The sequence below is a fragment of the Paenibacillus sp. BSR1-1 genome, from assembly GCF_030403775.1.
GTDB lineage: Bacteria > Bacillota > Bacilli > Bacillales > Cytobacillaceae > Neobacillus.
Genome location: NZ_JAQMWQ010000010.1, coordinates 115344 through 157007, shown reverse-complemented (window position 1 = coordinate 157007; position 41664 = coordinate 115344). Strand labels below are relative to the sequence as shown.

Annotated in this window: 40 protein-coding genes, 2 pseudogenes and 1 riboswitch; of the genes and pseudogenes, 11 read left to right on the top strand and 31 right to left on the bottom strand. The window is 38.9% G+C overall.

Annotated elements, in window-relative coordinates; all coding sequences use genetic code 11:
• Positions 1–264: 264 nt before the first annotated feature.
• Positions 265–1140 (bottom strand): nucleotidyltransferase-like protein, encoded by an 876-nt coding sequence (locus PH210_RS16025; RefSeq protein WP_289986880.1) that lies wholly within the window; start codon positions 1138–1140, stop codon positions 265–267.
• 151 nt (positions 1141–1291) lie between these two features.
• Between PH210_RS16025 and PH210_RS16020 the strand changes: the two genes are divergently transcribed.
• Positions 1292–1642: a YgzB family protein gene (locus tag PH210_RS16020; RefSeq protein WP_289986879.1), complete on the top strand. Its 351-nt coding sequence runs from the start codon at positions 1292–1294 to the stop codon at positions 1640–1642.
• A gap of 62 nt (positions 1643–1704) precedes the next feature.
• Here PH210_RS16020 and perR read toward each other — a convergent pair whose 3' ends face one another.
• The 7 genes from perR to PH210_RS15985 all read right to left on the bottom strand — a co-directional run bounded on the left by perR (position 1705) and on the right by PH210_RS15985 (position 6671).
• Complete coding sequence (perR, locus tag PH210_RS16015; RefSeq protein ID WP_289986877.1) at positions 1705–2142, bottom strand: peroxide-responsive transcriptional repressor PerR; 438 nt, start codon at positions 2140–2142, stop codon at positions 1705–1707.
• Positions 2143–2247: 105 nt separating this feature from the next.
• The gene (locus PH210_RS16010) at positions 2248–2802 is read right to left on the bottom strand and encodes a cob(I)yrinic acid a,c-diamide adenosyltransferase (protein ID WP_289986875.1); all 555 of its coding nucleotides are present in this window, start codon (positions 2800–2802) and stop codon (positions 2248–2250) included.
• A gap of 242 nt (positions 2803–3044) precedes the next feature.
• A complete protein-coding gene (gene bcp, locus PH210_RS16005; protein ID WP_289986874.1) occupies positions 3045–3512 on the bottom strand; it encodes a thioredoxin-dependent thiol peroxidase in 468 nt (155 codons plus the stop codon).
• Between the two features lie 81 nt (positions 3513–3593).
• A complete protein-coding gene (locus PH210_RS16000) occupies positions 3594–3995 on the bottom strand; it encodes an ion channel (protein WP_483312118.1) in 402 nt (133 codons plus the stop codon).
• A gap of 69 nt (positions 3996–4064) precedes the next feature.
• Positions 4065–4850 (bottom strand): ABC transporter permease, encoded by a 786-nt coding sequence (locus tag PH210_RS15995; protein ID WP_289986872.1) that lies wholly within the window; start codon positions 4848–4850, stop codon positions 4065–4067.
• 3 nt (positions 4851–4853) lie between these two features.
• On the bottom strand, positions 4854–5645 hold the full coding sequence (locus PH210_RS15990; protein WP_289986870.1) for an ABC transporter permease: 792 nt from the start codon (positions 5643–5645) through the stop codon (positions 4854–4856).
• Between the two features lie 18 nt (positions 5646–5663).
• Complete coding sequence (locus PH210_RS15985; protein ID WP_289986868.1) at positions 5664–6671, bottom strand: ABC transporter ATP-binding protein; 1008 nt, start codon at positions 6669–6671, stop codon at positions 5664–5666.
• A 155-nt stretch (positions 6672–6826) separates the two neighbouring features.
• Between PH210_RS15985 and PH210_RS15980 the strand changes: the two genes are divergently transcribed.
• The 3 genes from PH210_RS15980 to PH210_RS15970 all read left to right on the top strand — a co-directional run bounded on the left by PH210_RS15980 (position 6827) and on the right by PH210_RS15970 (position 14180).
• Positions 6827–8122, top strand: coding sequence for a glutamate-1-semialdehyde 2,1-aminomutase (locus PH210_RS15980; RefSeq protein ID WP_289986866.1), 1296 nt, complete (start codon positions 6827–6829; stop codon positions 8120–8122).
• 324 nt (positions 8123–8446) lie between these two features.
• Positions 8447–12916 carry a glutamate synthase-related protein gene (locus PH210_RS15975; RefSeq protein ID WP_289986864.1) on the top strand — a complete coding sequence of 1490 codons (4470 nt, stop codon included), beginning with the start codon at positions 8447–8449 and terminating at the stop codon, positions 12914–12916.
• Between the two features lie 187 nt (positions 12917–13103).
• On the top strand, positions 13104–14180 hold the full coding sequence (locus tag PH210_RS15970; RefSeq protein ID WP_289986863.1) for an FUSC family protein: 1077 nt from the start codon (positions 13104–13106) through the stop codon (positions 14178–14180).
• A 15-nt stretch (positions 14181–14195) separates the two neighbouring features.
• Here PH210_RS15970 and PH210_RS15965 read toward each other — a convergent pair whose 3' ends face one another.
• The 5 genes from PH210_RS15965 to fabL form a co-directional block, all read right to left on the bottom strand.
• Entirely contained in the window at positions 14196–15962 is a 1767-nt protein-coding gene (locus PH210_RS15965) for an ABC transporter ATP-binding protein (RefSeq protein ID WP_289986862.1), read from the bottom strand.
• A gap of 77 nt (positions 15963–16039) precedes the next feature.
• On the bottom strand, positions 16040–16570 hold the full coding sequence (gene ntdP, locus PH210_RS15960) for a nucleoside tri-diphosphate phosphatase (RefSeq protein WP_223589785.1): 531 nt from the start codon (positions 16568–16570) through the stop codon (positions 16040–16042).
• A gap of 192 nt (positions 16571–16762) precedes the next feature.
• The gene (locus PH210_RS15955) at positions 16763–17020 is read right to left on the bottom strand and encodes a YgaB family protein (protein WP_289986857.1); all 258 of its coding nucleotides are present in this window, start codon (positions 17018–17020) and stop codon (positions 16763–16765) included.
• A gap of 208 nt (positions 17021–17228) precedes the next feature.
• Positions 17229–17456: a gamma-type small acid-soluble spore protein gene (locus PH210_RS15950; protein WP_289986855.1), complete on the bottom strand. Its 228-nt coding sequence runs from the start codon at positions 17454–17456 to the stop codon at positions 17229–17231.
• A 72-nt stretch (positions 17457–17528) separates the two neighbouring features.
• On the bottom strand, positions 17529–18278 hold the full coding sequence (fabL, locus tag PH210_RS15945; RefSeq protein WP_289986853.1) for an enoyl-[acyl-carrier-protein] reductase FabL: 750 nt from the start codon (positions 18276–18278) through the stop codon (positions 17529–17531).
• Positions 18279–18393: 115 nt separating this feature from the next.
• Between fabL and yfhS the strand changes: the two genes are divergently transcribed.
• Positions 18394–18576, top strand: coding sequence for a mother cell protein YfhS (yfhS, locus tag PH210_RS15940; RefSeq protein ID WP_289986852.1), 183 nt, complete (start codon positions 18394–18396; stop codon positions 18574–18576).
• Between the two features lie 37 nt (positions 18577–18613).
• Here yfhS and mutY read toward each other — a convergent pair whose 3' ends face one another.
• A complete protein-coding gene (gene mutY, locus PH210_RS15935; protein ID WP_289986850.1) occupies positions 18614–19708 on the bottom strand; it encodes an A/G-specific adenine glycosylase in 1095 nt (364 codons plus the stop codon).
• A 106-nt stretch (positions 19709–19814) separates the two neighbouring features.
• On the opposite strand from mutY, the gene PH210_RS15930 reads away from it, so the two are divergent.
• On the top strand, positions 19815–20795 hold the full coding sequence (locus PH210_RS15930) for a metal-dependent hydrolase (RefSeq protein ID WP_289986849.1): 981 nt from the start codon (positions 19815–19817) through the stop codon (positions 20793–20795).
• Between the two features lie 35 nt (positions 20796–20830).
• On the opposite strand, the gene PH210_RS15925 is transcribed toward PH210_RS15930, so the two are convergent.
• Positions 20831–21100 (bottom strand): YfhJ family protein, encoded by a 270-nt coding sequence (locus PH210_RS15925; RefSeq protein ID WP_289986847.1) that lies wholly within the window; start codon positions 21098–21100, stop codon positions 20831–20833.
• Between the two features lie 132 nt (positions 21101–21232).
• Between PH210_RS15925 and PH210_RS15920 the strand changes: the two genes are divergently transcribed.
• Positions 21233–21403, top strand: coding sequence for a small, acid-soluble spore protein K (locus PH210_RS15920; RefSeq protein ID WP_223589771.1), 171 nt, complete (start codon positions 21233–21235; stop codon positions 21401–21403).
• A gap of 43 nt (positions 21404–21446) precedes the next feature.
• On the opposite strand, the gene PH210_RS15915 is transcribed toward PH210_RS15920, so the two are convergent.
• Entirely contained in the window at positions 21447–21770 is a 324-nt protein-coding gene (locus PH210_RS15915) for a YfhH family protein (RefSeq protein ID WP_289986845.1), read from the bottom strand.
• A gap of 87 nt (positions 21771–21857) precedes the next feature.
• Between PH210_RS15915 and PH210_RS15910 the strand changes: the two genes are divergently transcribed.
• The gene (locus PH210_RS15910; protein WP_289986843.1) at positions 21858–22535 is read left to right on the top strand and encodes an SDR family NAD(P)-dependent oxidoreductase; all 678 of its coding nucleotides are present in this window, start codon (positions 21858–21860) and stop codon (positions 22533–22535) included.
• Between the two features lie 8 nt (positions 22536–22543).
• Here PH210_RS15910 and recX read toward each other — a convergent pair whose 3' ends face one another.
• Entirely contained in the window at positions 22544–23353 is an 810-nt protein-coding gene (gene recX, locus PH210_RS15905) for a recombination regulator RecX (protein WP_289986842.1), read from the bottom strand.
• A gap of 75 nt (positions 23354–23428) precedes the next feature.
• Here recX and PH210_RS15900 point away from each other — a divergent pair, with 75 nt between their 5' ends.
• The 3 genes from PH210_RS15900 (at position 23429) to PH210_RS15890 (ending at position 24884) form a co-directional block, all read left to right on the top strand.
• Positions 23429–24334, top strand: a complete 906-nt coding sequence (locus PH210_RS15900; protein WP_289986841.1) for a TIGR01777 family oxidoreductase — start codon at positions 23429–23431, stop codon at positions 24332–24334.
• A gap of 115 nt (positions 24335–24449) precedes the next feature.
• On the top strand, positions 24450–24584 hold the full coding sequence (locus tag PH210_RS15895; protein ID WP_289986839.1) for a YfhE family protein: 135 nt from the start codon (positions 24450–24452) through the stop codon (positions 24582–24584).
• A 111-nt stretch (positions 24585–24695) separates the two neighbouring features.
• Positions 24696–24884: a YfhD family protein gene (locus PH210_RS15890; RefSeq protein ID WP_289986838.1), complete on the top strand. Its 189-nt coding sequence runs from the start codon at positions 24696–24698 to the stop codon at positions 24882–24884.
• 61 nt (positions 24885–24945) lie between these two features.
• Here the strand turns inward: PH210_RS15890 and PH210_RS15885 are convergent.
• The 14 genes and pseudogenes from PH210_RS15885 to argC all read right to left on the bottom strand — a co-directional run.
• A pseudogene (locus PH210_RS15885) lies at positions 24946–25237 on the bottom strand (Crp/Fnr family transcriptional regulator); the annotation flags it as partial.
• A gap of 88 nt (positions 25238–25325) precedes the next feature.
• Positions 25326–26564: a homoserine dehydrogenase gene (locus PH210_RS15880; RefSeq protein WP_289986836.1), complete on the bottom strand. Its 1239-nt coding sequence runs from the start codon at positions 26562–26564 to the stop codon at positions 25326–25328.
• 74 nt (positions 26565–26638) lie between these two features.
• A riboswitch (SAM riboswitch) is annotated at positions 26639–26751 on the bottom strand.
• A gap of 185 nt (positions 26752–26936) precedes the next feature.
• Complete coding sequence (locus PH210_RS15875) at positions 26937–27608, bottom strand: GNAT family N-acetyltransferase (RefSeq protein ID WP_289986835.1); 672 nt, start codon at positions 27606–27608, stop codon at positions 26937–26939.
• Positions 27609–27629: 21 nt separating this feature from the next.
• A pseudogene (locus PH210_RS15870) lies at positions 27630–28290 on the bottom strand (GNAT family N-acetyltransferase).
• 11 nt (positions 28291–28301) lie between these two features.
• The gene (locus PH210_RS15865; RefSeq protein WP_289986834.1) at positions 28302–29162 is read right to left on the bottom strand and encodes a carbon-nitrogen hydrolase family protein; all 861 of its coding nucleotides are present in this window, start codon (positions 29160–29162) and stop codon (positions 28302–28304) included.
• A 114-nt stretch (positions 29163–29276) separates the two neighbouring features.
• Positions 29277–30653: an argininosuccinate lyase gene (gene argH, locus PH210_RS15860; protein ID WP_289986831.1), complete on the bottom strand. Its 1377-nt coding sequence runs from the start codon at positions 30651–30653 to the stop codon at positions 29277–29279.
• A gap of 67 nt (positions 30654–30720) precedes the next feature.
• A complete protein-coding gene (locus tag PH210_RS15855) occupies positions 30721–31932 on the bottom strand; it encodes an argininosuccinate synthase (RefSeq protein ID WP_289986830.1) in 1212 nt (403 codons plus the stop codon).
• An 83-nt stretch (positions 31933–32015) separates the two neighbouring features.
• On the bottom strand, positions 32016–32981 hold the full coding sequence (argF, locus tag PH210_RS15850; RefSeq protein WP_289986829.1) for an ornithine carbamoyltransferase: 966 nt from the start codon (positions 32979–32981) through the stop codon (positions 32016–32018).
• A complete protein-coding gene (gene carB, locus PH210_RS15845; RefSeq protein ID WP_289986826.1) occupies positions 32965–36201 on the bottom strand; it encodes a carbamoyl-phosphate synthase (glutamine-hydrolyzing) large subunit in 3237 nt (1078 codons plus the stop codon). Before carB ends, argF begins: the two co-directional genes overlap by 17 nt.
• Positions 36188–37264 (bottom strand): carbamoyl phosphate synthase small subunit, encoded by a 1077-nt coding sequence (locus PH210_RS15840; protein WP_289986891.1) that lies wholly within the window; start codon positions 37262–37264, stop codon positions 36188–36190. Before PH210_RS15840 ends, carB begins: the two co-directional genes overlap by 14 nt.
• 5 nt (positions 37265–37269) lie before the next feature.
• The gene (argD, locus tag PH210_RS15835; RefSeq protein WP_289986825.1) at positions 37270–38469 is read right to left on the bottom strand and encodes an acetylornithine transaminase; all 1200 of its coding nucleotides are present in this window, start codon (positions 38467–38469) and stop codon (positions 37270–37272) included.
• Entirely contained in the window at positions 38469–39266 is a 798-nt protein-coding gene (argB, locus tag PH210_RS15830) for an acetylglutamate kinase (RefSeq protein ID WP_289986824.1), read from the bottom strand. Before argB ends, argD begins: the two co-directional genes overlap by 1 nt.
• Positions 39267–39280: 14 nt before the next feature.
• Entirely contained in the window at positions 39281–40510 is a 1230-nt protein-coding gene (argJ, locus tag PH210_RS15825; protein ID WP_289986823.1) for a bifunctional ornithine acetyltransferase/N-acetylglutamate synthase, read from the bottom strand.
• Positions 40511–40579: 69 nt separating this feature from the next.
• Positions 40580–41623 carry an N-acetyl-gamma-glutamyl-phosphate reductase gene (gene argC / locus PH210_RS15820; protein WP_289986822.1) on the bottom strand — a complete coding sequence of 348 codons (1044 nt, stop codon included), beginning with the start codon at positions 41621–41623 and terminating at the stop codon, positions 40580–40582.
• Between the last annotated feature and the right edge of the window lie 41 nt (positions 41624–41664).

Genomic DNA, 41664 nt, shown 5'->3' with positions numbered 1-41664 from the left:
ATTAGCTCATAAAATAAAACGTTGGCTTCGTTTCAAATGAAACGAATATTATTGTTTGTTGACGTTTTTGTTTGTTTAGTTTTCAAAGAACAAATTTTATTATCGCTCACAAGCGACTTTATTAATATAACACATCGTTTTTCATAAAGTCAATAACTTTTTTTGAAAAACCGTCACTCACGAAAACTTAATTAAATCGTTTCGCAGCGACGGTTATAAATATACCAAGTAATTATAAAAAGGTCAATAAGTAATTTCGTTTTTTTACGATATTTTTTTGCTCACACGATAGCACCGGTGGAAAACACCTTGACCCTTCGTCTCAACATTAACAACTTCAATCAAATGTTTATCAAGCAAATATTCAAGAAGAACTGCCATATCAACCGAATAAGGTGCCAATTCAGTTTCAGTCATGATTTCATTAAACATCCAATGGTCTTTCGTACTTAGTACCTCGAGTAAATGAGCTGCTCCAATATTTATTCGTGAATGGATCATAAATTCACTGGCCAGAAATAAAAGTTCTAATCTTTTTTCAAGAGTTTCTTCACTGTTAACAAGCTCTTCATATAACTTAAATATTTCCGGTTCTATTTGTTTCACTTGATGCCAGACAGTAAGTTCAGGATGAAGCCCATTTTCGATAACCTCTAATCTTGCAAGGTGATGCAATGAATGAACAACATGATTATAAGCATCCAAGAACTGTTTATGTTCAAATAGTGCTTTTCCGTCTACGTACCGTCGAATTAATTTTGCAAATTCTAAGCCCATTTTAATTTTTCGACCGTTAAAAGGAAATTCACGCAGCTCAGTTTTTAAATTTTCTACATATTCATTTCGGTCAAAAATAATTTTGGCATTATGAAGCCATTCAAATATTTTCCGATTAGAACCAAACAAAAGCCATTCTTGCAACTTTGATTCAGTAATAACATGCATAGCTGCCTTATGGTTATCATAGGTATAGTGCTTTATGAAGATTGGCTTGTCTGCCTCTTTTACGATGATTAAAAGAATTGCATCAAATGAATCTGTTGTTTGGCTTGATTTTTGTCTTTTTTCAACCAATAAAACTCCTAAAGTATTTAATTGGCTTGCCCTTTCTTGATAAATAGGACGAAGAATGTCTTCCATTCATCATACCTCCATTTTTCTCGATAGCATTATAACTTCGACAATGATGATAAATCTCCTTCTAAAATCGAAGACAAAATTCGACATTCTTCTTCAACCTTTTTTCTCTTTACATAAATATGGTATAGTTTCTATAGGAGGGAGAAACTACATGGTTAAATATTCAAGTAAAATAAATAAAATTCGCAGCTTTGCATTAGGACTAATTTTTATCGGCTTTATCGTTATGTACGGAGGCATCTTTTTTCGTTCCTCACCACTTATTATGACCATCTTTATGCTTTTTGGTCTTCTTTTTATAATCGCAAGTACGGTTGTCTATTTTTGGATTGGAATGTTATCAACAAAAACCATTCAGGTTAAATGTCCAGGGTGCGGTAAAACAACAAAAATGCTCGGCCGTGTGGACATGTGCATGTATTGCCGCGAACCCTTAACACTTGATCCAAAACTTGAAGGCAGAGATTTCGATGAATCTTATAATAAAAATATAGAAAAATAAAAAGAGTTGACTTAAACGTAACAGTTTAAGTCAACTCTTTTTATTTACCGAAAAAGGCAATTTTAATGTACTTCTTTACTTACACACTCAGGACAGGATCCGTAAATCTCCATGCGGTGATTTGCCACTTTAAACCCGGTCACATGTGAAGCTAGATGTTCTACCTCATCCAATCCAGGATAATGGAAGTCAACAATTTTTCCGCATGATTCACAAATTATATGATAATGATGGGTTGTAACAAAATCAAAACGGCTTGATGCATCACCGTATGTTAATTCTTTTACAAGACCAACTTCACGAAATACTCGTAAATTATTGTAAACTGTCGCCACACTCATGTTAGGGAACTTTCCCTCCAGGGCTTTATAAATATCGTCTGCAGTAGGATGTGACATCGAGTTTATTAAATATTCAAGTATCGCATGACGTTGCGGAGTAATGCGTACCCCCGTTTCCTTTAAGGTATCCAACGCTTCTTTTAACTGGTTCATCGCCATGCACCTCTTTTCTAAAAAAGATTCTTAAATTATAATTGTTATAAATAGTTTACTAAGCGAATAGTACTTTTGTCAACATTGTAATACCATTAACTAAAATGAAAGTTATTCTTTACTATGCAAGGTTAGTTCATTAGCCCCAAGCTGGTTATTAACAAAACGGGCAGTCACAAATAATAGGTCAGACAGCCGGTTTAAGTATGCCAATACTAGCGGATTGACATCATCCCCTAATGTAACTGCACACCTTTCCGCTCTCCTGGCAATAGTTCTCGCAACATGAAAGGCACCACCCGCAGGATGTCCACCCGGTAGTATAAAATTTGTTAATTCAGGTATGACTGCGTTCCATTCATCAATTTGTTTCTCCATCTCTTCAATATCTGCGGAAACTAATGACCACTTCACTTCTTTCCCCTTTGGAGTTGCCAGCTCTGCGCCCACATGAAAGAGATTCGTTTGTATTTTATGATATACTTTTTCAATTATTTCTTTCCCTTGAAAATTTTCCTGTTTAAGATAACTTAATGCCAGCCCAATCATGGAATTCGTTTCATCACAGGTTCCGTATGCTTCTACTCTTAAATCATTCTTAGCAACCCTTTGCCCATAAATTAGAGAGGTAGTTCCCTTATCTCCAGTCTTTGTATAAATTTTCATTTGCCAATCCCCCTAGTTAAGGATACTTATATGTATCAAAACTTTTCCTTCATCATATCACCGTTTTAGACCTTTAGAAAACTTAAAACCGTTGAGTTCCCAGATTTCTGCATAAAAAAAGGGCCGCTTTGGACCCAAAATTTATCTGAGGAGGTATGCCCTAATAAAATGATATTCAGATACTAGTATCTTGCATTGGACAAAAGCCTTTTATATCAAAAATAGGCTAGAAAAAAATCCACTTATTGATTCTCACGTATGTAGGATAATGCTTCTTCTACATGGCCCTTAACTTGAACTTTTCTCCACTCTTTTACGACTTTCCCATCTTTATCAATGATAAAGGTGGATCTTTCAATTCCCATGTATTCTTTGCCAAAGTTTTTCTTTAACTTCCATACATCATAAGCTTCCGCTACCTTATGATCAGTGTCAGCGAGCAGCAGGAATGGCAATCCATACTTCTCCACAAATTTTTGGTGGCGATCAACGGGATCTGGACTGATTCCTAATATAATAGCATTGACATCATTAAATTCCTGATATTGATCCCTGAAATCACATGCTTCCGTTGTACATCCAGGGGTCATATCTTTTGGATAAAAATAAAGCACTACGTTTTTCCCCTTTAATTGAGATAATGTAATGATCTCACCATTGTTGGCTTCTAAGGTAAAATCTGGTGCCGTTTTTCCTATTTCAACAGTCATTTTATTCACTCCAAATGTAAAATATTCCTATACATAGCTTAACCTTTCTTTCCATACATAACAACTATCCAAATCATCATATTACATATCCCGTTCAAACATAACTTTAGCAACAAATGCTGCGGGCAAGGTATAGCCAATTAACGCTTCCGTTACAGTAATGATTCTGCCAATACCATGGGGAATGACATCCCCATTTCCTACCGAAAAAAGAGTCATGGCACTAAAATAGAAGCTCGTTTCAAAAATATTATTCCTATTTTGCGGATTCACTTCGATTAAAATGGATATTCCAATTAATTCAAATAGCAGATAAATGAGGCCAAAGCCGATAATAACAGTTAAATAAACCGAACCTAAATAAAGAAAATTATCAACCGATACCAGCTTTCCCTTAAGCGTATTCGGGATAAATAAAGTCCTTAAACTCATAAAAATACAAAAAATAACGACTGGAAGCAGGAAATAAAACAACCCATTCACCCCTAAATCAACGTGAGTTATTCTATTTCTATGCAGGCTTGTTCCATAAAATATCAAATTGAGGAAGCTTTAATTTCCTGCCCCTCTATATTTTTTTACTCCTTGATTCCAGAGAAGCACCGAAACGATAAAAAAGATAATACCAATCACTGGTGTGATAAACGAATACCAATACCACTCTGTTTTTTCAAGAAAAAAAGCAGCAGGATATACCCCGACAAACGCAAAAGGCAGCACCCATGTTAAGACAAAACGAATCAATTTGTTATAAATATTAACAGGATATCTCCCATAGTTACTAATATTGTACATCATCGGCATTAGGGAGGTTCTGGCGTCGGCCCAAAAGCTGATGCAGGCAATCATAATAAAGACCCCTCCATACACAAGAGCGCCTCCGGCAACGAAAACGACAAATAAGATAGGATCATACCACTCCACACTTAACCCAAGCCTGCTCCCCGCATAAAACATGACCGCTAATCCAGTTATAGCCCCTAGTAACGATTCCAGTTCCAGACGCTCGAGGATAATTTGAAATAGACTGTGAATGGGTCTGGTTAAAATACGATCAAGTTCCCCTTTCACGATATACCGTTCATTAAAATCCCAGATATTAAAAAAAGCAGAAAAAACCGCAAAAGGAACTAAGAAAAATCCATAGATAAAAATAATTTCGTCCCGGTTCCAGCCGTTCAGCAAATTGGTATGACCAAATACAACCAGGATAAAAACGAGATTAATGGCCTGCGATAACAAATCAGAGAAAAATTCTACAAATATATCAGCTCGATATTGAAGTCTCGTCTTTAAATATTGGGATATATATTGAAAAAACATGCTGAGATAAAACATCGATTAACCCCCTTGAATGATCAGCTGTTTCTTTGCCATATGCCACAATAATTGGATCGGGATGATTAAAACTATCACCCAAATGCATTGCTGCCCTATTGCTTCTATAGCCTGATGCTGGGAGAAGCCTTTAGTAAAAATCATACTTGGCAAATAACTGATTCCTTGAAAAGGGAGAAATTTCATAAACTCCTGTGCCCAGCCAGGAAAAAAATTAATCGGAAGGAGAAGACCTGAGAACAAATCAATGACCACACGTTTAGCTCGTATAAGGCCTGTATTATTGTAAAGGAAGAAAGTCGTGATCCCTGTTAATAAATTTAGCTCTGTATTAATAAAGAAGCTTAAAATGATGGAAACAGCAAATAACCCCCAAACGCTTAGGTCCCATGTAAACTCAATCGGGAACACAAAATAAACAATAATAAGGCCTGGTGCTGAGAAGAAGAATAATCTAAATATCCCTTCACCCAATCCTTGCATTGTTTTCATTCCTAGATAATTGTAAGGTCTGATCAGCTCAATCGCCACTTTTCCTTCCATGATTTCCATAGCCATTTCCCTGTCAAGGTTATTGAAGTAAAAGGCCCGTGCCATCCAAGAAACTGCCACATAGGTGGTCATTTGTACGACAGATAACCCCTGGATTTGCTCTTTCCCCCCATAAATGGCTGACCATAAAAAGTAATAGGCTCCTATATTAATACCGTAAATGAGAATTCCTGTATAATAGTTTGTCCGGTAGGCCAGCATCATTAAAAAGCGGATTCTAATCATCTCTAAATATTTATCCATGCTACTTGCCACCTTTCATTAAACAGCACCTTTTTCATATATATTGCGAATGATTTCTTCTGTTGAGGTTGCATTAATTTTAATATCCTTAATTTTAAAGGCTGCAACCACTTTGGCTATCACTTGTGAAATAAGTTCATCATTATCCTCTAAGGAAGCTGTAAAAATTTGCTCCTTTTCATCCAATTCCCACTTAACAGGTATTGCTTTTGTTAAATTTTTAACAGCAGCCATATCTACCTTCTCCAAAAATTGAAACTGCAGTTCTTTCCCTTCGCCCCATTTTTCCTGTAAGTTTCTTAAAGCCCCGTCATAGATGACCTTTCCTTCATCAAGCATTATCACGCGTTCACATAAAGCTTCAATATCAGATAAATCATGCGTAGTTAAAAGAATCGTGGTGTTATATTTTTCATTGATTTCTTTTAAGAACTCACGAATTTTCAATTTAACCAAGACGTCCAGGCCAATGGTCGGTTCGTCCAAAAATAGCAATGGCGGGTTGTGAATTAAGGCTGCAGCCAACTCACACCTCATCCTTTGACCAAGTGACAGTTTACGAACCGGTTTATCGAGCAGAGGTTCAATATCCAGCGTTTTAATTACGTGATTCATATGATTGTCATAGTGTTCATCAGTTACTTTATATACCTTTTTCAACAATCGGAAGGACTCTTGAACAGCGATATCCCACCATAATTGTGATCTTTGACCGAAAACGACACCAATGGTTTGGACGAATCTTTCCCGCTCTTTATGAGGATTCATGCCATTTACAGAAATTTTGCCGGATGATGGTGTTAAGATGCCTGTCAGCATTTTTATCGTCGTTGATTTTCCCGCACCATTTTCACCGATATAGCCAACCATCTCCCCTTGTTTAACAGTAAAACTGATATCATTCACAGCAGGGACGACTTTATAGTTTCTCGTTAATAAATCTCTAAACGCACCCTTCAATCCCGACCGACTTGAGTATGCTTTAAATTCTTTTCGTAAGTTTTCTACTTCTATTGCGTTATTCATTCTTCAACCTCCTGAAACTTGCCCTATTTAGTTTAGCCAAATAGGGTGGTATAAACAACTATCGAGCATTCCTATAAATTTTCTAATTTTTAAAACAGATAAAACTGATGAAAAAAGTGCTAAAATAGATAAGAAAAATATAAGGAGGTAAAATTGTGCAATTTACCAATTCAGAACGATTACATAATGAAGCTTTAGAACATATCGTAGGCGGAGTTAACAGCCCATCACGCTCCTATAAAGCAGTGGGCGGCGGTGCTCCAGTGGCGATGGAGCGTGCCCAAGGTGCATACTTCTGGGACGTGGATGGTAATCAATATATCGATTACCTTGCAGCATATGGACCAATTATTACCGGGCATGCCCACCCACATATCACCGAAGCCATTAAAAGTGCGGCAGAAAGTGGGGTCCTTTACGGAACCCCAACACCACATGAGGTAAAATTCGCAAAAATGTTAAAGGATGCCATTCCTTCATTAGATAAAGTCCGCTTTGTTAATTCAGGAACAGAAGCAGTCATGACAACAATCCGCGTGGCCCGAGCATATACCGGGCGGGATAAAATCATCAAATTTGCTGGGTGTTATCACGGCCACTCTGACCTTGTTCTTGTTGCCGCAGGATCAGGCCCTTCCACTCTCGGAACCCCAGATTCCGCTGGTGTTCCAAAAAGTATTGCTCAAGAAGTAATTACAGTACCATTTAATGATATTGAGCCTTTTAAAGAAGCATTAGATAAGTGGGGCGACCAAATTGCAGCGGTTTTAGTGGAACCCATCGTCGGTAACTTCGGTATTGTTGAGCCAAAACCAGGCTTCCTGCAGCAAGTAAATGAACTGACGCATGCTGCAGGTGCACTTGTCATTTACGATGAAGTTATTACGGCTTTCCGGTTTATGTATGGCGGTGCCCAGGACCTTTTAGGAATTCAGCCAGACCTTACAGCACTCGGAAAAATAATCGGCGGCGGATTACCAATCGGTGCTTATGGCGGACGAAAGGAAATCATGGAAAAAGTGGCTCCCCTTGGTCCTGCCTACCAAGCAGGAACGATGGCAGGAAATCCTGCGTCAATTCTTTCAGGCATCGCCTGCCTTGAAGTTTTAAAGCAGGAAGGAGTATATGATTATCTTGATCGTTTAGGGGCAATGCTGGAAGAGGGTATTTTAGAAGCAGCGAAAGAATATGATATTCAAATAACGATAAATCGTTTAAAAGGTGCATTTACTGTTTATTTTACAAATGAAACAATTGAAAACTATGAGCAAGCTGAAAATACGGATGGAGAAATGTTCGCCAAATTCTTTAAACTTATGCTTCACCAAGGAATTAACCTGGCCCCATCAAAATACGAAGCCTGGTTCTTAACCATTGCACACACAGAAGAGGATGTTGAAGCAACCTTACACGCAGTACGAAATGCATTTTTTTCACTAAATGACGAATAAATATACATTTTTTTATGCACTACCGGGAGTGGAAATCACTCCCTTTTATTTTTGAAACATTCATGAAAACGGTTACATAGACAACTTTCCTCATTTATCCATCACATAAATACCTTCATTTTTTTATCCAAATCTTTGTATATTTATTTGATTTCTGAAAATTCATATGATACTATTAAATTATCATTTTTATTTTTTCCTTTAACCTATTGCCTCAATAAAGAATCGCATCATTACTAAAAGAACAAAATTATTTTCACAAAATAAAAAGTTTCATAGGAGGTGAAGCGGCTTCCGAAGGTTTTTCCGAAGAAGCCCAACAAAATGACACAAAGATGGACCCCTTCCCTATTTAAAGATTTTTATAAACACGAACACGATGCCTGCGGAATCGTTGCTTGCCTTGAAAAAAGTAAGCGTCCTACGAGAAAAAATATTTTCGACTGTATCGATGCACTTGTAACAATGAACCATCGTGCCGGCTTCATCAATGGTGAAGGCGATGGTGTAGGAATTCATACTGATATTCCTGTTGAACTTTGGAAAGAAAAATTGCGCCAGGCTGGCCTTGACCCATTATTAGCTGAAAAAGAGGAATTTTCGGTAGGCCACGTCTTTATCAGCCAGAAAGTTAACTGGGAATCTACTAAACAAGAACTTCAACAAAAGCTGGAAAAATATGAATTAGAACTAATTTTTGAGACGGATGAGGTTACAGATTCATCTGCGCTTGGACCGATAGCGATTCAAGAAAATCCTGTTTTTTGGCAATTCGCCTGTCTTTCAGCCAAAAAAGGCCAAGAACTTAACAAGCTTCTATTTGAAGCACTAGTTGATATTGAAAAAAATGAGCACGTCCATGTTGCTTCATTAAGCCAAAATCATGTTGTCTATAAGGTAATGGGCGCTGGAGATATTCTTCCACGATATTATCATGACCTAGCTAATCCACTTGTTGCTTCAACGATGACTCTAGGCCATAATCGTTATTCAACGAATACTCTTTCAAGCTTTTTCCGTGTTCAGCCTTTTAGTGTACTAGGCCATAATGGTGAAATTAATACAATCGCCAAGCTTCGCGACGAAGCAAAAATGATTGGTGTTCCACTTGTTAAAGACGGAAGTGACTCTCAGGATTTAAGCCGAACAATGGAAACATTGATTTGCCGGGAAGGATATTCCCTATTTGAAGCAATGGACCTCCTGTTCCCGCCAATCGTTAACGAAATTAAGGCATATTCAAATGAGCTGCAAGATTTATATACCTATTTAAGAGAAGCATGGGGCCACTTTGCTCAAGGCCCAGCAGGAATTATCTCACGCTATGCGGATGAAGCTGTATTTAGTGTCGATGCACTTGGCTTGCGTCCACTTTGGATGCTTGAAATTGAGACATCCTATCTCTTCTCCTCTGAACCTGGTATTATTCCATCTAGTGAATATGTGAATGATCCTAAGCCATTGGCGCCTGGTGAAAAAGTAGGTTTCAAATGGAACGGAGAACAATTGGAAGTTTACGAGCAAGCTCGTTATCAAAATGAAGTATACAGCCGTTTTACAAACCGTTTAAATCTAAGCGAGTCTAGATTGCGTTTACAGCCGCCTTCATTGAATAAAACCGTAACGATGAATTATCCTGATAAAATTCATAACGGTCAATACAAGGCTTTTGGCTGGGAGAGGGATCACATCCAGTTGATTGAACAAATGGCTGAAAAAGGAATTGAGCCTATCCGTTCTCTTGGTCATGATGCTCCGCTTGCGGCACTTAATCCAGAACGCATTAATATTGCAGATTATATAAAAGAAAGCGTTGCGGTTGTAACCAACCCTGCCATCGACCGTGATCGTGAAACAGAACATTTCTCAACACGTGTCATTATTGGCAAACGCCCTACTCTATTCGTAAAAGAGGAAACGGAAACTGTTGTTGAATTGACTACACCACTTTTATTAGAGGGAAAAGCAGGTTACACTTGTTCAGAGTCCATCGGACAGCCTAGCTTTGATCAACTTGTACAACATTTCCAAGAACAGAAACTAGTTGCGTTTATCTCAACCACCTTCCATAAAGACGAAGAACTGGACGAAGCTCTAGAAAGACTTTCTGCTGAAGCCGTGCAAGCTGTTCAAGCAGGAAAAACCTTGCTTGTTCTTGATGACGCTAAAGCCCATCAAGAAGATTCGTACTGGATTGACCCGCATTTAGTTACTTCTGCGATTGATCAAGCATTAGTTAAAGCAGAGTTAAGAAGAGATTGTTCTTTATTGCTGCGTTCAGGAGCGATTCGTTCTCTGCATGATATTATTACTGTTTTTGGTTTGGGAGCAGATTTAATCAGCCCTTATTACATGTTCTTAACGGTTTTGGATGAATCCACTACACCACTAACCAACTTATATAGCGCATTAACGAAAGGTCTAGAAAAAGTAATCTCTACCATTGGAATTCATGAGTTAAGAGGTTACGGCCGATTATATTCAAGTATTGGCTTACATGAATCCGTTGCAAAAGTATTAAATATTGTTAACTTTTTTGGATCAGAAGAAATCAATTCTGGCTTTGATGCCATGAAACTGGATGCTTTAAAAAGAGCAGAAGATTACAATAACGATAAAGAACGTGTCGGAAAAACGTTCCACCTCTTCCCACGTATTTGGAAAGCAATTGGCGAAGTAGCGTCTACTGGTGACTATGGTGCTTACCGCGATAAAATCACGGAACAAGAAACGGAAAACCCAACAACCATCCGCCATTTAGTTCAGGTAAAGCAAAGCAATAAAGCCGTTTCACCAAGTGAAGTTGATATTCGTGTCGGAGACCATGATTTACCATTTATCATTTCTTCCATGTCCTTTGGATCACAAAATGAGATTGCGTTCCGTGCTTATGCTGAGGGTGCAGACCGCTTAAATATGGTCAGCCTTAATGGAGAAGGCGGAGAAATCAAGGATATGCTTGGCAAATATCCAAAGACGCGCGGTCAGCAGATTGCATCCGGACGTTTTGGTGTCAATGCTGAACTGTTAAACTCATCGAATCTGTTAGAAATTAAAATTGGCCAAGGAGCGAAGCCTGGAGAAGGCGGGCATTTACCTGGCTCAAAGGTAACAGCCAAAGTTGCTGCTGCCCGTAATGCCACACTAGGTTCTGACTTGATTTCACCATCAAACAACCATGACATCTATTCGATTGAAGATTTAGCACAAATGATTCAAGAATTAAAGACGGCTAACGATCAGGCAAAAATTGCTGTTAAGGTACCAGTGGTTCCAAATATCGGAACCATTGCAGTCGGTGTTGCCAAAGCTGGTGCGGATATCATTACACTAAGCGGATTCGATGGCGGAACTGGTGCAGCAAGAATTCATGCATTGCAGCACGTTGGATTGCCGGTTGAAATTGGCGTGAAAGCGGCACATAATGCCCTCCTTGAGAGCGGACTCCGTCATAAGGTTGAATTATGGGCTGACGGCGGTATGAAGAGCGCTAAAGACGTTATCAAGATCATGCTTTTAGGTGCAAACCGTGTTGGCTTTGGAACTTTATCAATGCTTTCAATTGGCTGTACGACTTGCCGCGGCTGTCACTTAGATACATGTCATGTTGGTATTGCCACCCAAATTGAAACTGAAGCACAGGCAAAGGATCACGGTCTGCGCCGATTTGTACCGCGACAATTAGATTTAGCGGTTCAAGGCATCATGAACCTGTTTACTGCTTTCGCTTCAGAATTAAAGGAACTCGCTGCTTCAGCTGGAATCAAAAATCTCCAAGATGCAGTCGGTCATTCCGAATTATTAGAGCAATTTAAAGGAGAAGGTCAGCTTAACCTCTCTCATTTGCTTAAACCTTTAGAAATCAGCCAATTTGCGAAAGTGGAAGCATCCAAATCCATTTCGGAAGCGCAAATGCAAGTAGCTGTAGGTGCAGAATATCTCGATGGAAGTGTAGAACAGCTTCATTCATCTAGAGAATTCGAAAGTGTTACTTCTGAACAGCGTGTACTCGGAAGCCGTGTTTCCTGTCACCGTGTTCGCGGCAGACTTGATGGTTCTTACAAACAGCTTCCTCCTGTACAGCTAAAGTATAAGGATGGCTCGATTCCTGGAAACGGACTTGGTGCCTATAACAGTGAAGGCATTGAAATTACTGTTAACGGCGGCGGTCAGGACGGGGTTGGTAAAACGTCCTTTGGCGGAAATATCCATGTCCTTAAGTCAAAAGGTAAAAATGGTTATTTCTATAATGGTTCAGTTGGAAAGGGCTTTGGTTATGGGGCACAAAAGGGTCTCCTAGTTGCCCAAGGAAATGCTGATGCTCGTGCGGGAATCCGATTATCAGGTGCGGATTTAATTATTGGCGGCCAGGTGAAAAAACCGCTTCCAGAAAAAGAAGCCGGCAACATTGGTTCTAATGCAAATATTAAAGGTTTTGCTTTTGAATATATGACAAATGGCCGAGGCCTTGTATTAGGAGATCCAGGACCATGGATTTGTGCGGGTATGACCGGTGGCGTTGTGTATTCACGAATTCAGCCTGAAGTGGGTCTAACGAAAGATGCCCTCAAGAAAAGAATTGCAAAAGGTGCAAAGGTATCTGTTGCTGATTTAAATGAAAAAGGAATACAAGATATTACTGAGTTATTAATAAAGTATACTGACCTTCTCGAGCAAAACGGTCAACCGGAAGAAGCAAACTCTCTTCGTTCTTTATTAACAAACCTGGAAGATCATTTCGTTCAGATTCTTCCAGTTAAGGAGCAAGCTGATCCATCCGTATCAACAGAGTGATTTATCAGTAACAAAAAACGCCCGCTTTTGACAAGCGGGTGTTTTTTTGTCACATTTTTTTGGAACAATACGTAAAAAAATTCATATAATTTCTCTTGATAAAATGCATGATTCCATGTATAGTACAGTATTGTTATTTATTAGTAAAATAAAGATAACCACTTATTTTGAAAGGAAACTATTTATAATGAAGTTAGGTGCCCGCATTTTCAAAACGGGAATAGCTATTGTTTTATCACTATACTTAGCCCAACTATTGCATTCACCTTCCCCAGTCTTTGCCGCCATTGCTGCCATATTCGCTATTCAGCCGACGATATACCGTTCCTATTTAACAATCATTGAACAGATTCAAGGTAATATTATTGGAGCTATAATGGCAGTAATTTTTGTTCTTGTGCTAGGTAATCATTATATTGTTGTCGGACTGGCAGCGATCATCGTCATTCTTCTAAATCTAAAGCTGAAACTCGAGAAAAACATTGGTCTTTCACTGGTAACATTAATTTCAATAATGGAAATACAAAGCGGAAGCTTTATTCAGTTTGCAGGAATTCGTTTCTCCACGATTATGATTGGGGTATTTTCAGCGTTCATAGTTAATCTCGTATTTATGCCGCCAAAATATGAAAATAAGCTTTATTTAAAAATAGCCGACACGACCGAAGAGATTATTAGGTGGATTAGATTAAGTACACGTCATGACTTCGATCATCAACTTCTCAAAACAGATATTGAAAAGTTAAAGGACAGTTATATTAAAATCAGTCAATTTTATTTAATGTATAAAGAAGAACGAAGCTATTTTAAAAGGATTACATTAGAAAAGTCACGGAAGCTTGTTATTTATCGGCAAATGACATCTACAGCTAAAAAAGCGCTTGATACGTTAAAAAAGCTTCATCGTTTTGAAAATGAACTGCTCCACCTGCCAGAAAATTTTCAGCAATCGATTCAGGAACAATTGGATTGTTTGATTTACCAGCATGAGCAGCTAATGCTCAGGTTTATTGGCAAAATCCCAACCCACCCAACGTATTCAGAAGGAACTGTTTGTTTAAACAAAAAAGAATTATTTGACTTATTTTTATCGCATCAAAAGGAATATGCCGAGAATAATCCTCCACATATGTATCACATAATGCAAATCGTTGCATCAATCATTGACTATAGTGAACAGGTTGAACATCTTGATACTTTGATTACAAGTTTTCATTCTTACCATGAAAATGAAGTTTCCATTGAAGAACCTTCTAACGAATAAAAACCGAAGTGGAATTTACTCCACTTCGGTTTCTTTATGTTCAAGAAGTTGAACTTGAAATAATCTAAAATAGTTCCCTTGCTTCGCCATTAGTTCTTCATGTGTTCCGACTTCAACAATTTGGCCATGTTCAATCAAAACAATGCGATTTGCATGAGTGATGGTCGATAATCGGTGTGCCACAATAAAGGTTGTACGGTCCTTTGCAAGCTCTTCTAGGGATTCTTGAATCGAATGTTCACTTTCTAAGTCAAGAGCCGATGTCGCTTCATCTAAAATAAGGATAGGCGGGTTTTTCAAAAATACCCGTGCAATGGCAATCCTCTGCTTTTGACCCCCGGAAAGCTTTACACCCCTTTCCCCTACCTTTGTATTATATCCTTCTGCCAGATTTAAGATAAATTCATGTGCATTAGCGGCTTTTGCTGCCTGGTAAACTTCATCATCCGTTGCCCATGGTTTTCCCAATAAAATATTATCCTTCACTGATTCACTAAATAGAATATTATCTTGGAACACAACCCCAATTTTATCCCGTAAAGTTTGAACCTTAAACTGACGAATATCTACACCATCTAGAGTAATCTTTCCTTTGGTTACGTCATAAAAACGCGGAATTAAACTAACCAGCGTTGATTTTCCGCCGCCGCTCATTCCAACAAGTGCAATGGTTTCTCCCTTTTTTACATCGATAGTAATATCTTTAAGTACTAGTTCCTCATTTTCATTATAGGAAAAGGATACATCCTCAAAAGAAATATCACCGTGTACCTCAGTACACTCTTTCGAATCCGGCTCGTCAACAATATCATATTTTTCATCCAATAATTCAAAAACACGGTCCATTGAGGCAAAGGATTGTGTAACAGTGGTTGAAGAGTTAACCAGTCTTCTTAAGGGATTATAAAGCTTGTCAATATAAGCAAAAAACGCCACCATCGTACCTAGTGTTAACTCATGTTGAATAACTAAAAATGCTGAATATCCTATCACAATTAATGGTGCGATATCTGTAATTGTGTTTACAGCAGAAAAGGACTTTGCATTCCAGCTCGTGTGCTGCAAGGCTTTTTCTAAAAAGTTTTTATTTTGCTTATCAAACTGGGTTTGTTCATATTCTTCAATCGCAAAACTCTTGATGACAGGCATCCCCTGCACCCGTTCATGAAGGTAGCTTTGAACCTCCGCTAGAGCTTGCGAACGAATCCTTGTTAACCTCCGTAAATTCCCAAAAAAGTACCTAATGGAAATAGCATAAAGTGGAAACAGCAAAATCGAAATTAAAGTTAATTTAACATTCATTGAAAACATAAGAATAATGGCAATAACAATAGTAGCGACATCCAGCCACAGATTCATCAACCCTGTTACAACAAACGTTTTCGTTTGCTCGACATCATTTATAACACGAGAAATAATTTCTCCTGCCCGGGTATTGGCATAATACTTAAAGCTAAGCTTTTGAATATGTTTATACATCGTATCACGAAGATCATATAAGATTTTACTTGATGTCCATTGGGCAAAATACTGCCGGTAATACTCAATCGGCGGCCTTAGAATCACAAAAATAACAATCATCATCCCCAAAATCAGCATTAATTTATGTATTTTTTCATCAGCTGATAAGGCGTGATTTCCTATAATGTCATCCACTACATATTTTATTAAAATAGGTATGATAAGCGGAATCGAGAATTTTATAACTCCAATGATGATTGTTCCGAAGATTTGCCATTTGTATGGCTTTACAAATTGAAGATATCTCTGAATGCTATTCAATCTTTTGCGGCCCCCTCTCTTTTTCGATAAGCACGTAAAAACCTGTTGATAAAATCAACAGGCACCTACGCTACCCTTTAACGTCTATATGTTAAATAACGCTCGTACCAAATATCAATAAAATCTGGTGCAAATGGGCCATTTCTTTGACGAATCCATTGAATCAATTTATCAACGTTTCGCTTGAGAATTTGGTCTATCACATCCGGATAATTCATTTCGCGGCGATGTCGCTCATACTCATCTTCGTCTAGCAAATTAAACGTCATATCAGGATACACCTTTATATCAAGATCATAATCAATATATTTAAGTGCTTCACCATCAAAAATAAACGGTGAACTGATATTACAGTAATAATAAATGCCGTCTTCACGGATCATTCCAATTACATTAAACCAGTATTGTGAATGGAAGTAACAAATGGCAGGTTCTCTTGTAATCCACGTCCTACCATCTGATTCTGTTACCAATGTCCGATCATTTCCACCAATCACTAAATGCTGTGACCCTTTTAAAACGGTTGTTTCTTCCCAGACGCGATGGATGTGCCCATTGTGTTTATAGCTATGTATTTGCATTGGTTCACCTTCGATGGGTACGCCCATGTTCTCCCCTACCTTCATTACTGAACGCTTTGTAACCTATTCTTTGAAAAATAATGACAAAAGGCAACAAAGAAAATTCCTACTTTCTATTATTATAACGGTTGAGAACAGAATTTAAAACAAAAGAGCCACATTTCAAGTGGCTCTTTGTAAAAATTTGCGAATTTTTTTCTTCATTTTCATTATTATTCATTACAAGGAAGGAGTTAAGCTCGATTCCCGATATGAATTAATAACCTCTTCAGTCTGTTTTTCAAACATGGACTGAATTTCTTTCAACTCTTTTTTCATAAGTTGAATATCAGTTTGAATACTTTCAAGATCGGTTTCGTTCTGTAATGTCTGCAATTCTTCTTCAATTTGCTGACAACGTTCAAGTTCAGCCTGAAGGTATAATAATTTTTCCATCGTTGCCATTTGCTCGGAAACTAATCGGTTAAAATGATTCATTTCCCTCACCGCCTTATTATTTGTACCTAATATGTATTCTTGAACAAACTTTAATCTCCTTTGACTACTTATGTAGACAAAAAGGAAGTTTTGTCGAAATCAGAAAAGCGGAAGCCCCTAGACGCTGTAGCTGGACAGTAATCAAAGTTCTAGGCAAAAATGAAGAAGGCACTCTTTCGATTGGAAGAGTGCCTTCAAGTTAAGGTTATTAGCTTTGGCCGAATTGACCAGCGTTGCCTTGGCCTTTACGGGCTTGAGATTGTTGGTTTTGTGCTCTTACTTCAGCAGCATTTGTTTCACTCGCGAATTCAGTACCAAATTGACCAGCTGCACCAGCTGCACCTGCACCAGCTTGGGAATTAGCATTTTGTTGTCTTACTTCCTGGATGTTTGTTCCAGCTGAAGTTTTGTTTGGCTGTTGATTGAAGTTTGCCATTGTAATCACCTCCACGAATATTAATGTATCCCTGCTTCGTGAAGATTATCCCAAAAAATTATTTAAAAATAATTAAACGAGTAAAGAAATTCCTCCATCAACGATGATAGTTTGTCCACGAATCATACTTGAATCATCAGATAATAAGAACATTACGGTGTTTACCATATCCTCAATTTCAACCATTCTCCCAGCAGGAGTTTTTTCTTTTGCTTCCTGAAGCAACTCCTCCCGATTAGGGAAATGCTTTAATGCTTCTGTATCTACCGCCCCGCCTGAAACGGCATTTACAACAATATTTTTTGGTGCCAGTTCAATCGCTAAATACCTTGTCAATGCTTCGAGAGCTGCTTTTGATACGCCTACCACAGTATAATTCTTTAGATACCGTATCGACCCTAGGGAACTTATACTGACAATCTTTCCTCCACCATTTTTCTCCATCAATTTCGCCGCTTCCTGGCCACAAAATAAAAGTGCTTTGCTATTGATGTTTAAGGTCCAATCCCAGTGTGATTCTTCCAGCTCCATAATCGGGCGCTGCACACCAGAAGCGGCATTATTGACAAATATATCTAAGCGGCCAAATTCCTGTTCAATTTGGGCGAACATATCTTTTATTTTGTCTACATCTCCAACATTGGCTTTTATTATTAAGGCTTTTCTGCCTAATGCCTCAACTTGTTCAGCAGTTTCTATGGCACCCTTCTTGCTTCTCGCATAATTAATGACAATATCATATCCCGCTTCAGCAAGCCGAAGTGCTGTTGCCTTTCCGATTCCCCTGCTGCTTCCAGTAATTAATGCTACTTTATGTGTCATTTTCCTTTTCCTTTCCTCAATCAAGTATAGCTTCTATTTTAACTTTTCCATGAATAGAAGACAATTAATCGGCCAAACACTAAGAGAAAATACCTTAACGAAGGGATGAAGATTTATGTATGCAGGACGGGATATGACAGAGCTTTCAATGATGGCTAAATCTGACTGGGAGGATAACGAGCTTGCTTTTTTTCATCATTCCCTGCAGCAAATTGCCCCTTATTTAAATAGCGAGGGTCAAACCATACATAGAGAGATTATTGAGGAAATTGAAAATCGCGGAGGGATCAAACACTAGAAAAAAAGAACGCCGTAACAAGGTCACGGCGTTCTTCCTATTTTTGTTCCTGATAAAGCTTTAACATTTTTTGATAGGAAACAGGAAAAGCGTATTCTTCCATTTCCGCTAACGAAACAAGCCGCCATTCATCACTTTCCACAAACTCGGAACATATTTTACCTGTATACACTTTAATATTCCAAACCAAATGTGAAAAAACATGCTCAATTTGACCGATAATGTGATCAAGCTTGACGGATAAATTCAGAGATTGATTAAATTGACCTGCAACTTCCTCGCGGTCAGCCTGCAATGGATGAACAATCTCCACGTTTGGAAATTCCCATAGATTTGCTAGTAATCCTGACGAGGGACGCTTATGAATGACAATCTTCCCATTTTCAGCTAAAAGAATAGCGGAAGCTAATTGTACATGACGTGTTTTTGTCTTTTTCGTTTTCACTGGCAGCTCATTTTGTACACCTTCATGAAACCCGTGGCAATGTTCACGAACTGGGCATAATAAGCAAGATGGAGAGGTTGGGGTACAAATCAATGCCCCTAATTCCATTAAAGCTTGGTTAAAGGCAGACGGATCATCATGTGAAATTAATTCCCTGACCGCTTTTTCAAAAATCTTTCGTGTCGATGGTTTCGCAATATCTTCCCAAATAGAAAGTATTCTTGATAAAACGCGCATGACATTGCCATCAACAGCAGGTTCCGGAACTCCATAAGCAATGCTTAAAATAGCACCTGCTGTATAAGGACCCACCCCCTTAAGTTTCGCAATTTCTTCAGGGGTGCTGGGTACCTTACTATTATAATTCTCTTTTACTTCCTTAACTGCAGACTGTAAATTCCGAACTCTTGAGTAATACCCAAGTCCTTCCCATGCTTTTAGAACTTTGTCTTCTTCCGCTTCGGCTAAGTCTTCGATGGTAGGAAACCATTCGATAAATCGGTTAAAATACGGAATGACAGTATCTACTCTTGTTTGCTGCAGCATTATTTCTGATACCCAGACCTTATATGGGTCCTGATCTTTTCTCCAGGGAAGGTCACGCTGTTCCGACTTAAACCAAGAAATTAAATCATTTTGAAAAGCATTTATATTGATTTCTGTAATATTTTTTAGTTCAATTAACATAACTTTAGGCCCTCCGTAAAAAACTAGCAAAAAGAAAAGCATTTTCGTTTTACAATAAGTTAATTTTTCTATTTTGACAAGAACATTTTAAAGGAGGATATTCCTTTTGGATACTGGAACTCATGTTGTCATGGGCATTGCACTAGGTGGTCTTGCAACCCTCGATCCAGCGGTGGCCGCCAGCCATGCTGCTACAACTAGTGTTTTAATTGCAACAATAGCAGGTTCTCAAATACCAGATATTGACACTGTTTTAAAACTGAGAAATAATGCCATCTATATTCGGAATCATCGCGGAGTGACCCATTCAATTCCTGCGGTCATCCTGTGGCCGCTCTTAATTGTGGCAGTCATTTATCCCTTTTTTCAAAGTGCAAATCTTCTTCATCTCTGGGCATGGACATTTGCTGCCGTTTTTATCCACGTTTTTGTTGATATATTTAATGCATACGGAACTCAAGCCTTAAGGCCATTCTCCTCAAAATGGGTGGCGCTCGGTGTGATTAATACTTTTGATCCGATAATATTTGGAATTCACGTTGTTGGGATCTTCATTTGGATATTAGGGGCAAATCCAGGCTATACTTTTCTGATTATGTATGCAGTTATCATCGTTTACTATTTAAGAAGATATCAGGCTAAGAAAAGAGTATTGCTTGAGGTGAGAACCCTTATTCCTGATGCTACAGAAATTATTATCGCGCCAACCATGAAGTTTCATCAGTGGCGAATTGCTGCCATGAATAAAAGCATGTTTTTTGTTGGCAGGTCAGAAGATAAAAAAGTAGAAATTTTGGATCGTTTTAAGCGTGTTCCTGTTCCGCAAACACCCTTAATTGAAGCAGCGAAAAAGGACGACAATATTTCCGCTTTTCTTTCATTCTCCCCGGTCTATCGCTGGGAAATAGATGAATTCAATGATTATTATGAGGTCCGTTTTATTGATTTGCGTTATCGAAGCAACGGTCATTATCCCTTTGTAGCCGTGGTGCAATTAGATTGTAATCTAAACCGAATTACCTCTTATACAGGCTGGGTGTTCAGCGAAAAGAAATTGCGAAAAAAATTAGGGATTATCCCTAGTTAAAAAGCAAAGCAAGTGACCTATAATCACTTGCTTTTTTAATGGAGAGTATTTTTTGCTTGCTCTAGAAAATGTTTATATTTCGGATTGGTCGCTGCAAATTCATGCAGCTTATCTCCGTAATGTTCAATCCATTGTTTTACAATTCTTTCTGTCATTTCACTTCCCATATATTCCCTGCCCGCTTTTGCGTATGTGGTTTCAAAATCCTCCCACAGCAGTTCTACCCAAGTCCGGGCTTGCTGATAGGAAAGCTGGTCATTTTTTCCTAAAAGCAGGTTTGCTAATTTTTCATGATAATCATTCATACACACACCCCATTTGCCATTTTCTTATAACATAACCGTAAAAATTTAAGCAGATACTAACATTACGTGGCAAGCATTGAAAAACAAGCTTTGCTTTTCACGTTTTTCTCATTCCCTATATGGAGGTACAGCATGAGAAATAAACAAACTGGGTTTCCAAATCAAAATAATAATAAGTTTGAGGGAGAACCGAGAGCTAAAGCAGAATATGCTTCAAAAAGAGCAAACGGAACTATCAACACACATCCTCAAGAGCGCATGCGCGCTTCCGGTGAACGTGACGACGAATCACCACAATTTTAATTTGTAATACTAAGACAAACCAGAGAATAGGTTCTCTGGTTTGTCACTTCAACTGCTTTAACAAGGATATCGGCAGTGCTTCTTCCTTACCATCACCTTTTAGCCGATACCCCCAAGCAAACACGCCATTCATATAGTCTATTTTAAAATGCTGGCCAGGGTCTCCTTCAATTTCGTAAATTTCCCCAGGTTTAAAGGATTCAGGGTTTAATAAATATGCCTTTGCCATTAAAACTTTTCTTTCAAGGACGGCAAATTCATTTACCATCCCCATTTGCTCTGCTTTCCTGGCTTTTTCTTGCAGACCAGCAATTTCCTGCCTTAATTCATTCTTAGTCATTTCACTATACCGCTTCTCCTGCTGCATCCCTATCCCTCCCATTTCTCTTTATTTTAGTATAGTTTTTTTTGTAAAATTAATAAAGGTAAAAAACATTTTGAAGGAGATAACTTAATGGAAACAATCATCGTAACTGGAGCCGGGACAGGCTTGGGAAAAGAGTTAGCACTTCTTTTTTCAAAAAAGGGGTATCATCTTTTGCTTGCTGGCAGAAATTCTGCTAAATTACTTGCTGCCAAAGATGAGATTGAAGCAAGTGGCGGTAAGGCTGATATCCTTGTGCTGGACATTCGGAAGAATGAAGAAGTTTCGGAGAAAATAAAAGATATTGGCAGTACCTGCCACATAACTGGATTGGTGAATAATGCCGGTGTAGGACATTTTGGGCCTTTTGAGGAGATAGATGGAAAGCAAATCAGTGAAATGTTAAATACTAATGTGTTGGGTACAATTTTTATGACAAAGGCAGTATTACCGCTTCTGCATGTTAAGAGCGAAGGAAGGATTATGAACATCATTTCAACTGCCGGTTTACGCGGAAAGGTCAATGAAGCCGTTTATGCAGCGAGCAAATTTGCTGTCAGAGGCTTTACAGAAAGCCTGCAAAAGGAATACGAGGGCAGTGGAATAAAAATTAGTGCGGTTTACATGGGTGGGATGGATACACCATTTTGGTCGGGCAGTGACCATATTAAAGATCCATCACGGCTAAGCTCGCCTAAACAGGTGGCTGAAAGGATTTTTGAACAACTTGATCAAAATGAGATTATTATTGAAAGTAAAAAATCATGACGGGCTTGTCATGATTTTTTACTTTCAGCTAAGTACCTCTCAATTAAATCGATCGGAAAGCCTTTCCGATATAAAGCTTGCTTCATCTTTTGCTCATATTCGAAACCGCTGAATTGAGAGTATTTCCGATGAGCTTTTTCCCCCTGAAACTTGATGGCTTCCATTTCCTCATCAACTTCTTTATTCACTTCATTTTCATTTACAGCAATTTGAATAACCTCAAAAGGATATCCTTTTCTAAGCAGCAATTGCTCCAGCTTTTGCTTTTGAATTTTAAAAGAGTCCTTCGAATTCTTTTTGAAGAACTTATCGCTCATTTTCGTTGCTTTATCTATCTGCTGTTCGAGCGGAAATTCCGCGAGAGCACGAAGACGGATTTCCTCCTCAATCCCTCTTTCCTTTAATTCCAATTTGATTAAATCAGGACCTTTATCAGTCGTATTGGCCTGTGTTCGTACATATGCAAAAGCATAATCCTCATCATTGATGTATTTCTGATTTGTTAATTTATGAACAACTTCCTCGATAACAGGTTCATCTACTTCTTTTTGAATAAGATAATCCCTAATTTCTTTCGCCGACCTCATTCTCCTAGCCAAATAATTTACAGCTAGATTATATGCCTTACGAATATCATCCTGAAACTGGATTTCCATGAAGGAAAAATCATCAATCTCCATGCCTTTTTTTAACTGAAATTTTATTAGTACATCACTATCAATACTAAAGGCAAATTCCTCGCCTTTTCCGTAATCCATAAACACATTAAATCGGTCTTGATTCTTCTGTTGTGTGGTGATTTTCGTAATAATAGCCATTTCCTTCACCTCAAGAATACTTTACCATATTTTTCATTTAATATAGTAAAATAAAAGCAAAAGGGGGTGTTTTTCATGAAAATTGCAATCGCAGGCGGAACTGGCTTTATTGGGAAGGCACTGGTAGAAGAATTCCTAAAAAACAATCATAAAGTCATTATTTTAACTAGAAGGTTACCTGCCATAAATAAAAATGACAGAATTAAATATGTACAATGGCTGAGTGAAAATTCAAACCCCATATCCGAACTTCAGAATACTGATATTTTTATTAACCTTGCTGGAGAGTCGATTAATAGCGGCCGATGGACAGAAAAAAGAAAAAACAAAATATTAATCAGCCGGCTTGAGGCTGTTAAAGAGCTATTAGAAATAATGAAAAAATTGGAACGAAAACCAAAGGCATTTATTAATGCCAGTGCAGTGGGTATTTATGGAACATCATTAGACAAGGTGTTTACAGAAGAAGAGCAAATACTCGGAAATGATTTCTTAGCTGAAACCGTCAAGCAATGGGAATACGAAGCAGGTTTTGCAGCAAAATTGGGAATACGCATTGCTTTTTGCAGATTCGGAATTATCCTTGATCGTAACGGGGGAGCATTGCCAAAAATTTCATTTCCCTATAAGGCTTTTATTGGCGGGAATATCGGCCATGGCCGGCAGTGGATGTCGTGGATTCACATTGAAGATATCGTCAAAGGGATTACCTTTATTATTGAAAACAAGAACATTCAAGGACCAGTTAATTTTACGGCACCTAACCCGGTTACGATGAGCGAGTTTGGAAAAACACTTGCTCTGGAATTACACCGACCTCATTGGCTGCCGGTTCCAAGCTTTGTCCTTCGATTACTTTTGGGAGAAATGAGTACATTAGTTGTCGATGGTCAAAACGTATTACCAAATAAATTATTGGATTCAGGTTTTAAATATAAATACACTGATCTTCAAAAAGCTTTACAAAATATATTTACTTAAATCAGTATCATTCCTTTCCTAAAAGGTAAAAATGGAAATAAGTACATAAAGTGCTTTATTTTTACCACATAGCTTGATGACGATTGACAAAAAAATGTTGAAAGGAATGAGCAAAATGGCTGAAAAGAAGAAAAAGGATAAGGATAGAGGGAAATACAGTCTTACTAGCATGCAAGAGGTATCCTATCAGCGGGAATTTAAAATGGCTGACCGTGCTGGCGGCTATGCCGACAGAAAAACGAAGCTTTAGAACACCAAATTTTTAAAGAATTTTCCATTAATGGACCCCTTTCAATTTGTTAAAACTAGAGTAGAGAGCATTTTTCCTCTCAAGAGTTAACATTTGAAAGGGGTTTTTGTGATGGGTCGTTCACACGGACATGGTTCACGAGATAAAAATAAAGCTTCACTTCCACAAGTGCCAAAAAACATGAAATCAGATGGACAGGATGTTGAGTTTTCGAAGGAAATGGCTGATGGAGCCGATCTTGAGGCACTGGCACGCGCTAATGCAGCAAACCAACGCGTTCAAAATCGAAATAGAAAATAATCCTAAAAAAAGAAGCAGGTTTGCCCTGCTTCTTTTATATTAATTTTTCATTGTTTTAACACTAATTCATGTTCACATTTTTTGCATGGGCTCTTTGGAAATAGCCTTTAACAAAGGGTCCTGTAAATCGGTCAAGTCCGAAGTAGTAAGCTCCAGTACCTGCGAATAATAGAATCAACGCTGCTGTATAAAGTATTGGATTAGTGCTTGTTGTTCCCGCAAGCATATCCGGCAAATAATGCGGGAATTGTAGCTAATCCCACGATTAACCCTATACCTACTAGCATTTCTCCCCAAGGAATCAAGACATTAAAGATATGAACAAGGTTTGATTGTGGATAGTGTGCATAATAATGTAGAATACCTATATTTAAAGGTTTTTAATGTGGATAAATCTGTGGATTAAAAGAGCATCCAATATACAGATGCTCTTTTTATTACCTATAATGCCGATACCTTTTCCTCGAATGACACAACTTCACTTTCAAATTCCCCAAGGATTGGAAAATAACTAATTGTTTCATCCAGCTTTCCAAGATTATCTAAATCCTTTTTGTCAGCTCTAATGACAAATACTCCATTAGAAATTTCATCAATACAGGTGATTGATGGTTTTATGACGTTTTTGGAAAGTCCAGTAATTAACCAGAATTCTTTCGCCTTCCCTTTTTTCTGCTCTAGTTCTGCAGAGACCGTTTGGTTAAAATTTCGTTTTATATTATTATTTTGACACACGTAAGCCAAATCCTCGATAACAGCACTCGCTGTAGGAAACATCCCTGCTCCAGGACCCTGCAGCGTGATTCTGCCAACAATATCTGAATGTACACTTACAGCATTCTCGACGCCTTCTACATGATAAAAAGGATTTTCCTTCCCGACAAGAGCCGGCTTAACAGTTACCTGTATTTGAGTGCCTTCCTTAGAGATACTTGCAATATGTTTAAATCTCAATTCTAATTTTTCGGCAGCCTCAATTAATTCACTTGTGATGGGGGTAATTCCTTCACGTTCAACGTCCTTCCAATTCGGTTCTTCTCCAAATGCAATTCGGCTGAGAATCATAGCTTTGTAAAAGGCATCGAAGCCTTCGACATCATTGGTTGGGTCAGCTTCTGCATAGCCATTTTTTTGAGCCTGAAGCAAGGCTTCAGCAAACGACCACTTCTTTTCTCTCATTTCGGTTAGGATGAAATTTGAGGTTCCATTTAGTATTCCTTGAATTTGTTGAACCCGGTTAATTTTTAATAATTGTCTTAATGTCTGTATGACGGGAATTCCTCCGGCTACCGTGGCTTCAAAACCAACCGAGACACTTTTTTCATTTGCCAGTGCGATCAGATGTTTCCCGTGGTGTGCAAACATTTCCTTATTCGCTGTAATAATGTGGCAGCCCCGCTCAATTGCCTTTTGCAAAAATGTAAAGGTAGGCTCCTTGTTTACAATGGCTTCAATTACAATATCGAGTTTTGGCAAGTTAAGTATATCTTCAAAGTCTGTAGTTACTAAAACATCTTTACGAATATTTCTTTCCCTCTGTTTATTTTTGATTAGGATCGCCGCCACTTCCACTTTCTTGCCTAAAACGGCTTCGAGGTCGTCAGCGTGGGATTCAATCGTGCGGTAGACACCTTCTCCAACCGTACCAAAACCTAAGATTGCCACCTTTATTACAGTCATTTTTTTGCACCCCTTCAATAAATAGTTAGAAAATACGAAAAACCCTCTTCATAAGAAGAGGGCACGGATTCCTCCTCTTATCTATCAGGTTTTATAAAAACCTGCAGGAATTAGCACCTTTTCAAGGATTACCTTGAAGGTTGCCGGGCTTCATCGGGCCATGTCCCTCCGCCGCTCTGGATAAGAGATATATAATTTTTCATTAAATTTCCAAGAATATATAAAATGAATATTAGCTGAATCTTCTGTCAATGTCAATAGTTTTTTTAGGCTCTGTTAATCTAGGTTGTTGATTTACCCTCCAGGCGCTTCGCTTTCCGCTCCAATCAACAGTGGTTAAAAATCAACAATGTTCTTTAATACAGCCTTTTTTTAAAGCGGCAATAATTCAATTGTTTCCTTATTACCGATTTTTTCAACCATATTAAGCCATTCCTTCGGTTTATTTGAAAGCACTGAATAATACGTAGTGAGAAAATCTTTTACAAGCGCTGCTGGCAAACTATGGACCTCATCGCTTGTCGGCATAAAGCATAAATCTAGGCCAGAGACAGCCTCGCCGTTATTTTCCCATGATGGATGGACATAAGCGAGATCCAGACGGTTATAGCCTAGATGGGATAGTACCTCCCTGCGTACATATGGATCCATCACTTTCACACCGCCGAATTCATGATGTTCTACTCTATATGGATCATAAATTTCAGCGAACATACCAAACAGCTCTTTCTCGTTCTCTTTTGCAAGCATTTGTAAATCCTTCAAACGATTCTGTGCCAAAAATCGGCCAAGGCTTAACCCCGGCTTACTGATAATGGTGAAGTCTGTCATTGCGATATTCCAATCCGGGTAATAGCGGTATTCTGTAGCTCCCACAACCTGTTCATCATCAATAGCAACAAATACGCGTATACTTGGATCTTCTAGCGGTTCCTTCCATAGCTCATAATCCAATACTTCCTCAGGCGGGAATATCTTCCCCATTAAATCATGAAGCTTTTTAAAATTTGGGTCCTCAATATTTGAAATTCGTTTATACTCCATTTGTAAATTAGCCCCCATTCTTTATTTGAATGGATTTCTCCATTCCATAATCGCTGCAAGATTGCAGGATTCTTCATCATCTAGATAATTTGTTGAAACACCTAAGGGCACACGACCGCAGCGAAGGAGAAAGGTAATGACTGGATCCTTCATCTCTCCCTTAATAATGGAAGTCAAGTACTCCTCAGGGTCATTCTTTGTGCCACTTTATGATAGCCTGGCATCCTGCCGCCGCCAAGCAGCCGGTCAAACCCCTTTTCAATCACAACATGATAATAGCCTGCACCATTAACTTACCAAGCCCCAGCTTTCGGTACTTGGGACGAACGCTGATATCTACAATATACAGGGAATTTCCATCCGGCTTATGGTTACGGATATATCCATGGTCAGTGATTTAATCCCATGTATGATTGATTTCTTTTGGATCAAAATCCACACCTAGGCCGGTGAGAGAGCCCGCTAACACTCCATCCACCTCGACACATAAAGCTCCTTCTTGAAAAAGAGTAACATGGTTATTTAATTGCTCTTTATTCCACCATAATTCTGATGGAAAAGGAGGAGGAAAGCACTCCGCTTGGATATCAATGAGCTGGTCAAAATCCTCTTTTGTATAATTGCGAATGATAGCCGGAATTGGTTCTTCCAAATCAAAAACAAAAAATTTACTTCTGTACATCCAATCACATCCTACTTTTCCCAATCAGGGTATAAATCAGTTCTGCGGTCGCGCCAGGTTGTAACAGAACCGCGTTCGCGGACTTCATACAATAGATCTAAATCAAGATCAGCTGTCACAACCATATCATCATTGATTTCCCCTTCCACTAAAATGCCTCGCGGCGGGAAAGGAATGTCATTAGGAGTAATAATAACTGCCTGACCAAAATTAGCCCTCATAAAGTCAACTGTTGGCAGTGAGCCAACTGTTCCGGTTAAGACCACATATACTTGATTTTCAATTGCCCGGGCATGACTTGTGTAACGAACCCGATGAAAGCCATGACGATCATCCGTACAGGATGGACAGAAAATAACATCAGCGCCTTTTGCTTTGGCCATACGGACAATTTCCGGAAATTCAATATCATAGCAGGTAAGAAGGGCTATTTTCCCTTTGTCTGTTTCAAAAATTTGAAACGAATCACCAGGCGCCATACTCCACTCCTTTACCTCTGTCGGAGTAATATGAAGTTTTGCCTGCTCGCCTATTCTTCCGTCTGGGTAAAATAAATGAGCGGTATTGTATAGCTTATTATCTTTTTTAATAACATGCGTTCCGGCAATAATATGCATGTTGGTCTTTCTGGCAAAGTTAGAAAACAGCTCTCGGTATTGTTCCGTAAAGCCTGGCAAATCATCAATGATTAGGCTTTCCCCCTTTCCGTTGCCAATGGAAAGAAGCTGTGTGGTAAAAAACTCAGGGAACAAAACAAATTCAGCCCCGAATTCTTCAGCTGTTTTTATATAATGCTCACATTGTGCCGCGAATTCCTCAAACGAATTAATTGTATGTAAATGGTACTGCACTACTGATACTCTATATTTCATATCTAACCCCCACACATTAATTTGGAAATTTTCTCTAAGGAAATTATCCCCTATTTTAGATTTTCATACAAATAATTTGCCAAATGAAAAGCCCGCCATTTGGCGAGCTTTTTATTATTGCTGCAGCTTTCCTTCAGCAAGTTTAATTTGCGCTTTAACCTGCTCAGGTGACGTTCCTCCGAAGCTATTGCGGACAGCCACTACATGTTCCGGGGCTAAAACTTCATAAATATCCTCTTCAAACAATGGACTGAACTGCTGATATTCATCGAAGCTTAAATCCAGTAAAAATTTGTTGGATTGGATTGCATATAAAACAATTTTCCCGATAACTTCATGGGCATCACGGAACGGCAATCCTTTTCTAACTAGATAATCGGCAATATCTGTAGCATTAGAAAAATCATTGTTAATCGCTTTTCGCATGATCTCTTTATTCACTGCCATAGTTTCAATCATCGGTGCGAGGAGCATTAATGAGCCTTCCAGTGTTTCAACAGTATCAAACATACCTTCTTTATCTTCTTGTAAATCTTTATTATACGCCAGTGGCAATCCTTTGAGGACTGTTAACAAACCTATTAAATTGCCATAGGTGCGCCCTGTTTTTCCTCTAAGCAATTCTGGTACGTCAGGATTTTTCTTTTGCGGCATAATGCTTGATCCGGTACAAAACGAATCATCAAGCTCGACAAATTGGAATTCTTGGCTGGACCAAATCACTAATTCTTCAGAAAATCTGGAGATATGCGTCATAATGATTGACCCGATTGATAGAAATTCAAGGATAAAATCACGGTCACTAACGGCATCCATGCTATTTGGATAGATGGTTTCGAATCCCAGCAGATCGGCAACAAGTTCGCGATTTATCGGAAAGGTCGTCCCTGCTAATGCTCCAGAACCAAGTGGAAGCCAGTTTACACGTTTCAAAGAGTCTAACAATCTCTCTTTATCGCGTTCAAACATCCAAAAATATGCCATTAAATGATGGGCAAATGAAACCGGCTGAGCACGCTGCAAATGTGTATAACCGGGAATCAGTGTTTCTACGTTCTCCTTTGCCTGCTTAATGATCGCCTGCTGGACATCTTCGACTAATTTAATCAACTCAGTTGTTTTTGTACGAAGATATAAATGCATGTCCGTTGCAACTTGATCGTTACGGCTGCGTCCGGTATGGAGCTTGCCGCCGACAGGTCCAATTTCTTCAATTAAAAGCTTTTCAATATTCATATGAATATCTTCATCTTCTATTTGAAATTCTACTTCGTTTCGATCCACTTTCTCTTTAATCTTAAGAAGACCATTTTTTATTTTGTCGGCATCCTCCATTGGAATGATACCGCATTCCCCAAGCATTGTGACATGGGCAAGGCTTCCAGCGATATCTTCTTTTGCTAGTTTTTGATCAAAAGAGATGGAAGCTGTAAATTCTTCGACTAATTTATTCGTTTCTTTCGTAAAACGTCCGCCCCATAGCTTGGACATCAGTGCTCCCCCTTACTTCCTCTAAGAAGTTTGCCCTCGAAATTTTGGCTTCGAGGGCGCTTTAGAATTATTTTAAAACTGATTCTTTTTTAGTTACCTCTGAATAAACCTTTGTTGGCAGTCCCCATAGTTTAATAAAACCAACTGCTGCATTGTGGTCGAATGCGTCACCTTTTGCATAGGTTGCTAGTTCTTCGTTATAAAGGCTGTATGGGGATTTACGTCCAACAACAGTATGACTGCCTTTATGAAGCTTCACGCGAATTGTTCCAGTAACGGTTTTTTGTGTTTCATTAATAAACGCATCAAGAGCTGGTTTAATGGGTGAATACCAAAGGCCTTCATAAATAATCTTTGCCATCTGCTGCTCAACCTGTGTTTTAAATTGTGTTACCTCACGAGTCAATGTTAAAAACTCTAATTCCTTATGTGCATTAATTAAAATTAACGCAGCAGGATTTTCATAGACTTCGCGCGATTTGATTCCTACTAATCTATTTTCAATATGATCAATTCGGCCTACACCATGTTTGCCGCCAAGAGTGTTCAACGCTTCGATTAATTGCACTAAAGGAAGTTTTTCACCATTAAGTGCAACAGGAACCCCTTGTTCAAATTCAATTTCAACATACTCCGCCTGGTCTGGAGTTAGTTCAATAGGATTTGTCCAGTCGTATGCTTCTTCAGGTGCTTCTGCCCATGGATCTTCAAGAACTCCTGCCTCACAGGCACGTCCCCAGATATTAGCATCAATTGAGAATGGATTATCCAAATCAACAGGGATTGGAATACCGTTTTCCTGCGCATACTTAATTTCCTCATCACGTGTCATGCCCCATTCACGAACCGGAGCGACCACTTTTAAACTAGGGTTCAATGCTTGAACAGAAACCTCAAAGCGAACCTGGTCATTTCCTTTACCTGTACAGCCGTGTGCTACTGCTGCAGCACCCTCTTGTTCTGCAACCTCAACTAGTAATTTTGAAATTAATGGGCGTGAAAGAGCAGATGAAAGCGGGTATTTCCCTTCATATAAGCAATTCGCCTTTAAAGCAGGAAGAATATACTCCTTTGCTAATAATTCTTTAGCATCGATCATGATGGCTTTTATAGCGCCAACGTTTAAGGCTTTATTTTTAATTGCTTCAAGATCTTTTCCTTCACCAACATCCAGACCTAATGCAATAACATCATATCCGTATTTTTCCTGAATCCATTTAACCGAAACCGAAGTATCTAAACCGCCTGAATAGGCTAAAACAATTTTCTCTTTCGCCATTTTTAATATCTCCTTACGTTTGTGTGTATTATTATTCAATCTATAGAATTATTATACACTATATCTCAAAAAAATAAATACTATTATGCTAGTAATAATTTTAAAATTGCTTTTTGTGCGTGTAAACGGTTTTCTGCTTCATCAAAAACAACGGAATGTGGCCCGTCAATGATTTCGGCCGTTACCTCTTCACCGGGATGTGCCGGTAAACAGTGCAAGAAGATGAAATCATCTTTGGCATACTGACAAAGCTCTTTATTAACCTGATAGGATGCGAAATCCTTAAGTCTCTTTTCTGTTTCTTCTTCCTGACCCATACTGGTCCATACATCAGTCACAATGACATCGGCACCCTTCACAGCTTCAACTGGATCATTGGTAATCATAACTGTGCCGCCATATTGTTTTCCTACTTTAATTGCCTTTTCAGTAATTTTTCCATTAGGCAAATATCCAGGGGGACTGGCAATGCTAATATCCATTCCCACTTTCACCGCGCCTTCCATTAAGGAATGTGCCATATTATTGTTTCCGTCCCCAATATAGCAAAGCTTTAATCCGGCCAATTTTCCTTTATGTTCAAGTATGGTTAAAAGGTCTGCCATTACTTGGGTTGGATGCTGCAAATCCGTTAAACCATTAATAACGGGGATAGAAGCATGCTCTGCTAATTCTTCAACCGATTCATGGCCAAAAGTACGGATCATTAAGCCATCAACATAGCGCGATAATACTTTTGCCGTATCGGAAATACTTTCGCCTCTTCCAAGCTGAATATCACGTGAACTTAAGAATATCGCATGGCCCCCGAGCTGAAGCATGCCAACTTCAAAGGATACCCTAGTACGTGTCGAAGATTTTTCAAATATCATTCCCAATACTTTCCCGCTTAAGTATGGATGTGGTTTACCCTGTTTTTGCATAGCCTTCAGTTCCTGAGCCTCATCCAGAAGAAATAGGATTTCCTCTGGACTGAAGTCAGAAAGCTGTAAAAAATCTTTTCCTTTAAATTGTAATTTATTCTCGTTCAACTTAATGGCTTCTAGCATGAACGGCACCTCTTTCATTCAAATTGTAAAATTCGCTTACTGAGCGGACATCAAGATTAGTAATCGGACCTTTTTGTAAACCAATGGTCGCTTCCACCGTATCCAAATGTGTGTAAACCGGCACCTTATACCGTATCGCCTGCTCCCGAATTTGAAAACCAAATTTCAGTTTATTTCGGCCTTGGTTTGGCAGATTAATGACTGCCTTCATTTTCTGATTACGGAAAAGGTGGTTAATATCCTGATCATCCCTTACTACTTTATCAACAGGGATGCCATTTATTTCAAAAAATAATGCTGTTCCTTCTGTTGCCGCTAATTTAAACTTTTTTTCTAAAAGCTCTTTAACTATTGGAAGACTAGCCGGCTTTTCTCGATCAGAAATGGAACATAAAATATATTTATCTTCTATTTTCCCCTCTAAAGCTGGTATTGCCTTATTAAGGGCTTCTTGATAGGTCAGACCCATTCCAAGCGCTTCACCTGTTGACTTCATCTCAGGTCCAAGTACATGGTCCACACCCTTTAATTTACTGGATGAAAAAATAGGTGCTTTCACAGAAAAATAATTTGGCTCTGGCATTAATCCTTGGTTCAGACACAATTCACTTAAGGATTCGCCTAATTGTACACTCGTCGCCCACTCAATCATCGGAGCTCCCGTTACTTTGCTGATAATAGGCACCGTTCTTGATGACCTCGGGTTTACCTCTAATACATAGACTTGATTTTTATAAATAACAAACTGAATATTCATCATTCCAACAATCGGCGTAGTCTTTGCGATCCTGCTTGCATAATCTATTAATGTTTCTTTTTGTTTTTCTGATAATGAAATTGGTGGAAAGACTGATATACTATCGCCTGAGTGAACACCTGCTTTTTCGATATGTTCAAAGATTCCAGGTACCACAATCGATTCCCCATCACTAATCACATCAATCTCGCATTCTAGTCCGGGCATAAACTTATCTACTAATAACGGCCACATTTTTTCGCTTGAGTTATTTTCAAGCTGCTTCGTGTAACCTCTTAGTTCCTCTTCTGAAAAAATGGTAAACATCGATTGTCCGCCAATCACGTAAGATGGTCTTACGAGAACTGGGTAGCCTAATTCTCCCGCTGCTTCAACCAGTTTTTCTGTGGTATCGGCGGTTTTTCCTTCAATATGAGGAATTTTTAAATCCTCTAGAAGCTGATAAAATTCTTTCCGGTCTTCTAATCGATCTACATTCTGAACTGATGTGCCTAGGATTTTTACCCCTTCTTCTTCTAAATCATGTGCAAGATTAATCGCCGTCTGCCCGCCGAACTGAATTAAGACCCCTTCAACTTTTTCCTTTTCAATGACATGCAGAACATCTTCAGCCGCAAGGGGTTCAAAATATAGTCGATCTGCAACTGAATAGTCGGTGCTGACAGTTTCTGGGTTATTATTTATTACAACAGCTTCAAAACCTTTTTTCTTTATTGCTTTTGCTGCATGAACCGAGCAGTAATCGAACTCAATCCCTTGGCCAATTCTTATTGGTCCTGAACCGATGACAAGAATCTTCTTCTTGTTGGTGATTTCCACTTCATCAAATCCATGCCAGGTAGAGTAATAGTATGGAGTAACGGCATCAAATTCAGCCGAGCATGTATCTACCATCTTATAGCCTGGTTTCCAATTCAGTTCCTTCCATTTGCTTCTCACTTGTTTTTCAGGAATATTGTAAATTTGCGATAAGAGCTTATCAGCAATATTATTTCGCTTTGCCTGCTTCAGCAGGGTAACGGGAACTTCGCTCCAATGATATAAAGCTAATTCCTTTTCTAAAGCAACGATTGAATTAATTTTGTGCAAAAACCATGGATCAATCTGGGTCAGCTGTTGAATTTTTTCAAAAGAAATCCCTCTTTTGAATGCTTCAGCAATAATAAAGAGACGTCGGTCATTCGCTGTTTTAAGGAGGTCAATGATGGATGATTCTGTTAATGACTTATTTGTCTCTAAGCAAAGACCGTGTACATTCATTTCCATCGACCTGATTGCTTTATTCAAAGCACCTTCAAATGTCCGATCAATGGCCATGACTTCCCCAGTTGCTTTCATTTGCGTCCCTAATGTCCGATCGGCTTCAGGAAATTTGTCAAATGGAAAGCGCGGCAGTTTTACCACAATATAATCAATCGCTGGCTCAAACGAAGCAAAGGTGTTGCCTGTTATCGGATTCACAATCTCATCTAAGTGATAGCCGATCGCGCATTTTGCTGCCATTCTTGCTATTGGATAGCCGGTAGCTTTAGATGCCAAAGCAGATGAACGGCTAACCCTCGGATTTACTTCAATGATGTAGTACTGGTTGGATTCAGGATGAAGCGCAAACTGGATATTACAACCTCCGATAATCCCTAATTCACGAATGACCTTTAGGGAGCAATCACGGAGCATCTGATACTGAACATCTGTCAAGGTTTGTGATGGCGCAACTACAATGGAGTCACCTGTATGGACACCAACTGGGTCCATGTTTTCCATATTACAAACTATGATGCAGGTATCATTGGCATCTCTCATGACTTCGTATTCGATTTCCTTCCAGCCTTTGATACTGCGTTCAACTAATACTTGTTGGATCGGACTTGCAGCTAAACCCTTTTTCAGAACGATTTCAAGTTCCTCAGCATTGTGGGCAAAACCGCCTCCATCTCCTCCAAGTGTATAAGCTGGACGGATAATAACAGGAAAACCAATTTTGTTAACAAATGCTACGCCTTCATCGTAGCTGTGAATGATTGCTGATTCTGGAATTGGTTCGCTAATCTGAAGCATCAAATTACGGAACTTTTCACGATCTTCCCCTTTTTTGATTGACTCTACTGAGGTTCCAAGCAATTCTACATTGTATTTTTCTAATATATTCTGTTCATATAATTGTACTGTTAAATTTAATCCAGTTTGCCCGCCAAGGGTACCGATGATTCCATCCGGCTTTTCCTTCTGGATGATTTTTTCAATCGTTTCAACATTCAATGGTTCAATATACACCTTATCGGCTACGGCTTCATCCGTCATGATGGTAGCAGGATTATTGTTAATTAAAACGACTTCTAATCCCTCTTCCTTAAGAGCAATACAAGCTTGTGTTCCTGCATAGTCAAATTCTGCTGCCTGACCGATAACAATCGGGCCTGATCCGATTACTAGTACTTTTTTTAAGTTTTTATTTAAAGGCATAGCGAGTCTCTCCTAGTGAAGCTATCTGGGTTACGAAATCTTTTAAGATATATTCTGTATCACTTGGGCCCGGATGGGCTTCAGGATGGAATTGAACAGTTTGGATTGGATAGCTTTGATGCTTTAATCCTTCAATTGATTGGTCATTCACATTACGGTAAGTAATATCAAATACCTGACAATCGATGCTTTCATCCACGACCACAAAGCCATGATTTTGGGCTGTCATTTTCACTTTTCCTGTTCGCAATTCTTTAACAGGATGATTGCCGCCGCGGTGGCCGTATGCAAGTTTTGTGGTTTTCGCACCATATGCCAAGGCGATTAACTGATGCCCTAAGCAAATTCCGAGTGTTGGGAAGTACTGACTAATCTTTTTTATTTCCGAAAAGTACTTCTGTAGTGCCATCGGATCTCCAGGACCATTTGAGAGTAAGACCCCATCCGGATTCAATGCTTTAATTTTTTCATACGAAGTATTATAAGGCACGATTGTAACGGAACAGCCTTCCTCTAAAAGTGCATTCAGAATCGATTTTTTATAACCGAAATCGATTAATACAACATGCGGTCCATTGTTTTTGAAAAATTGAATCTTTTCCGTCGATACTTTTTCCACCCATAGTGGTGCTTTTTCAGTATCTAAAAATTGTGCTTGCTTTTTTGTACTTAAATATCCTTTAACGGTTCCGCGGCTTCGAATGGTTTTGACAAGAAGTCGAGTATCCACTCCGGCAATCCCTGGGACACCTGCCTGCTTTAGTTTTTCGGAAAATTTATTAATCGATTGATAATGGCTCGGCATTTCACATAAATCCCCAATTACTACTCCAGCCAAAGCTGGGGAAATACTTTCATCATCGAGCGCATTAACACCGTAATTTCCAATTATCGGGTAACAAAATGTAATGATTTGTCCGGCATATGAAGGGTCGGTAATGATTTCTTGGTAGCCGGTCATACTCGTATTAAAAACGACTTCTCCGAGAGAATCCTTTTGGGCACCAATTAATATTCCTTCAAATACTTCTCCCGTTTCCAAAGTAAGATATCCTTGTTTCAAAACACTCACTCGCCTTTCTCCATACTTTGGAATGTTCTTTCCAACTTGATAATAAATTCATTTATTTCCTCTTTTGAGGCAGTCAATGGTGGTAAAATCCGTACTACATTTGGGCCTGCTGTTAATATCAACAGTTCATTCGTTATCGCCTTTTGGACAATTTCTAGGGCGTTAATTTCGACAACCAAGCCTTTTAGAAGGCCTTTTCCACGAATATCCTTTATAAAAGAGTACTTTTCTTTCAGATTCTGAAGCTGAGAGTCTAAGTACTCTGAAATTACTTTAACTTGTTCTAATAGGTTTGTTTCAATTATATGTGTAAGAGTTGCCAGACCAGCGGCAGTTGCTAATGGGTTTCCGCCAAAGGTGCTGCCATGGCTGCCTGGTTCAAAGCCTTTTGCCGCTTCTTCCTTGGCGATAATGGCCCCGATAGGAAATCCTGATCCAAGACCTTTGGCGATACTGATTACATCCGGCTCAATAGAGTATTGCTCATACGCAAAAAGAGTTCCTGTTCTGCCGATCCCTGTTTGGATTTCGTCGACCATAAGAAGGATATCATTCTCTTTGCAAATCTGTGCGATTTTTTCAACCCATTCTTGGGCTGCTGGAATTACGCCGCCTTCTCCTTGGACAAGTTCTAAAAGTACTGCAGCTGGTTTAATGCTGTAAAGCTCATCAAGTGCATCAATATCATTAAACGGCAGGTAACTAAATCCAGGCATTAATGGTGCAAAGCCGTGCTGAATTTTTTCCTGACCGGTAGCTGTTAATGTTCCTAACGTTCTGCCATGGAAAGATTGCTTAAAAGTTACAATTGTAGGTGACTCATTCCCTTTCACTTTGTTAGAGTATCTTCTAGCCAGCTTGATGGCCGCTTCGTTTGCTTCTGCACCGCTGTTGCAAAAGAAGACTAGGTCGCCACAGCTGTTTGCTGTAAGAAGCGCAGCCAGTTGCTCTTGATTTGGAATGTTGTATAAATTCGAACAGTGCCAAAGATTTTGCAGCTGTTCTTCCAGTTTTTCTTTTACAGCATTGGGAACATGCCCTAGGTTACATGTAGCGATTCCTGAAGTGAAATCTAAGAACTGGTTATCTTGATCATCCCATACGTAGCTTCCCTTCCCTTTTACAAGTGTGACAGGAAAGCGTCCGTAGGTAGCCATCACAGGCGAGATTTGGGAAACGGAAGTAGTATTTGACATTACGCAATCTCCTCATCTAACACAATTTTTGTTCCGACCCTTTTACCGTCGGTATAATCTATAAGACTATTTTTATCGAATCCGTTGATGATTCCAACTTCGGGAATGTTGTGAACAAGTCCGTCAATCGCAGCTTTTACCTTTGGAATCATTCCGCCATAAATAGTTTGATTATCAATCATTTCTTCTATAACTGCCTTAGACACTTTATCAAGCTTTGTTTTAGCGCCATCTTTTTCGACTAATATCCCAGGAATGTCACTGATAAAACAAAGATTTGCTCCTAGAGCCTTAGCAATTGCTGAGGCTGCAATGTCACCGTTAATGTTATAGCGTTGACCGCTGGCATCTATTCCAATTGGAGATATTACCGGAATATTTCCCTGAGAAATAATTCCTTCGAGAACTTTTTTGTTAACCCCCGTTACTTCGCCAACAAAACCCAGCGTTTCGGCGTTTTGCGTTGGGACTGCTTGCAGCAAGCTTCCATCAACTCCGCTGACACCAATAGCATTTCCGCCTACTTCAATTATATTTCTGACGACCTGTTTATTAACGGATCCGCTTAAAACCATTTCAACAACATCAAGGACCTCATGATTAGTTACTCTTAAACCATTAATAAATGTGGTTTGGACATTTAGGGATTTCAATAAAGATGTAATAAGAGGGCCGCCGCCATGTACAATAATCGGCGTCCACTCACCAGCTTCAAGCATTTTAACTACATCTTCATAAAATGATCTTGGCAGATTATCTAACACACTTCCGCCGCACTTAATGACTAAGTATTTCATTTTACCTGCCCCCCTTAAGTGCGGTAGGATGCATTGATTTTCACATAATCATATGTTAAATCGCATCCCCAAGCAGTAGCACTGGAATCACCTTGATTTAAATCAATATAGATTTTGACATTTTCTTGTTCTAAATATTGCTTCACATCTTCTTCAACAAAGGAACTTGGTAATCCATTTTCAAAAACTGTATATGTTCCTATGGAAACCTTTAGTTTATTCGGTTCAAGAGGGACTCCGCTATAGCCTGCTGCCGTTACGATTCTGCCCCAGTTAGGATCCGTTCCATAAATTGCGGTTTTTACAAGATTGGAAGAGATAATTGATTTACCTACTGCTGAAGCTTCAGCTGTGTTGAATGCTCCGTTAACTTGAACTTCAACCAGCTTTGTTGCGCCTTCACCGTCTCTGGCAATTTTCTTTGCAAGGGACTCACAAACTATTTTTAATCCTTCTTTGAAGACTTCCCAATCCGGATGGTCCTTTGTAAGCGGATTGTTTTCCGCTAGGCCATTGGCCATTACTAAAACCATATCATTCGTGCTGGTATCACCGTCTACGGTAATCATATTAAAGGTTTGATTCGTTACATCTTTTAATGCAAATAGCAGGTCTTCGTGGGCAATGTTTGCATCTGTCGTAACGAAGCCAAGCATGGTTGCCATATTCGGGTGGATCATCCCTGACCCTTTGGCAGCTCCGCCGATGCTAATTGTTTTTCCGTCGATTTGAAGTTGTACCGCAATCTGCTTTATGCAAGTATCGGTTGTAAGAATCGCTTGCTTAAAAAATAATTCATTTTCATTTTCTTTATCGAGAATCTGCTTAATTCCCGAATTCACTTTATCCATTGGTAATAGTTCACCAATTACACCCGTTGAGGTTACTGCAACTAAGTGCTCCTGAACCCCAAGTTCAGCTGCAAATCCTTTTTGCATCTCATATGCGTCCTTTAAGCCTTGCTCCCCCGTACAAGCATTGGCATTTCCAGAATTCACTATGATTGCCTGAATTTTATTTTCTTTTGCGATACTTTCCTGTGTTACTAAAAGTGGTGCAGCTTGAAAAATGTTCGTTGTATATACACCGGCAGCTACAGCTGGTTTTTCGGAAACTATGTAACCGAGGTCGAGTCTCTTACGTTTAATCCCGCAATGTAAGCCGCCTGCTTTAAACCCCTGCGGAAATGTAACACTTTCTTCTTCAAGAATAACGATTTTCTTGCTTGTTAATGCCTGAGTCAATTGAACTACCCCCTTAGTTTTCCCTTTGTCCGTTTTCAAAACTAGATATCTATCAATTTATCATTCTTATTATGGATATAGTGGAATGTCAGTAAGCCCCGTCCGCTCATCCCATCCGTTAATTATATTTACGTTCTGGATCGCCTGGCCTGCTGCTCCTTTGACCAAATTGTCAATAACGGAGATGATGGTTAGGCGGTTTGTTCTTTTATCAACATGTAAACCAATATCGCAGTAATTGGACCCTTGGACTTCTTTTGTCGAAGGAATATTCCCTTGTGGCCTTACTCTTACAAAAGGTTTATTTTTATAAAATTCATCGTATATTTGCTGAATATCTTCAATAGATACGTCTTCTTTTAATTTCACATATATCGTACACATAATTCCCCGATTCATAGGCACGAGGTGGGTTGTGAAAGTAATGGTAATAGGGCTGCCCGATTCATCTTCTAAAACCTGTTCGATTTCAGGTATATGTTGATGTGCTCCGAGTTTATAAGCTTTTATATTCTCATTAATTTCAGCAAAATGAGAGGTTAACGAAAGTCCTCTTCCTGCACCTGAAACACCAGATTTTGCATCAATTACAATTGACTCGTAATCTGCTAAATTTGTTTTTACTATTGGCAATAGCCCCAGAGTGGCTGCCGTCGGATAGCATCCAGGGTTTGCGATGAGGCTGGAATGTTTTATTTTTTCAGGATAAATTTCACTTAACCCATATGTTGCTTTTTGTAAATAATTCGGATCTGCTGGTGAATGTTTATACCAGGTTTCATATTCTTCAGAAGACCTCAATCGAAAATCACCTGATAAATCTATACATTTAATACCCCTATCGAGTAAGGCAGGCACTTGCCGGCTGCTTACACCCGAGGGAGTAGCTAAAAAAACAAATTCATTTTCACTTAAACGATCTGGATCGAATTTATCAAGTGGCTGCTCAACGATACCAGATAAGTGGGGGTATACCTCACTAAAAGGTGTGCCCGCCTGCGAGTTAGAAACAACAGAACCAATTTCTAAATAGGGATGCTTTTGTATTAAGCGAATAAGTTCAATTGATCCATATCCTGTACCACCGATTATGCCAACCTTCAATTTTTTCATCTCCTAAGTTCCTCTAATAATGAATTATTATACATACATAT

What these genes read in the sequence shown, in the direction of transcription:
- argB (WP_289986824.1), bottom strand. Translation starts at nt 39,266, where the DNA reads ATGAAATACTTAGTCATTAAGTGCGGCGGAAGTGTGTTAGATAATCTG.
- PH210_RS15975 (WP_289986864.1), top strand. Translation starts at nt 8,447, where the DNA reads ATGACACAAAGATGGACCCCTTCCCTATTTAAAGATTTTTATAAACAC.
- yfhS (WP_289986852.1), top strand. Translation starts at nt 18,394, where the DNA reads ATGTATGCAGGACGGGATATGACAGAGCTTTCAATGATGGCTAAATCT.
- PH210_RS15990 (WP_289986870.1), bottom strand. Translation starts at nt 5,645, where the DNA reads ATGGATAAATATTTAGAGATGATTAGAATCCGCTTTTTAATGATGCTG.
- argH (WP_289986831.1), bottom strand. Translation starts at nt 30,653, where the DNA reads ATGTCCAAGCTATGGGGCGGACGTTTTACGAAAGAAACGAATAAATTA.
- PH210_RS15875 (WP_289986835.1), bottom strand. Translation starts at nt 27,608, where the DNA reads ATGGAGTATAAACGAATTTCAAATATTGAGGACCCAAATTTTAAAAAG.
- recX (WP_289986842.1), bottom strand. Translation starts at nt 23,353, where the DNA reads ATGGCTATTATTACGAAAATCACCACACAACAGAAGAATCAAGACCGA.
- PH210_RS15890 (WP_289986838.1), top strand. Translation starts at nt 24,696, where the DNA reads ATGGGTCGTTCACACGGACATGGTTCACGAGATAAAAATAAAGCTTCA.
- PH210_RS15995 (WP_289986872.1), bottom strand. Translation starts at nt 4,850, where the DNA reads ATGTTTTATCTCAGCATGTTTTTTCAATATATATCCCAATATTTAAAG.
- argC (WP_289986822.1), bottom strand. Translation starts at nt 41,623, where the DNA reads ATGAAAAAATTGAAGGTTGGCATAATCGGTGGTACAGGATATGGATCA.
- PH210_RS15950 (WP_289986855.1), bottom strand. Translation starts at nt 17,456, where the DNA reads ATGGCAAACTTCAATCAACAGCCAAACAAAACTTCAGCTGGAACAAAC.
- argF (WP_289986829.1), bottom strand. Translation starts at nt 32,981, where the DNA reads ATGCTAGAAGCCATTAAGTTGAACGAGAATAAATTACAATTTAAAGGA.
- PH210_RS15985 (WP_289986868.1), bottom strand. Translation starts at nt 6,671, where the DNA reads ATGAATAACGCAATAGAAGTAGAAAACTTACGAAAAGAATTTAAAGCA.
- ntdP (WP_223589785.1), bottom strand. Translation starts at nt 16,570, where the DNA reads ATGGGCGTACCCATCGAAGGTGAACCAATGCAAATACATAGCTATAAA.
- PH210_RS15925 (WP_289986847.1), bottom strand. Translation starts at nt 21,100, where the DNA reads ATGAATGATTATCATGAAAAATTAGCAAACCTGCTTTTAGGAAAAAAT.
- PH210_RS15970 (WP_289986863.1), top strand. Translation starts at nt 13,104, where the DNA reads ATGAAGTTAGGTGCCCGCATTTTCAAAACGGGAATAGCTATTGTTTTA.
- argD (WP_289986825.1), bottom strand. Translation starts at nt 38,469, where the DNA reads ATGTCAAATACTACTTCCGTTTCCCAAATCTCGCCTGTGATGGCTACC.
- PH210_RS15900 (WP_289986841.1), top strand. Translation starts at nt 23,429, where the DNA reads ATGAAAATTGCAATCGCAGGCGGAACTGGCTTTATTGGGAAGGCACTG.
- PH210_RS15910 (WP_289986843.1), top strand. Translation starts at nt 21,858, where the DNA reads ATGGAAACAATCATCGTAACTGGAGCCGGGACAGGCTTGGGAAAAGAG.
- PH210_RS15865 (WP_289986834.1), bottom strand. Translation starts at nt 29,162, where the DNA reads ATGAAATATAGAGTATCAGTAGTGCAGTACCATTTACATACAATTAAT.
- PH210_RS16025 (WP_289986880.1), bottom strand. Translation starts at nt 1,140, where the DNA reads ATGGAAGACATTCTTCGTCCTATTTATCAAGAAAGGGCAAGCCAATTA.
- PH210_RS15955 (WP_289986857.1), bottom strand. Translation starts at nt 17,020, where the DNA reads ATGAATCATTTTAACCGATTAGTTTCCGAGCAAATGGCAACGATGGAA.
- PH210_RS16010 (WP_289986875.1), bottom strand. Translation starts at nt 2,802, where the DNA reads ATGAAAATTTATACAAAGACTGGAGATAAGGGAACTACCTCTCTAATT.
- mutY (WP_289986850.1), bottom strand. Translation starts at nt 19,708, where the DNA reads ATGTTAATTGAACTAAAAAATATTACAGAAATCAATATAAATGCTTTT.
- PH210_RS15855 (WP_289986830.1), bottom strand. Translation starts at nt 31,932, where the DNA reads ATGGCGAAAGAGAAAATTGTTTTAGCCTATTCAGGCGGTTTAGATACT.
- fabL (WP_289986853.1), bottom strand. Translation starts at nt 18,278, where the DNA reads ATGACACATAAAGTAGCATTAATTACTGGAAGCAGCAGGGGAATCGGA.
- perR (WP_289986877.1), bottom strand. Translation starts at nt 2,142, where the DNA reads ATGGCGATGAACCAGTTAAAAGAAGCGTTGGATACCTTAAAGGAAACG.
- PH210_RS15895 (WP_289986839.1), top strand. Translation starts at nt 24,450, where the DNA reads ATGGCTGAAAAGAAGAAAAAGGATAAGGATAGAGGGAAATACAGTCTT.
- bcp (WP_289986874.1), bottom strand. Translation starts at nt 3,512, where the DNA reads ATGACTGTTGAAATAGGAAAAACGGCACCAGATTTTACCTTAGAAGCC.
- PH210_RS15920 (WP_223589771.1), top strand. Translation starts at nt 21,233, where the DNA reads ATGAGAAATAAACAAACTGGGTTTCCAAATCAAAATAATAATAAGTTT.
- PH210_RS15880 (WP_289986836.1), bottom strand. Translation starts at nt 26,564, where the DNA reads ATGACTGTAATAAAGGTGGCAATCTTAGGTTTTGGTACGGTTGGAGAA.
- carB (WP_289986826.1), bottom strand. Translation starts at nt 36,201, where the DNA reads ATGCCTTTAAATAAAAACTTAAAAAAAGTACTAGTAATCGGATCAGGC.
- PH210_RS16020 (WP_289986879.1), top strand. Translation starts at nt 1,292, where the DNA reads ATGGTTAAATATTCAAGTAAAATAAATAAAATTCGCAGCTTTGCATTA.
- PH210_RS15915 (WP_289986845.1), bottom strand. Translation starts at nt 21,770, where the DNA reads ATGCAGCAGGAGAAGCGGTATAGTGAAATGACTAAGAATGAATTAAGG.